General features: G+C 60.4%; 44 protein-coding genes and 1 tRNA gene (2 of these 45 only partly in view). 21 read left to right on the top strand and 24 right to left on the bottom strand.

Features of this window, described 5'->3' with window-relative positions; translation table 11 throughout:
- The 5 genes from Q4577_RS11685 to Q4577_RS11665 form a co-directional block, all read right to left on the bottom strand.
- Positions 1-1079, bottom strand: partial view of an NADP-dependent isocitrate dehydrogenase gene (locus tag Q4577_RS11685; protein ID WP_303468155.1) — the 5' portion only. The gene continues 1144 nt to the left of window position 1, outside the view; the window shows 1079 of its 2223 coding nt (coding positions 1-1079); the start codon lies at positions 1077-1079; the stop codon falls past the left edge of the window.
- A gap of 279 nt (positions 1080-1358) precedes the next feature.
- Entirely contained in the window at positions 1359-2198 is an 840-nt protein-coding gene (gene nadC, locus Q4577_RS11680; protein WP_303468422.1) for a carboxylating nicotinate-nucleotide diphosphorylase, read from the bottom strand.
- 20 nt (positions 2199-2218) lie between these two features.
- Positions 2219-3790, bottom strand: coding sequence for an L-aspartate oxidase (locus tag Q4577_RS11675; protein ID WP_303468154.1), 1572 nt, complete (start codon positions 3788-3790; stop codon positions 2219-2221).
- Positions 3791-3795: 5 nt separating this feature from the next.
- Positions 3796-4845, bottom strand: a complete 1050-nt coding sequence (gene nadA, locus Q4577_RS11670; RefSeq protein WP_244690983.1) for a quinolinate synthase NadA — start codon at positions 4843-4845, stop codon at positions 3796-3798.
- 295 nt (positions 4846-5140) lie between these two features.
- Positions 5141-5226: transfer RNA gene (locus tag Q4577_RS11665), tRNA-Leu, on the bottom strand.
- Positions 5227-5375: 149 nt separating this feature from the next.
- On the opposite strand from Q4577_RS11665, the gene Q4577_RS11660 reads away from it, so the two are divergent.
- Positions 5376-6356 (top strand): complex I NDUFA9 subunit family protein, encoded by a 981-nt coding sequence (locus tag Q4577_RS11660; protein WP_303468153.1) that lies wholly within the window; start codon positions 5376-5378, stop codon positions 6354-6356.
- Between the two features lie 27 nt (positions 6357-6383).
- On the opposite strand, the gene Q4577_RS11655 is transcribed toward Q4577_RS11660, so the two are convergent.
- The 4 genes from Q4577_RS11655 to Q4577_RS11640 are packed head-to-tail and all read right to left on the bottom strand — an operon-like array spanning position 6384 to position 10319.
- The gene (locus Q4577_RS11655; RefSeq protein WP_244690985.1) at positions 6384-7115 is read right to left on the bottom strand and encodes a peptidase; all 732 of its coding nucleotides are present in this window, start codon (positions 7113-7115) and stop codon (positions 6384-6386) included.
- Positions 7116-7127: 12 nt separating this feature from the next.
- Positions 7128-7949 carry a transglutaminase family protein gene (locus Q4577_RS11650; protein ID WP_303468151.1) on the bottom strand — a complete coding sequence of 274 codons (822 nt, stop codon included), beginning with the start codon at positions 7947-7949 and terminating at the stop codon, positions 7128-7130.
- A 4-nt stretch (positions 7950-7953) separates the two neighbouring features.
- Positions 7954-8895 (bottom strand): alpha-E domain-containing protein, encoded by a 942-nt coding sequence (locus Q4577_RS11645; RefSeq protein WP_244690987.1) that lies wholly within the window; start codon positions 8893-8895, stop codon positions 7954-7956.
- Complete coding sequence (locus Q4577_RS11640) at positions 8895-10319, bottom strand: circularly permuted type 2 ATP-grasp protein (RefSeq protein WP_303468149.1); 1425 nt, start codon at positions 10317-10319, stop codon at positions 8895-8897. Before Q4577_RS11640 ends, Q4577_RS11645 begins: the two co-directional genes overlap by 1 nt.
- A 465-nt stretch (positions 10320-10784) precedes the next feature.
- On the opposite strand from Q4577_RS11640, the gene Q4577_RS11635 reads away from it, so the two are divergent.
- The 5 genes from Q4577_RS11635 (at position 10785) to infB (ending at position 17789) form a co-directional block, all read left to right on the top strand.
- Positions 10785-12191 (top strand): hypothetical protein, encoded by a 1407-nt coding sequence (locus Q4577_RS11635; RefSeq protein WP_303468148.1) that lies wholly within the window; start codon positions 10785-10787, stop codon positions 12189-12191.
- Between the two features lie 169 nt (positions 12192-12360).
- On the top strand, positions 12361-12969 hold the full coding sequence (gene rimP / locus Q4577_RS11630) for a ribosome maturation factor RimP (RefSeq protein ID WP_303468421.1): 609 nt from the start codon (positions 12361-12363) through the stop codon (positions 12967-12969).
- 5 nt (positions 12970-12974) lie between these two features.
- Positions 12975-14609, top strand: coding sequence for a transcription termination factor NusA (nusA, locus tag Q4577_RS11625; RefSeq protein ID WP_303468147.1), 1635 nt, complete (start codon positions 12975-12977; stop codon positions 14607-14609).
- Between the two features lie 24 nt (positions 14610-14633).
- Positions 14634-15296, top strand: a complete 663-nt coding sequence (locus tag Q4577_RS11620) for an RNA-binding protein (RefSeq protein ID WP_303468145.1) — start codon at positions 14634-14636, stop codon at positions 15294-15296.
- A 6-nt stretch (positions 15297-15302) separates the two neighbouring features.
- The gene (gene infB, locus Q4577_RS11615) at positions 15303-17789 is read left to right on the top strand and encodes a translation initiation factor IF-2 (RefSeq protein WP_303468143.1); all 2487 of its coding nucleotides are present in this window, start codon (positions 15303-15305) and stop codon (positions 17787-17789) included.
- A gap of 243 nt (positions 17790-18032) precedes the next feature.
- Here the strand turns inward: infB and Q4577_RS11610 are convergent, their stop codons facing one another.
- The 4 genes from Q4577_RS11610 to Q4577_RS11595 form a co-directional block, all read right to left on the bottom strand.
- A complete protein-coding gene (locus tag Q4577_RS11610; RefSeq protein WP_244690990.1) occupies positions 18033-18170 on the bottom strand; it encodes a hypothetical protein in 138 nt (45 codons plus the stop codon).
- Positions 18171-18320: 150 nt separating this feature from the next.
- Entirely contained in the window at positions 18321-18722 is a 402-nt protein-coding gene (gene mutT / locus Q4577_RS11605; protein ID WP_244690991.1) for an 8-oxo-dGTP diphosphatase MutT, read from the bottom strand.
- An 84-nt stretch (positions 18723-18806) separates the two neighbouring features.
- A complete protein-coding gene (argJ, locus tag Q4577_RS11600) occupies positions 18807-20033 on the bottom strand; it encodes a bifunctional glutamate N-acetyltransferase/amino-acid acetyltransferase ArgJ (protein ID WP_303468140.1) in 1227 nt (408 codons plus the stop codon).
- A gap of 3 nt (positions 20034-20036) precedes the next feature.
- Positions 20037-20888, bottom strand: coding sequence for a peptidylprolyl isomerase (locus Q4577_RS11595; RefSeq protein WP_303567612.1), 852 nt, complete (start codon positions 20886-20888; stop codon positions 20037-20039).
- Between the two features lie 169 nt (positions 20889-21057).
- On the opposite strand from Q4577_RS11595, the gene secA reads away from it, so the two are divergent.
- The 6 genes from secA to Q4577_RS11565 all read left to right on the top strand — a co-directional run bounded on the left by secA (position 21058) and on the right by Q4577_RS11565 (position 30904).
- Entirely contained in the window at positions 21058-23811 is a 2754-nt protein-coding gene (gene secA, locus Q4577_RS11590) for a preprotein translocase subunit SecA (protein ID WP_244690994.1), read from the top strand.
- 233 nt (positions 23812-24044) lie between these two features.
- Complete coding sequence (locus Q4577_RS11585) at positions 24045-25409, top strand: hypothetical protein (RefSeq protein ID WP_303468137.1); 1365 nt, start codon at positions 24045-24047, stop codon at positions 25407-25409.
- Positions 25410-25433: 24 nt separating this feature from the next.
- Positions 25434-26999, top strand: coding sequence for a phosphate ABC transporter substrate-binding/OmpA family protein (locus Q4577_RS11580; RefSeq protein ID WP_303468136.1), 1566 nt, complete (start codon positions 25434-25436; stop codon positions 26997-26999).
- 263 nt (positions 27000-27262) lie between these two features.
- Positions 27263-28258 carry a deoxyribose-phosphate aldolase gene (deoC, locus tag Q4577_RS11575; RefSeq protein ID WP_303468134.1) on the top strand — a complete coding sequence of 332 codons (996 nt, stop codon included), beginning with the start codon at positions 27263-27265 and terminating at the stop codon, positions 28256-28258.
- A gap of 4 nt (positions 28259-28262) precedes the next feature.
- Positions 28263-28562, top strand: coding sequence for a hypothetical protein (locus Q4577_RS11570; protein ID WP_303468133.1), 300 nt, complete (start codon positions 28263-28265; stop codon positions 28560-28562).
- On the top strand, positions 28559-30904 hold the full coding sequence (locus tag Q4577_RS11565) for an aldehyde dehydrogenase family protein (protein ID WP_303468132.1): 2346 nt from the start codon (positions 28559-28561) through the stop codon (positions 30902-30904). Before Q4577_RS11570 ends, Q4577_RS11565 begins: the two co-directional genes overlap by 4 nt.
- 68 nt (positions 30905-30972) lie before the next feature.
- Here Q4577_RS11565 and tdh read toward each other — a convergent pair whose 3' ends face one another.
- The 3 genes from tdh to Q4577_RS11550 form a co-directional block, all read right to left on the bottom strand.
- Positions 30973-32007: an L-threonine 3-dehydrogenase gene (tdh, locus tag Q4577_RS11560; protein ID WP_303468130.1), complete on the bottom strand. Its 1035-nt coding sequence runs from the start codon at positions 32005-32007 to the stop codon at positions 30973-30975.
- Positions 32004-33191, bottom strand: coding sequence for a glycine C-acetyltransferase (locus tag Q4577_RS11555; protein WP_244691000.1), 1188 nt, complete (start codon positions 33189-33191; stop codon positions 32004-32006). Before Q4577_RS11555 ends, tdh begins: the two co-directional genes overlap by 4 nt.
- Before the next feature lie 136 nt (positions 33192-33327).
- Positions 33328-33897 carry a helix-turn-helix domain-containing protein gene (locus Q4577_RS11550; RefSeq protein ID WP_303468128.1) on the bottom strand — a complete coding sequence of 190 codons (570 nt, stop codon included), beginning with the start codon at positions 33895-33897 and terminating at the stop codon, positions 33328-33330.
- Positions 33898-34014: 117 nt separating this feature from the next.
- Here Q4577_RS11550 and Q4577_RS11545 point away from each other — a divergent pair, with 117 nt between their 5' ends.
- Positions 34015-35193 (top strand): acetyl-CoA C-acyltransferase family protein, encoded by a 1179-nt coding sequence (locus Q4577_RS11545; RefSeq protein ID WP_303468127.1) that lies wholly within the window; start codon positions 34015-34017, stop codon positions 35191-35193.
- Positions 35194-35209: 16 nt separating this feature from the next.
- On the opposite strand, the gene pbpC is transcribed toward Q4577_RS11545, so the two are convergent.
- Both pbpC and Q4577_RS11535 read right to left on the bottom strand, forming a co-directional pair.
- On the bottom strand, positions 35210-37240 hold the full coding sequence (gene pbpC, locus Q4577_RS11540) for a penicillin-binding protein 1C (protein ID WP_303468126.1): 2031 nt from the start codon (positions 37238-37240) through the stop codon (positions 35210-35212).
- Positions 37237-42693 carry an alpha-2-macroglobulin family protein gene (locus tag Q4577_RS11535; RefSeq protein ID WP_303468125.1) on the bottom strand — a complete coding sequence of 1819 codons (5457 nt, stop codon included), beginning with the start codon at positions 42691-42693 and terminating at the stop codon, positions 37237-37239. Before Q4577_RS11535 ends, pbpC begins: the two co-directional genes overlap by 4 nt.
- 179 nt (positions 42694-42872) lie before the next feature.
- On the opposite strand from Q4577_RS11535, the gene Q4577_RS11530 reads away from it, so the two are divergent.
- On the top strand, positions 42873-45185 hold the full coding sequence (locus Q4577_RS11530; RefSeq protein ID WP_303468124.1) for a response regulator: 2313 nt from the start codon (positions 42873-42875) through the stop codon (positions 45183-45185).
- A gap of 21 nt (positions 45186-45206) precedes the next feature.
- Here Q4577_RS11530 and Q4577_RS11525 read toward each other — a convergent pair whose 3' ends face one another.
- The 4 genes from Q4577_RS11525 to Q4577_RS11510 form a co-directional block, all read right to left on the bottom strand.
- Positions 45207-46025, bottom strand: coding sequence for a bifunctional allantoicase/(S)-ureidoglycine aminohydrolase (locus Q4577_RS11525; RefSeq protein ID WP_303468123.1), 819 nt, complete (start codon positions 46023-46025; stop codon positions 45207-45209).
- Between the two features lie 103 nt (positions 46026-46128).
- Positions 46129-46899 (bottom strand): peroxide stress protein YaaA, encoded by a 771-nt coding sequence (yaaA, locus tag Q4577_RS11520; RefSeq protein ID WP_303468121.1) that lies wholly within the window; start codon positions 46897-46899, stop codon positions 46129-46131.
- 24 nt (positions 46900-46923) lie between these two features.
- Entirely contained in the window at positions 46924-48969 is a 2046-nt protein-coding gene (gene recQ, locus Q4577_RS11515; RefSeq protein WP_303468119.1) for a DNA helicase RecQ, read from the bottom strand.
- Positions 48970-49111: 142 nt separating this feature from the next.
- Positions 49112-49399, bottom strand: a complete 288-nt coding sequence (locus Q4577_RS11510; RefSeq protein ID WP_244691007.1) for a YggT family protein — start codon at positions 49397-49399, stop codon at positions 49112-49114.
- A 122-nt stretch (positions 49400-49521) separates the two neighbouring features.
- On the opposite strand from Q4577_RS11510, the gene Q4577_RS11505 reads away from it, so the two are divergent.
- The 6 genes from Q4577_RS11505 to arfB all read left to right on the top strand — a co-directional run bounded on the left by Q4577_RS11505 (position 49522) and on the right by arfB (position 55012).
- Complete coding sequence (locus tag Q4577_RS11505; RefSeq protein ID WP_303468113.1) at positions 49522-50052, top strand: acyl-CoA thioesterase; 531 nt, start codon at positions 49522-49524, stop codon at positions 50050-50052.
- A 179-nt stretch (positions 50053-50231) separates the two neighbouring features.
- Complete coding sequence (locus tag Q4577_RS11500) at positions 50232-51599, top strand: MFS transporter (protein WP_303468111.1); 1368 nt, start codon at positions 50232-50234, stop codon at positions 51597-51599.
- Positions 51596-52531, top strand: coding sequence for a penicillin-insensitive murein endopeptidase (gene mepA / locus Q4577_RS11495; protein ID WP_303468108.1), 936 nt, complete (start codon positions 51596-51598; stop codon positions 52529-52531). Before Q4577_RS11500 ends, mepA begins: the two co-directional genes overlap by 4 nt.
- Before the next feature lie 6 nt (positions 52532-52537).
- Positions 52538-53422: an esterase-like activity of phytase family protein gene (locus tag Q4577_RS11490; RefSeq protein ID WP_303468106.1), complete on the top strand. Its 885-nt coding sequence runs from the start codon at positions 52538-52540 to the stop codon at positions 53420-53422.
- A 111-nt stretch (positions 53423-53533) separates the two neighbouring features.
- A complete protein-coding gene (locus Q4577_RS11485) occupies positions 53534-54184 on the top strand; it encodes a queuosine precursor transporter (RefSeq protein WP_303468104.1) in 651 nt (216 codons plus the stop codon).
- A gap of 408 nt (positions 54185-54592) precedes the next feature.
- On the top strand, positions 54593-55012 hold the full coding sequence (gene arfB / locus Q4577_RS11480) for an alternative ribosome rescue aminoacyl-tRNA hydrolase ArfB (RefSeq protein ID WP_303468103.1): 420 nt from the start codon (positions 54593-54595) through the stop codon (positions 55010-55012).
- Positions 55013-55022: 10 nt separating this feature from the next.
- On the opposite strand, the gene pncB is transcribed toward arfB, so the two are convergent.
- On the bottom strand, positions 55023-56315 hold the full coding sequence (gene pncB, locus Q4577_RS11475) for a nicotinate phosphoribosyltransferase (protein WP_303468102.1): 1293 nt from the start codon (positions 56313-56315) through the stop codon (positions 55023-55025).
- Positions 56316-56341: 26 nt separating this feature from the next.
- Positions 56342-56935, bottom strand: coding sequence for a bifunctional nicotinamidase/pyrazinamidase (pncA, locus tag Q4577_RS11470; RefSeq protein ID WP_303468101.1), 594 nt, complete (start codon positions 56933-56935; stop codon positions 56342-56344).
- A 112-nt stretch (positions 56936-57047) separates the two neighbouring features.
- Here pncA and Q4577_RS11465 point away from each other — a divergent pair, with 112 nt between their 5' ends.
- Positions 57048-57671 carry the 5' portion of an Hsp70 family protein gene (locus Q4577_RS11465; RefSeq protein WP_303468100.1) on the top strand. The gene runs 594 nt beyond the window's last position, so only the first 624 of its 1218 coding nucleotides appear in the window; the start codon lies at positions 57048-57050; its stop codon lies beyond the right edge, outside the window.

The following is a 57671-nucleotide window of genomic DNA, read 5'->3' as shown; positions in this document are numbered from 1 at the left end:
ATCAATGCAGGCATGGAGGCGTCAATGATCACATCGGACGGCACATGCAGGTTGGTGATGCCCTTGTCGGAATTCACCATGTACATTTGCGGGCGGGTCGCCTCGACCGCGGCAATCTCGGCCTGAATCTCGGCGGCATTCGGCATCTCGGCGATGCGCGCCAGAACGTCACCCAGACCGGAGTTCGGGTTCACACCAGCGGCCTCGAGATCGGCGCCAAATTTTTCGAACACCGGCGCAAGCCAAGCCTTGACCGCATGGCCAAAGATGATCGGGTCCGAGACCTTCATCATTGTGGCTTTCATATGCAGCGAAAACAGCGTGCCGTCGGCTTTGGTCGCTTCGATCTGTTCCGCCAGAAACGCCGAAAGCGCCTTGGCCGACATGAATGTCGCGTCAACAACGGTGCCCTCGTCCAGCGGCCAGCCGTCTTTCAGAACCGTTGTCGTGCCATCCTTGGCGACAAATTCGATCTTGGCAGCACCGGCCTGGGCCGCGGTCAGGGTTGCAGAGACTTCGTTCGAGAAGAAGTCATTGCCGGACATCGACGACACTTTGGTCTTGCTGTCGCTCGACCATTTGCCCATGCGATGCGGGTTGGATTGGGCGTATTTCTTGACCGGCTTTGCGGCGCGGCGATCAGAGTTGCCTTCGCGCAGAACCGGGTTCACAGCCGAACCTTTGATGCCGTCATAGCGTGCGCGGATCGCTTTTTCTTCGTCGGTCTGGGGGTCTTCGGGGTAATCAGGCAGGGCATATCCCTTTTCCTGAAGTTCCTTCACCGCTGCCACCAGTTGCGGCACCGAGGCCGAGATATTCGGCAGTTTGATCACATTGGCATCCGGTGTTTTCACCAACTCGCCCAATTCCGCCAGATCGTCGCTTTGGCGCTGATCCTCGGTCAGGTTTTCCGGGAAGGTCGAAATGATCCGACCGGCCAGCGAAATATCCTTGGTGCCGACGGTGATTCCGGCGGCGGCGGCGAATTTGCGGATGATCGGCAGGAACGATGCGCTGGCAAGCTCGGGCGCTTCGTCTACGATGGTATACAGAATGTCGGGATGCTTTGGATCGGCCATGAAATTGTGCCCTTTTCTGACAGTGGAAAACGCGAGCGAAACGCGGGTTGCTTTGGTCGTGACGTCCCGTTTGTGAACGGTTGCCCCGTCCGGGCGCAACCCGGAATTCGCCAAATGACGTCGATTACCGCCGGATTAGCCCAGAGCGCATTCCGTTTCAACAGGACAAAGCCGCGCGGCAGCCCCCGGGCGGGGTCCCGGACGTGATCCGGGACCTCATCGAACGTTTGAAGAGAGGTCCCGGATCACGTCCGGGACTGCGACCGTCGCAAATCGGCCTTAGAAATCGAGTCCCAGATCAAGCGTCTGCGCCGAATGGGTCAACGCGCCGGACGAAATATAGTCCACCCCGGTGGCCGCCACTTCGGCGATGCGGCCCAGTTTCATATTGCCCGACGCCTCAACCACCAAACGGCCCGCCACCATTTCCACCGCTTTGCGCAGGGTCAGCGTGTCCATATTATCGAGCAGCACGACATCTGCGCCGCCAACCGCCAGCACCTCGGCCAGTTGATCCAATGTATCAACCTCGATCTCGACCCGGATCATATGTGACGCATGCGCCTTGGTTGCATCCAGCACGGCACGCACGCCACCGGCGGCCGCGATGTGGTTGTCCTTGATCAGGATCGCATCCGACAGCGAGAATCGGTGATTGAACCCGCCGCCATGCAGCACCGCCAGTTTTTCGACGATGCGCAGCCCCGGCGTGGTCTTGCGGGTACAGGTGACGCGGGTGTCCGTGCCCTTTGTCTCGGCCACGAAACCGGCGGTCAGGGTGGCAATGCCCGACAACCGCCCGGCAAAATTCAGCGCCACACGTTCGCCCGACAGGATCGAGGCCGCCTCGCCCTCGATCTCCATCAACACGTCACCGGGCGCGCAGGGGCTGCCATCGGGGGAATGCAGCGTAAGTTTCAGCGCAGGATCGACCAATCGAAATGCCAGGGCCGCGACCTGCATGCCCGAAACCACACCGGTTTCGCGGGCATTCAGCCGCGCGGTATACCGCGTGCCCGGGGCAATTGTGGTGCGGGTGGTGATATCGCCATAGCTGCCGAGATCCTCGAGCAGGGCATTGCGCACCATTGGTTCCAGCACCAGATCGGGCACAGTCATATGTCCGGTGTTTTGCTCCGTCATCTGGCGTCCTCTTTTGCTACTTTGTCCCGCACCGCCACAGCCTCGGCCAAACTGATTTTGGTCCGTTTGGCTTTGACATCCAGATCCGGGAAATCCTCGCGGAATTGCGCGCCACGGCTTTCTTCGCGCATCAGCGCGGCGGCGGCGATCAATGTCGCGGTGGCGGTCATGTTAAGAAATGTTTCGCTATGGCCCGGCGCCGCCTCCAACCGGGCGATCCCGGTCAGCGCCGAACGCAACCCGGCCGCGTTGCGCACCACGCCCACATGATCGGTCATCAAATGGCGCAATTCCGACACAGCGCTCTCATCGGTCGCTTGCCCGCCCTCTTCGAAATGCAATGCGATCTCGGGCGTGGCCAGATCCGTGCCTTGCAGTGTTTCCGCAATGCCAAGCGCGCAGGTGCGGGCATAAACCAGCGCCTCAAGCAGGCCATTTGACGCCAGCCGATTGGCACCATGCAGGCCGGTCGAAGAAGCCTCGCCGCAGACCCAGAGATTGCCAAGGCTGGAGCGCCCGGTAGAATCGGTGTCGATACCACCCATGTGGTAATGCGCGGCGGCGGCGACGGGAATCGGTTCTACCGCCGGATCAATACCGTTGCGCAGACAGGCGGCGACCACACCGGGAAACAGCGTATTGATTTTCGCGCCCAGCGCCTTGCGGGTATCAAGCATCGGGCGAAGCCCGGCCTGGGTTTGGGAAAACACGGCACGGGCCACAACATCGCGCGGGGCCAGTTCCGCGTCGGGGTGCACCGCCGTCATGAAGCGAGCGCCATCTTTGTTGATCAGCACCGCACCTTCACCGCGCAGCGCCTCGGTCGCGAGGGGGGCTGGATCTTCGCCGACATCTATGGCCGTGGGATGGAACTGGACAAATTCCGGGTCGGCAATTGCCGCGCCTGCTCGTGCAGCCATACCAATCACCTGGCCCCGGATACGTCTTGGGTTGGTGGTCAGGGCATAAAGCCCGCCGGACCCGCCCCCCGCCAGAAGCACCGCCGCACCGCGCAGCAGGATCGGCTGCGATCCCTTTGCATCCGCCCGTTCCAGCATGACGCCCGTTACATCGCCATCTGTGACCTGAACCCCACTGGCGAGAACACCCTCAAGCACCTGCACCGAAGGCGTTGCACGCACCTCGGCGATCAGCGCCTTCATGATGGCGGCCCCGGCCTGATCCCCCTGCACGCGGACAACACGGGCAAAACTATGCGCCGCTTCCCGCGACAGCACGTATCCGCCGGTTTCGGTCCGGTCAAAAGGCGCACCAAGCTTGGTCAGATCAAGGATGTGATCGCGCGCTTCATGCGCGACCTGATCGGCGACAGCGACACTTACGATGCCCGCACCGGCCCGCACCGTATCGGAGGAATGGGCGGCGGCACTGTCCGCCGGGTCCATCGCAGCGGCCACACCGCCCTGGGCCCAGGCGGAACTCGCCCCCTCGCCCAGCGTTTCGGGCGAAATCATCACCACCGGACGCGGTGCCAGTTTCAGCGCAGCATAAAGCGCGCCCAGCCCGGCACCGATGATGATGACGCGCCCGGTGTCAATTGTGTTCACCTGGTTCAGATCCCCAACTTGCGCGACAAGTCGATCATGCGCTGCACCGCCAGACGGGCGTTTTCCGCAACAGCCGGATCAACCTCGACCGGGGTCTGCATGGTGTGCAGCGACCACAGGATTTTCTCAAGCGTGATCTTTTTCATATAGGGGCAGGCATTGCAGGGCTTGGTCAGATCAACTTCCGGCAATTCCTCGGCCACGTTGGCGGCCATCGAACATTCGGTGACCAGCAGCACCTGCTCGGGCCGGTTTTGCCGAACCCAGTCGATCATACCCGTGGTCGAACCGGTGAAATCGGCCTCGGCCACCACTTCGGGTTTGCATTCCGGGTGTGCCACAATCTTCGTACCAGGATTGGCGGCCCGGTAATCGCGCATCTCTTGCGCCGAATATTTCTCGTGCACCACGCATTCACCGGCCCAATAGACCACATTCTTGGTCGATTGCGCGGCAACGTTCTGGGCCAGAAACTGATCCGGGGTCATGATGACGGTGTCGCTGTCCATCGCCTCGACGATTTGCAACGCATTGGCAGAGGTGCAGCAGATGTCAGAGGCGGCTTTGACCTCGGCGGTGGTGTTCACATAGCTGACCACCGGCGCGCCGGGGTATTTCGCCCGCATCTCGGCAATGCCATCAGCGGTGATCGATTCCGCCAGCGAACATCCCGCGCCCATATCGGGCATCAGAACCGTTTTGGACGGGTTCAGGATCTTCGACGTTTCCGCCATGAAATGCACACCGCATTGCACGATCACATCGGCCTCGACCTCAACCGCCTTGATCGCCAGCGCCAGACTGTCGCCCACAAAGTCGGAAATGCCGTGGAAAATTTCGGGCGTCATATAGTTATGCGCCAGAATGACCGCGTTCTTTTCCTTTTTCAGCTTGTTGATCGCTGCGACATAGGGCGCATGGGTCGCCCAATCGGGAAAAGGCACCGCGCGGGCCATTTTCGCATGCAGATCGGACATGGATGCCGCAAGATCAACATTTGGGGCAAGATCATATTGCTCAGCAAGCGTGCTGCGCATTTCTACATGGTCCAACATCGGCGTGTTCCTTTGCCTGTTTCCGGCGGCATTTATGCCCCCAATGGGGAGGAACGCCATACTTATGCGCTTCATGACGCAAGGTCAAAACCATATCGGGGGGAAAAATACACCGATTTCGCCCCTGTTTGCGGTATCAGCTCTGCAATCCGCGCAATCGGCGCATGACTTGATCCAAGGGTAAGGCGAGCACCACGAAGCACCAGCGTGCACCATGCGGCGGGAAAGGCGATACACCTATCTGGCCCCCGAAGTCGGGTGCTACAGAATGTGGCAAAAGCGGCAAAGCCGACTTTGGTGCCCAGGAGAGGACTCGAACCTCCACGTCCTTGCGAACACTAGCACCTGAAGCTAGCGCGTCTACCATTCCGCCACCTGGGCAGGTGTCGTGAAGCAGGCGTTTAATGTGAGCCTCGGGGCGTGTCAACGCAGAATCTGAAAGAATTGCACAAGAAGGTGCTGCTATTCGCCTTGTCACGTCCCTGCCCCGGCGATATTCCCTGTAAAGACACAGAAAACACGAGGCTCCCATGTCCAAACTGGTCACGATCTACGGCGGTTCCGGCTTTTTGGGCCGATACATTGCGCGACGCATGGCCAAAGAGGGCTGGCGCGTCCGTGTGGCGGTCCGTCGCCCGAATGAGGCGATGTTTGTTCGCCCCTATGGCGCGGTCGGTCAGGTCGAGCCTGTGCTGTGCAATATTCGCGATGACAACTCTGTGCGGGCGGTGATGCAGGGCGCCGATGCGGTGGTGAACTGTGTCGGCACATTCGACGCCAAGGGCCGCAACAATTTTGACGCGGTTCAGGTCGAAGGCGCGGAACGTATCGCCCGCATCGCGGCGGAAACCGGTGTGGACCGCATGGTTCATACCTCGGCCATTGGTGCCGACGCCGCGGCCGATAGCGACTATCAACGTACAAAGGCCGAAGGCGAGGCCGCGGTGCTGGCGCATATGCCGGATGCCATGATCCTGCGCCCTTCGATCATGTTCGGGCAAGAAGACGGATTCTTTAACCGCTTTGCCAGCATGTCACGTCTGGGGCCGGTTCTGCCGGTTGTGGGGGCGGACACGAAATTTCAGCCGGTCTATGTTGATGACGTCGCAAAAGCCGCGGTCATGGGCGTGAAGGGCGAGGCCAGCGGCGTTTACGAGCTTGGCGGGCCAGAGGTCGCGACCTTCCGCGCGTTGATGCAGGAAATGCTGACTGTGATCCGCCGTCGCAAGCTGATCCTGAACGTGCCGTTTGGCGTGGCGCACATGATGGCCTGGGGATTTGACGCCGCATCCAGCCTGACGCTGGGATTGTTCCACAATGGCATCCTGACCCGTGATCAGGTGAAATCGCTGAAAACCGACAATGTGGTGTCCGGCGGGGCCAAGGGCCTGAGCGATCTGGGCATTCGCCCCACCGCCACCGAAGCCGTGTTGTCGGATTACCTCTGGCGGTTCCGGCCCTCGGGCCAATATGACGCCATCAAGGAATCGGCAGGCAAACTGGGGGCGTAAGCGCCCCCAATTGGCATTTGGCTTGGCTCAGAGCTCGAAGCGCGGCAAGCTGTCGAGCGCGTTTTTCAACGCATCGCCCCAGCCCTGACTGATTTGTTGGAATCGCGGGTCTTCCAGCTCGATCCGCCCCACCAGGCCGGTTTTCATGCTGTCGGTGTCATAGAAATGATAATCGAACGGCGCGCCGACCGACAGATTGGCCTTGACCGTCGAATCAAAGCTGACAAGCATCAGCCGCATCGCATCGCCAAAGTCCATCGCCGGATCAAACGCCCGCACCAGGATCGGGCGGCCATATTTGGTTTCACCCATCTGGAAATACGGGGTGTCGGTGCCAGCCTCGATAAAGTTGCCCTCTGGATAGATCAGGAACAACCGGGGTGGCCCGCCCTTGATCTGGCCGCCCAGAAGCATCGTGGCGTTGAACCCCGAGCTTGCGTTCTGGCCCGCCATTTCATGTTCGCTGATCACCTCGCGCAGGGTATCGGACACCAGCCGCGCGACCTGAAACATTGATGGCAATTCCAACAGCTTGGGATTGCGATCATCATGCGCCTTGGTGCGTTCATCCAACAGCGACACAACCGCCTGGGTCGTTGCCAGATTGCCGGCACTCAACAGGGTGATCGACCGTTCGCCGGGGGTTTCCCAGATGTTCATCTTGCGAAAGGTCGAAATATTGTCGAGCCCGGCATTGGTCCGGGTATCGGACATGAAAACGATGCCGCGATCAAGCAACATGGCGAGACAATAGGTCATCAGACGGGGCCTTTACTGCTGAAACTGGCTTTGCGCCCCCGATTGGGCGATGGCGATTTCGACCGCCAGCGCCTCTTGGCCGCCACCGATACGCGTGCCTGTTACAGGCGCGGCATCGGAATAATCAAGCCCTGTCGCAACCCGCACGTAACGTTCATCCGGCGATTGTTTGTTCGAAACATCGAAACCAACCCAGCCAAGCCCTTCAACATGGGCCTCGGCCCAGGCATGCATGGCATCCTGTTCGGTGGTGTGATCCAGCATCAAATAGCCCGAAACATAACGCGCAGGCAGCCCCATTTCACGGGCCCCCGCCAGGAAGATATGGGCGTGATCCTGACAGACGCCGGTTCCGGCCTCGATCGCCTGCTCGGCATTCCAGGCCGAATCGGACGACCCGGTCTTGTATTCAACCCGGTCATAGATCAGCCCCATGAGCCAATGCAGCCGATCAAGGTCACTGTCACCTTCCAGCCCAGTCACCAGCTCGCGGACACCGACGCCCGCACGGGTGCGCGGTGTGACCCGCGCATACATCCAAAGCGGCGACGGACCGGGATGAGGGCCAACAACCCCGTGATTTTCATGGATATCGACCTCGCCGGTGGAATGCATCACCACCTCTTCGATGTCCTTGTCCAGATTGATCAGGGTCACGGTATTGTTGTGATGGTCCTCAAAGCTCAGCTCCTCGTGACCGCCCTCGATCTGGGTGGTCCAGCTCACAACCTCCTGATTGTGGCTGGATTTCGGCATATTGCGCAATTGCTGCAATCCGTAAACCACAGGGGTATCAAACCGATAGCGCGTCGTGTGGGTGATTTTCAGTCGCATATATTCACTCCGAAAACCTGAAATCTATTTCAATTTGCGCGCCCAGCGCGCTGAAATGCCCAAGGATCTTTTGTATGAATTCATGCAACCCAAACCGAAAGATCGCATCAATATCCATATTCAGGAAATCCTGTTCGATACGCGCAACATTTTCGCAAGATGGCGGATGAATGTCATAATTCTTGGCCAGATAGTCGAGGTTGCCGCGGATCTTGGACACACAAAACCCAAGACTGCGGGGCATGCGCCCATCCAGAATCAGGAATTGGGCAATGTCGCGGGGGTGCAGGGTGCTGCCATAGCTCATGCGGAACCCGCCACGGGCCGACACCGACCGCAGGATGGTTTCCCACTGCATGTTGTCGATTGACGACCCCACAGACATGACCGATGGCAACAGGACGTAATATTTTACGTCCAGAATGCGCGCGGTGTTGTCCGCCCGTTCCAGAAATGTGCCGATTCGGGCAAAATCATAGATGTCATTGCGCAGCATCGTGCCGTGGGTCGCGCCCCGTACCAATGCCGTTTTCTGCCGAATCGCCCCCAGAACCTGGGGCAGATCGCGCGCGGGCACCGCCCGGGCAAGGACCGTTTTCGCGTCGATATAGGCGCTGTTGGTTGCCTCCCAGACCTCATGTGTCAGGGCGGTGCGCACCAGACGCGCGTTCTGGCGCGCGGCCTTGATCGCCGACAACACCGAGGACGGATTGTCCGGCGACCGCAGCAACCAATCAATTGCGGCTTCTTTGGTGGTGGTTTCGTGTTTTTCGTCAAAGGCTTCGATGGAACCGGCGGTTTGCAGCACCGATCGCCATTCGGAATCCGTAGCGCCCAGCCGTGTCAGGGCAATGCGTTCGCCGGTTTCCACCAGCCGTGAAGTATTTTCTGCTCGCTCAAGATAGCGGAACATCCAATATAGACCGTTTGCCGTCTTGCCGAGCATCAGTCCTCCAACACCCAGGTGTCCTTGGTTCCGCCGCCTTGCGAGGAATTGACCACCAATGAGCCTTTTTTCAGTGCCACCCGCGTCAATCCACCGGGCGTGATGCGAATGCCCTCGGGGCTGACCAGCACATAGGGCCGCAAATCCACGTGGCGCGGCGCAAGCCCCGCCCGCGAAAAAATCGGCACCGTCGACAACGCCAAAGTGGGCTGCGCAATGTAATTGCCGGGACGCGCAATCAGCTTCTGACGGAATTCCGACAGTTCCCGCTTGCTGGACGTCGGGCCAATCAACATGCCATAGCCGCCAGAGCCATGCACCTCTTTGACCACCAGATCCGCAAGGTTGTCGAGCACATAGGCAAGCGAGTCCTTGTCCGAACAGCGCCAGGTCGGCACATTTTCCAACAAAGGCCGCTCGCCGGTGTAAAACTCAACGATTTCCGGCATATAGCTGTAAATCGCCTTGTCATCGGCAATACCGGTGCCCGGCGCGTTGGCAATGGTGATCCCGCCGCTGCGATAGACATCCATGATGCCGGGCACGCCCAGCTGGCTTTCGGGATTGAAGTTCAGCGGATCAAGGAAATCATCATCAATCCGGCGATAAATCACATCAATCGGCTTGTATCCTTGGGTGGTGCGCATCGCGACGCGACCATCCACAATCTGAAGATCGTGGCCTTCGACCAGCTCGACCCCCATTTGATCCGCAAGGAACGCATGTTCGTAATAGGCCGAGTTATAGATCCCCGGCGTCAACACCGCGACCGTCGGCGACCCACCCGCCTTGGCCGGCGCACAGGCCGCAAGCGAACGACGCAAATCCGTCGGATAGCTCTGGACCGGTTGCACGCGGTTTTGCGAGAACAATTCCGGGAACATCCGCAACATCGTCTCGCGGTTTTCCAGCATATAGCTGACCCCGGACGGCGTGCGGGCGTTATCCTCCAGCACATAGAACTGATCATCGCCGGTGCGCACCAAATCAATCCCGACAATATGGGTATAGATGCCGCCCGGCGGATCGACCCCCATCATCTGGGGCAGAAATGCCTCGTTATTGGCGATCATCTCGATCGGGATACGCCCGGCTTTGATGATTTCCTGACCATGATAGATGTCATGCAAAAAGGCGTTGATCGCGCGCACCCGCTGCTCGATGCCACGGCAGAGTCTCTGCCACTCCTGGCCAGCAATAATGCGCGGGATGATGTCAAAGGGGATCAACCGTTCTTCCGCCTCGGCCCGGCCGTAGACGTTAAAGGTGATCCCGGTCAGCCGGAACAGCTCTTCCGCTTCTCGCTGCTTCGCTCGAAGACGCTTGGGGTCTTCGACATCGAACCAGGCGTTGAAATTCCGGTAGGGGCGCCGCAAAACGTCGTCGCGGCCCCACATTTCGTCAAAGGTCGATGTGTCATTCATGGTTATGACCCTAGCCGCCACAATCCGGCCTGTCTTGTGCTTGTTTCACACCGACAGGCCAATTTGACGGTTTTATCCAAAAATTTCAGGGGACTTATCCGCATCTGCCTTTTTTTTTGGCAGGCTTCGCGGCAAAAAACACCCCCGACGAAAGTCGTCCTCATCGCGGCGCAAGTTCAGTGAAGTGTCAAGGGGTTGGCCGATTATTTCCGCCCTTCAAAGCGCCGCGATTCGCGGTTCTGCGCCGCTGGCCCATTGATACGAGCGCCCGGGAAAATTCAATCGAATTTGAAAAGTTTACGTTTGATTAACCTTGAAACGCAAAAATCCAAAAGCTCTGATGGTGCGCGCCGGAACCAACACGCCAAATCACGGCACATTATGAAGCAGGGTGAAACGGGACGCGGAAAAGAATTGCACCGTATCCGCGGCAACCGGAATGATCGTTAGGTATGGGATTGCTTTATGCCGTCACAGGTTAATCATTACATTCTCGGCAACTCCCTGATCAATCACACAGGTGGGCCGCACACCAATGTTCCGCATTGGGTGGATTACTTTGCCGATGCGGCTGGGCATGGTTATGCGGTCAATGGCAGTTTCGGTTTCCTGCGCCAATTCGCCGAGGCCGACGGCACGCAATCGGGCTGGGGTTTTGCCGGCGTCAATTCCGCCTGGAATGCCGATGACACCGCATTTGAAGATGTCGACTTTGATGTCATTACCATTGCCCCGGCAAATTTCATTCAGGATCAGTCACCTGATGCCAATTACTATGGCGATGACATTTCGCCACTTGTGGCAACCCAGGAAATCGTCGCCGACCTGACCACTGCCCAGCCGGGTGCAGAGGTTTTCATCTATCAGGGCTGGGCCGACATGGCCTATTTCACCGATGATCTGGGCGCGGCAGACAGCATTATCGAAGAGTATTACGCCTATAACCAAGGGGCCTATCTGGATTGGTACGACACGCTGGCAGATGGGATCAATGACGCCGATCCCGATGCCAATGTCACGGTCCTGCCGGTGGGGTCGATCCTGTCGGAATTGCTGCAAGAGGACGGTGTTCTTGGGGATTTGTCGATTGCGGATCTCTATGTCGATTCAGCGCCGCACGGCACGGAAACGCTCTATTATCTGGCCGGAATGGTGCAATACACCGCGCTTTACGGCGAACCTGTGCCCACGGATATTGCGCCGCCCGCGGGAATCGATCCGCGCGTGATTGCCCGCATGGACGACATCAACGACGTGGTGGTGGCCGAATTGCAGGACGCCGGGTTCGACATTGTCTCTACGCCCGAATCAGAGTCGCAGGCAGATGAGACAGAGCCAGACGACACCGCCGAAGCCGAACCGGATCAAGAGACCGACCCCACCGCAACGCCAAATCCGCAGCCCGTACCCGATTCTGCGCCCGACTCCGTGGCCGAGCCGGACACATCCCCAGAAGACGACACAGAAACCACACCGGACCAAAGCTCTGAGCCGGACACGCCAAAGACTGAGACTGAGACTGAGACTGAGACTGAGACTGAGACTGAGACTGAGACTGATCACGAAACCGACGTAACGTCGTCGTCCAAGTCGAAATTCTTTGCCGCATTGTCGGGCCTGATGTCCAAATCCGAAGCCACCGCACCAACACCCGAGGCGCAAGTCCCTGACGAACAAGACAGCCCCCCGGACACCACCCCAGAGCCGGCCCCGGCGAAGTCTGGCCCGACCGAGCAAGGCCAAACCAGCGACGAAAGCGGCGCCTTTTCGGACCTGCTGGATTTTCTTTTGGCCAACGCGGTCCCCCCCAAGGAAGGCGAGACCGATGACACCCCCGAGGCCGAAGAAGAAGATGCGGATTTCCTGTTTTGACGCAAAGCCGCGCCTAGCCCCTTGCGTCAAGCGGTGTCAGAGCGTATATGCCCCATTAATAGCGGCGCGTCGGGCCAGACCTGAAGCACCACCGGGAAATTTCGACGGGCCGCGCGCCCGTTTTTTTGTGCCCGATGGCAGGACCCACAGGACCCGCATGAGTGACATTTTGTCCAATACACTGATCGCCAAAGCCGCGATTGACCGCCGCCTCGCCGAGATCATCAGCCCGGTGATCGAGGATATGGGATTCGAACTGGTTCGGATTCGCCTGATGAGCGGCAAAACCCAAACGCTGCAAATCATGGCCGAACGCCCGACCGGCGGCATCGAGGTCGATGAATGCGCCGATATTTCGACTGCGATCAGCGCGGTTCTGGATGTCGAAGACCCGATTCTCGATTCCTATGCGCTTGAGGTCTCAAGCCCCGGCATCGACCGTCCGCTGACCCGGCTGAAGGACTTTGAAACCTACGAAGGCTGGGAGGCCAAGCTTGAAACCTCCGAGCTGATTGACGGTCGCCGCCGCTTCAAGGGTGAGCTGGCCGGCGTCGAAGGCGACGAGGTTCTGGTGAATGTCGAAGGCTCGTCCGAGGGCGAGGATACCGTGACACTTGGCCTGAAATTCGATTGGCTGAGCGATGCCAAACTTTTGCTGACCGACGATCTGATCCGCGAAATGCTGCGCCAGCGCAAAGCCGCCGGTGGCGACGACGGCGCCGCCGACGAGACCAAACTTGACGATATCGAGACCGACGAGTCTCGCGAAGGGGAGTAATACTCATGGCAATCACCTCAGCCAACCAGCTTGAGCTGCTGCAAACCGCCGAAGCGGTGGCGCGCGAAAAGATGATCGACCCCGGTCTGGTCGTCGAAGCGATGGAGGAATCCCTCGCCCGGGCCGCCAAGTCGCGCTACGGCAGCGAAATGGACATCCGCGTCCATATCGACCGCAAGACCGGTCGCGCCACATTCACCCGTGTGCGCACCGTGGTCGAAGAAGAAGAGCTGGAAAACTATCAGGCTGAGATGACCGTCACTCAGGCCAAACAATATATGGCCGATCCCAAGGTAGGCGAGCAATTCGTCGAAGAAGTGCCGCCGGTCGAAATGGGCCGGATCGCCGCGCAATCCGCCAAGCAGGTGATCCTGCAAAAGGTGCGCGAAGCGGAACGTGACCGTCAGTACGAAGAATTCAAGGACCGCGCCGGCACCATCATCAACGGTCAGGTCAAGCGCGAAGAATACGGCAATGTCATCGTCGACGTGGGCCGGGGCGAAGCAATCCTGCGCCGCAACGAAAAGATCGGCCGCGAGAGCTATCGCCCGAACGACCGCATCCGCTGTTTCATCAAGGACGTGCGCCGCGAGGCCCGCGGCCCGCAGATCTTCCTGTCGCGGACCGCACCGGAATTCATGGCCGAATTGTTCAAGATGGAAGTGCCGGAAATCTATGACGGCATCATCGAGATCAAGGCCGTGGCCCGTGATCCGGGCTCGCGCGCGAAAATCGCCGTGATTTCCTATGACGGCTCGATCGACCCGGTCGGTGCCTGCGTTGGTATGCGCGGCAGCCGGGTTCAGGCGGTGGTGAACGAGCTTCAGGGCGAAAAGATCGACATCATCCCCTGGAACGAAGATCAGCCGACCTTCCTTGTGAACGCGCTGCAACCGGCAGAAGTGACCAAGGTTGTTCTGGACGAAGAAGCCGAGCGCATCGAAGTTGTGGTGCCCGACGAACAGCTGAGCCTCGCCATCGGGCGTCGCGGCCAGAACGTGCGGCTTGCCTCGCAGCTGACCGGTCTTGATATCGACATCATGACCGAGGAAGAAGAATCCAAACGTCGTCAGGCCGAATTCGAAGCCCGCACCAAATTGTTCATGGACAACCTGGATCTGGACGAATTCTTTGCCCAGCTCCTGGTCTCGGAAGGGTTCACCAACCTCGAAGAAGTGGCCTATGTCGAAGTTGACGAACTTCTGGTGATTGATGGCGTCGACGAAGACACCGCATCGGAACTGCAAACCCGTGCCCGTGAGTTCCTGGAAGAACAGGCCCGCAAGGCGCTGGAAACAGCCCGCGAACTGGGTGCCGAAGACAGCCTTATTGACTTTGAGGGTCTGACACCCCAAATGGTTGAAGTTCTGGCCAAGGACGGCATCAAGACGCTGGAAGATTTTGCAACCTGTGCCGATTGGGAATTGGCCGGCGGCTGGACCACCGATAACGGTGAACGGGTCAAGGATGACGGCCTGCTGGAACCATTTGATATGTCGCTGGAAGAAGCCCAGGCGCTGGTGATGACCGCCAGAATCGAATTGGGTTGGGTTGATCCGGCTGAGCTGGAAACCACAGAAGACGACGCAGAAGAGACTGACGAAGCGGATGCTGACGTGGCGGAGGAGGCCCGGGACTAAAGGTCCAGGGCGCGAGAACCGAACATGACCAGTGACGCCGACAAGGTAGATAAGGTACAAGACTCTATAGAGTCGGAGCAGGACACCGGGACCACCGGGCCGAAACGCAAATGCATCGCCACCGGCGAGGTGCGGCCAAAGGCCGAGATGATCCGTTTTGTGGTCGGCCCCGAGGCCCAGGTGGTGCCCGATATTCTGGGGCGTTTGCCCGGGCGTGGTATTTGGGTTCTGGCAACGCGCGCCGCTGTGACAAAAGCGGCGGACAAAAAGCTGTTTTCGCGCAGCGCCAAGCAACCGGTTCAGGTGCCGGACGGTCTGGTACAGGAAGTGGAACGCCAGCTTGCGCGCCGTGTGGTCGATTTGATCTCACTGGCCCGCAAGGGCGGCGGCGCGGTAGCAGGCTATGAAAAGGTCAAGGACTGGCTGATGAAAGACGAGGCCGAGGTTCTGATCCAGGCAAGTGACGGATCGGAACGCGGCAAGACCAAACTGAGCACACCCTATGGTGGCAGCTATATCGGCTGGCTCACGGCGGGTGAGTTAGGATTGGCTTTTGGACGACAAACTGTGATACATGGCGCGCTCGCGTCTGGTGGACTCACGGAACGTGTAGTAGAGGAAGCCGCAAGATTAAAAAATTTGCGCGTGAATGACGACGGTGGCAGCGGCCGCCGGAAAGGAAAATAGAGCTTTATGAGCGATAATGACGGCAAAAAGACCCTTGGTGTGCGTAGCGGCCCCCGTGCGGGAAATGTGAAGCAGAGCTTCAGCCATGGCCGGACCAAGAACGTCGTGGTGGAAACCAAGCGTAAGCGCGTTGTCGTGCCCAAACCCGGCGCAGCCAAACCCGCAGCGGTGGGTGCAGGCGGCGGTGCGGGTCCGGGCAGACGCCCGGCCGGGATCACCGATGCCGAAATGGAACGTCGGCTGAAGGCGGTTCAGGCCGCCAAGGCCCGCGAAGGCGAAGAAGCCGCGCAGCGCGCAGCAGCCGAAAAGGCCCGCGCAGAAGAACGTGAGCGCCGCCGCGCCGAAGCCGAGGCCAAGGAAGCCGAGCAACGCGAGGCCGAAGCCAAAGCCAAGGCGAAAGCCGAGGAAGAAGAGCGCAAGCGCCGCGAATCCGAAGAGGCCGCCAAGGCCGCAGCCAAACAGGCTGCTGACCCCTCCCCTGCCCCTGACGATGCCCGCGCCAAAGTTGCCCCCGCCAAAAAGGTGGAGCAGCGCGCGCCTGACAAAGATCAAGACCGTCAGAACCGCAACAAGAACCGCGGCGACAACAGCCGTCGCTCCGGCAAGCTGACCGTGAACCAGGCGTTGACTGGTGGCGAAGGCGGACGGCAGCGGTCGATGGCGGCCATGAAACGCAAACAGGAACGCGCACGTCAAAAGGCGATGGGCGGTCAGGTCGAGCGTGAAAAGGTTGTGCGCGAAGTCAAACTTCCGGAAACCATTGTGGTATCCGAATTGGCGAACCGCATGGCGGAACGTGTGGCTGACGTGGTCAAATCGCTCATGAACATGGGCATGATGGTCACCCAGAACCAACCTCTGGACGCCGACACAGCCGAGTTGATCATCGAAGAATTCGGCCACAAGATGGTCCGGGTCTCTGATGCTGACGTCGAAGACGTGATCAAGGAAGTGGAAGACAAGGAAGAAGACCTGAAAGGTCGTCCGCCTGTCATCACCATCATGGGCCACGTCGACCACGGCAAAACCTCGCTTCTGGATGCGATCCGCAACACCAAAGTGGTGTCGGGCGAAGCCGGCGGGATCACCCAGCATATCGGCGCCTATCAGGTCGAAACAAAGGACGGCGCAGTTCTGTCGTTCCTCGACACGCCGGGTCACGCGGCCTTTACCTCGATGCGGTCACGCGGGGCCCAGGTCACGGATATTGTTGTGCTGGTGGTTGCGGCGGATGACGCCGTGATGCCGCAGACGATCGAGGCGATCAACCACGCCAAAGCTGCCGAAGTTCCGATGATTGTCGCAATCAACAAATGTGACAGACCTGCTGCGAACCCGGACAAGGTGCGCACCGATCTGCTGCAACACGAAGTGATTGTCGAAAAGCTTTCGGGTGACGTGCAGGACATCGAAGTCTCGGCCATCACTGGCCAGGGCCTGCCTGAATTGCTTGAGGCCATCGCGCTTCAGGCTGAAATTCTGGAACTGAAAGCCAACCCTGATCGCGCCGCCATGGGTGCCGTGATCGAGGCCCAGCTGGATGTGGGCCGCGGCCCTGTCGCAACGGTTCTGGTCCAGAACGGGACGCTGAAACAGGGCGATATCTTCGTCGTGGGCGAACAATGGGGCAAGGTCCGCGCGCTGATCAGCGACACGGGCGACCGCATTACCGAAGCCGGACCATCGGTCCCGGTCGAGGTTTTGGGCCTGAATGGCACACCCGAAGCCGGTGACGTTCTGAACGTTGTCAGCACCGAATCGCAAGCGCGTGAAATCGCGTCCTACCGCGAGCAAGCGGCCAAGGACAAACGCGCGGCTGCCGGTGCGGCCACCACGCTGGATCAGCTTTTGGCCAAGGCCAAGGAAGACGAAAACGTCTCCGAGCTGCCGATTCTGGTCAAAGCCGATGTGCAGGGGTCTGCCGAAGCCATCGTTCAGGCGATGGAAAAGATCGGCAACGAAGAGGTGCGCGTGCGCGTGCTGCACTATGGTGTGGGTGCGATCACCGAAAGCGACATCGGCCTGGCCGAAGCGTCCGGCGCGCCGGTTCTGGGCTTTAACGTCCGGGCCAATGCATCGGCCCGCAACACCGCCAACCAGAAGGGCGTGGAAATCCGCTACTACAGCGTGATCTATGACCTTGTGGACGATGTGAAAGCTGCGGCATCGGGTCTGTTGTCGGCAGAGGTTCGCGAAAACTTCATCGGCTATGCCAAGATCAAAGAGGTCTTCAAAGTCTCCAACGTCGGCAAGGTCGCGGGTTGTCTGGTCACCGAAGGGGTGGCACGCCGCTCCGCCGGGGTACGCCTGCTGCGCGACGATGTGGTGATCCACGAAGGGACGCTGAAAACGCTGAAGCGCTTCAAGGACGAGGTTGCCGAAGTGCAATCCGGCCAGGAATGCGGCATGGCGTTTGAGAACTATGATGATGTCCGCGCCGATGACGTCATCGAAATCTTTGAACGCACCGAGGTCGAGCGCCAGCTCGATTAATCGACCCAATCTGCGTTTACATCCGACCCCCGCGACATGCGGGGGAGGATCGAAACATTTAGCGGCCCGAAATCCTGGATTTCGGGCCGCTTTTCTTTGAGGTCAGGTTCTTGCCCGCGAAAATTGTCCGAGAGGTAGACAAGGAAAAAGGGGCAGATTGCTCTGCCCCTTCCTCGTTTTGCGCGGTGAATTTTGCGTGGTGAGTGTCGCGCAATAGATTCGGTATTCTTGCGTTTCCGCGGTTCAGGCGGTTTTGGACGAAACCGGCCGACCTTCATAAACGCGGGCCCCATCGCGAACCGCGATTCGGCCATCGGACAATTCACTTACGAATATGCCCTGAACGGCAATATACTTGCCCAGAGTGATGGTTCTCAGCATTTTTCTCTCCCCAATGCCATTGTAAACAGATTACGACAAAAAGCATTAAAGTCGAGCTAAAATCCGCGGAAGCACTGCGCAAATATCCGCATGTGCGCGGAAATATTAATCATTTGGCCGAACGACAGCGCCAATCGGGTGAGAGAGACTTTACAACCAGTCCCGCAAGATCGGGATCAGCGGGATATCCGCCGCCGGCATCGGGTAATCCCGCAGGGCGTTGGCATGCACCCATTTCAATGTCTGGCCCTCTTGTGGTTGGGGCACGCCCTGCCATTTCCGGCAGGCAAACAGCGGCATCAAGAGATGGAAATCATCATAAGAATGGCTGGCAAAGGTCAACGGAGCAAGACAGGAGGCCCAGGTGTCTATGCCCAGCTCCTCGTGCAATTCACGGATCAGGGCCGCTTCCGGGGTTTCGCCGGGCTCGACCTTGCCGCCGGGGAATTCCCAAAGCCCGGCCATGGATTTGCCTTCCGGGCGTTGCGCCAAAAGGACACGACCATCGCGATCAATCAGGGCAACGGCAGACACGAGAACAATGTTTTTCATAATACCGCGATTCGTTGACCGGACAGAGCGAGGGGCCAGCCCCTCGCGCTCCCCGGGATATTTGGAAACAGAAGAAGGGCCCGTTCAGGACCGGTAATCGGCGTTGATGTCGATATAGCCGTGGGTCAGATCACAGGTCCAGACCCGACGGGCGCCAGATCCGAGGCCAAGATCCACCGCAATACGGATGTGTTCGCCTTTCATATGTGCCGCAGCCTGCTCTTCGCGATACTCGGGCGAGACCCAGCCCTTGTCCGCCACCAGCACATCGCCAAAACGGATTGTGATCAGGTCGCGATCCGCCGCCGCGCCGCTTTTGCCGATCGCCATGACAACCCGGCCCCAGTTGGGATCTTCGCCCGCGATGGCGGTCTTGACCAAAGGTGAGTTGGCAATGGCCATGGCATGGGTATGGGCCTCGGCGTCGCTGGCCGCGCCGGTCACGTCGATTTGAACGAATTTGGTTGCGCCCTCGCCGTCGCGCACGACCTGATGCGACAGGTCCATCATCACCTCGAACAGCGCCTCTTTGAAGGTCGCATTGTCGGACACATCCACCCCCGACGCCCCGGTTGCCGCCAGAAGCAGCGAGTCGGACGTGGAGGTGTCGCTGTCGACGGTGATGCAGTTGAAGGTCAGGTCGGTCAATTCCGAGACCATGCCCTGTAATTCCGCCTGGCTGATTTTGGCATCCGTAAAGATATACACCAACATCGTCGCCATATCGGGCGCGATCATGCCAGAGCCTTTGGCGATACCTGCGATCTGCACCTTTTGGCCGCCGACCTCAACGTCACGCGCCGCGCCCTTGGGGTAGGTGTCTGTCGTCATGATGGCCCGGGCCGCGTCCGCGATCCCGGCATCGGTCTGGCTGCTGGCCAATTGGTCGAGCACGGTGATGATCCGGTCATGCGGCAGGGGTTCCCCGATCACGCCGGTGGACGAGGTAAAGACCCGCGCCTGGGGCAAGCCGGTTGTTGCGGCAACAGCGTTGCAAATTGCCGCAACCGATTCGTCACCATGCCGCCCGGTAAAGGCGTTGGAATTGCCTGCATTGACCAGGATCGCCGCCCCGGCGGCAGGGTCGCCGCCAAGTTTGGCCTGACAATCCAGCACCGGCGCCGAGCGGGTGGCGGAGCGGGTAAAGACCCCCGCCACCGCCGTACCCGGTGCCAGCAGCGCCAGCATCACATCCTTGCGCCCGGCGTATCGCACCCCGGCCTCCGTCGCGGCGAAAGTGACCCCGCCAATCACCGGCAGATCCGGAAACTTTGCAGGGGCGAGAGGCGATACTTTGAGCGATTTGGCCATGATTTATTGTCCGATAAGATCGAGGTTTTTCAGAATTGCCGTGTCAATTTCTTCCTTTTCGGTGCGCGTGACCTCTGCTGCGTCGGTCAAAGCGTCCAGCTCGGCCTCCAGGGCCTGGTTGCGCACCTTTTCTTCCAATTCGCCGCGCACGGCCTCCAGCTCCGGTGCTTCCTGCACGCGGGTGTCATTCAATTTGATCACGTGCCAGCCGAATTGCGTCTGCACCGGCTCGGAAATATCGCCCTTGCCCATGTCTTTGACTGCATTTTCGAATTCCGGCACCATCATGCCTTCGCCGAACCAACCCAGGTTGCCGCCGTTGGGGCCAGAGGGACCGGTCGAATGGGCCTTGGCCAGTTCCGCGAAATCTTCGCCGTCACGGGCGCGAGTCACCAGATCGGCAGCCTCTTCTTCGGTTTCCACCAGAATGTGCGAGGCATTGAATTCAACACCGCGGTCCGCGCCTTCGTAGCTGTCCGCATAAGCGGCGGCGATGGCCGCTTCGCTGATCGCGCCATCCATCACCGATTGCGCATGTTCCGCCGCGCGCAGCGCGCGCTCTTCGTTGTCCAGCGCCATGGCCACCCGCGCAGAGACCGTATCGGGGCCGGATTGCACCAAAACGGTCTGCTGAATGATCTGGTCCAGGATACCATCCCAAAGCACGTCATCGGGCAATTGCTTCAGCTGTTCCGGCAGGCTGGCGCGGATCATGATCATGTGACCCAGGGTCACTTCGGTGCCATTGATCGTTGCCACCACCGTATCGGCAGTTGGGGCGCTGTGCTGCTCTGCATATGCCGGAACGGCAAGGAGCGCCGCAAAGACCGTGGATTTAAGGCATTTCAACATCATCTGTTCCTTCAATCATTGCCGCAACCATGGGCGACGTTGACACTGCTTGGGGTGGCCCTTACATCGCTTTTGTCCAGCCGGGCACCTGTTTCCCCAAATCCATATGGGTTGCGGCGATGACGGGCAAGGCGGGCACACGCAGATTTGCGCATTATTCGACGGAGAGATTATGCTGGGCTTTGGAAAAATCGCCAGATCGGTGTTTGGAACGCCGAACGACCGCAAGATCAAGGCGACCCGCCCGCTGGTCGACAAGATCAACGCGCTGGAGCCCGAGTTCGAGGCGCTGACAGATGACGGTCTGAAACAAAAGACCAAGGATCTGGCCGATCGCGCCAAGGGCGGCGAGAGCCTGGATGACCTCCTGCCGGAGGCTTTTGCCAATTGCCGCGAGGCCGCCAAACGGGCGCTGGGCCTGCGGGCCTTTGACGTGCAGCTTCTGGGCGGGATTTTCCTGCATCAGGGCAATATCGCCGAAATGAAGACCGGCGAAGGCAAAACGCTGGTGGCGACCTTCCCGGCCTATCTGAATGCGCTGACCGGCAAGGGCGTGCATATCGTGACGGTCAACGATTACCTTGCAAAACGTGACGCCGAATGGATGTCCAAGGTGTATGGCGCGCTGGGGCTGACCACTGGTGTGGTCTATCCGTGGCAATCCGAACAGGAAAAACACGACGCGTATAATTGCGACGTCACCTATGCGACGAACAATGAGCTTGGGTTTGATTACCTGCGGGACAACATGAAATCCGAGCTGAAGGATATGTTCCAGCGCGGACATAACTTTGCCGTGGTGGATGAGGTCGACAGCATCCTGATCGACGAAGCGCGGACCCCGCTGATCATTTCCGGCCCGGCCGAGGATCGCAGCGACCTCTATCAGACCATAGACAAGCTGATCCCGTTGCTGAGCGAAGATCACTACACCATCGACGAAAAGACCCGCAACGTCACCTTTACCGACGAGGGCAACGAATATCTGGAAAACCAGCTTCGGGCCCATACGCTGCTGCCCGAGGGGCAGTCGCTTTATGATCCGGAAAGCACCACCGTGGTGCACCACGTCAATCAGGGGCTGCGCGCCCACAAGCTGTTCCAGAAGGACAAGGATTACATTGTTCGCGACAATGAAATCGTGCTGATTGACGAATTCACCGGGCGGATGATGTCCGGGCGCCGTCTGTCCGATGGCCTGCACCAGGCGATCGAGGCAAAAGAAGGCTGCGAAATCAAACCCGAAAACGTCACATTGGCCAGCGTGACCTTTCAGAACTATTTCCGGCTCTATGGTCGTCTGTCCGGCATGACCGGCACCGCCGTGACCGAAGCCGAGGAATTTGCCGAAATCTATGGTCTTGGCGTCGTCGAAATCCCGACCAACAAGGGCATTGCCCGCGTCGACGAAGACGACAAGGTGTTCCGCTCGGCGGAAGAAAAATACAAGGCAGTCATCGAAGAGGTGAAGGCCGCACATGAACGGGGCCAGCCGGTGCTTGTCGGCACCACCTCGATCGAAAAATCGGAAATGCTGAGCCAGGCGCTGACCCAGGCCGGGTTGAAACACAATGTTTTGAACGCGCGCCAGCACGAACAAGAGGCCCAGATCGTCGGCGATGCCGGTAAACTGGGCGCTGTGACCATCGCCACCAACATGGCCGGGCGAGGCACCGACATCAAATTGGGCGGCAGCGTCGAATTCAAGATCATGGATGCCATTGCCGCCGCCCCGGATGCCGACCCCGAAGAGATCCGGCAACGGATCGAAGAGGGCCACACCGCAGACGAAGAAGCGGTCATCAATGCGGGCGGGCTTTATGTGCTGGCCACCGAACGCCACGAAAGCCGCCGCATCGACAACCAGCTGCGCGGTCGTTCGGGTCGGCAGGGCGATCCGGGGCGGTCGTCCTTCTTCCTGTCGCTTGACGATGACCTGATGCGGATTTTCGGCTCTGAACGTCTGGACAAGGTGCTCAACACCCTTGGCATGAAAGAGGGCGAGGCGATCGAACACCCTTGGGTGAACAAATCGCTGGAACGCGCCCAGGCCAAGGTCGAAGGGCGCAACTTTGACATCCGCAAACAGCTTCTGAAATTCGATGACGTGATGAACGATCAGCGCAAGGTGATCTTCTCCCAACGCCGCGAGATCATGGAAGCCGAAGATCTCTCCGAGATTGTGCGCGACATGCGTCACGATGTGATCGACGAGCTGGTCGATCAATATCTGCCGCCAAAATCCTATGCCGATCAATGGGACATCGAGGGGCTTCAGGGCGCTGCGATCCAGTATCTTGGCATGGATCTGCCGTTGCGTGACTGGGCCGACGAAGAAGGTGTTGACCAAGAGGTCATGCGCGAGCGTCTGGAAGACGAGAGCGACAAATACATGGCGCAAAAGGCCACCGCATTCGGCCCTGAAACCATGCGCAACATCGAAAAGCAGGTGCTTCTACAGACCATCGACGGCAAATGGCGCGAGCACCTTCTGACGCTTGAACATCTGCGCTCGGTTGTGGCGTTCCGCGGATACGCCCAGCGCGACCCGTTGAATGAATACAAGAACGAGGCCTTCCAACTGTTCGAAACCATGCTGGAAAGCCTGCGCGAGGAAGTCAGCCAGAAGCTCGCCCAGATCCGCCCGATGTCGCAAGAGGAGCAGGCCGAATTGATGCGCCAGATCCAGGCACAGCAGGCGGCGCAGAAAGAGCTGGAACAACAGGCCCAGCCCGTTGGTCAGGCCGCCCCCGAACCCGAAGCGCCGGCTCAACCCCAAGGCGAGGCGATCGCCGCCGCCGGAGAAGACGGGGCATTGCCGGGCTTTGACGAAAATGATCCCACCACCTGGGGCACTCCCGGCCGCAACGAACTTTGCCCCTGCGGATCCGGCAAGAAGTTCAAACATTGCCACGGTCGCGTTTGACCGCATAAACGACAATTGATTTTGCAAAAGGCCGGGCGGATTGTCCGGCCTTTTTGCTTTCACGATTTGTGAAGGCGGCGGGAACAATACCCGCATAACCGCCGGATTGTGGTGCAAATGCGAAAATTGTGGCGACAATCGTCCGAATCTCTCCGCGTAACCGCCGCATCTCTGCCCCGTTCTTCCACCATATCAGTCTGCGGAAAATCCCGACGACGGGTGTGGAGTAAAAGATGAAACTTCGGTTCGGTAAAATCATCACTGGCACATTGCCCAAGCTGCCCAAAGGCAAACTGACGCTGGGCGCGATGCCCCTGGGCAAATTTGCTCATGGCAAAGCCACCGGCGGCGCATCTGGTGCAAAAAAGGGCGGTGCCAAATCCACGCTGCGCGGTATCCCGGTCAACCGGGCCACTCTGGCGCTTGGCAGTGGGGCGGCGATCTTTGCCATCGGGTTTGTCATGCAGAACTTCGGCGGTCACCCCGCTGCGGATCAGCTGCGGCACGCCGAAGCCATCGCACGGGTCAACGCGCCCGCCAAAGCACAGGCCAACACACCGGCCAACGCCACATCACCCAATTCCAATCACACCGCCGACCTGAGCACGGCACAGATCTTGCCGCAAACCGCATCGGTCTCCGAACTTACCAGCGCCCTTGGGCTGGCCAATGTCACGCCGACATCTTCTGCGATCCTGCCCGACGACGCGCCCCCGGCCGCATTGCCACAGGATCGAATCGCCGCACTTCAAATCGAGCCGGAGGCCGAGCCAGCCCCGCTGGAAGTCGCGCTGTTGCAGGATGCTGACGCGCCCAATCCGTTTCAAACCTCCCCCGAGGACACCGCCGGAATTCTGGTCGCCGCCGCACCCATGCAAGTGACGCCAGACACCGCCCCCGCCAGCGTGCCATCGACGGCCTGTGACATCACCATGACCGCGGACCCGGCGCCAACCGCCATGGCTGATCTGATGGTCACTGCCAGCTGCCTGCCCGATGCCCGATTTACCCTGCATCACAATGGCATGATGTTTCACGCGCTGACCGACGCCAACGGCCAAAGCAAACTGCGGGTGCCCGCATTGTCGGAAAACGCAGTGTTCATCGCATCTTTTGCCAATGGCGAAGGCGCCGTGGCCCAGATCGACGTGCCTACGTTGGCGTTTTATGACCGGGTTGTCGTCCAATGGCACGGCAATGCCGGTCTTGGATTGCATGCGCTGGAATTTGGCGCGACATATTTTGACAAGGGCCATATCTTCAGCGGGGCCCCCGGCAACATGAAGGATGCCGCCAATGGCACCTCTGGTTTCCTGTCCCGTTTCGGCCATGACACCGGGCCTGCGGCATTGATGGCGGAAATCTATACCTTCCCCACCCGCACCAGCGAAACTGACGGCCAAATTGGCCTCTCGATCGAAGCAGAAGTGACCTCGGCCAATTGCGACCGCGAAATTGATGCCCAAACATTGCAGCTGACACCGGGTCAAGCCCTGCGCACCAATGATCTGACGCTATATATGCCCGCCTGTGATGCCTCTGGTGACTTTCTGGTGTTGAATAATTTGCTCCAAGACCTGAAAGTCGCCCGCAACTGAACAGCGACCTGAGGGCCGAGCCAAATGACCAAGCAATGTGCGGCGTTCTGCGCCGCACTTTTCCTATTTCTGACAGGCCTGGCTCCGGCGGTCTCGGCACAGGATGTCACCCTGACATCGCTCGACGGCGCCGTCGAAATCGAAGGCACGCTGCGTGGCTTTGACGGCGAATTCTATCGTTTGGATACGGTTTATGGCGAAATCACCATTGATGCCTCTGGGGTAAGCTGCGACGGGCCGGGATGTCCCAACCTCGAAGCTTACGTCGCCGAAATGCGAGTTTCAGGCTCTGCCACCATGGGAGAGGTGCTGATGCCGGCCTTGATCGAGGCCTTCGCCCTGCGCAATGACCTGCAAGCCCTGCGCCAGGTCACGGGACCAGAGCGATTCACCTATGCGCTGCGCGACCGCGAAAGCGGCGACACCAAGGCGCTGTTCCATTTTCACAACACCAACACAAACGAAGGCTTTGCCGATCTCCTGGCCGATGACAGCGACATCGTCATGTCCCTGCGCGAGGTGCGCCCCTCCGAAGTGCGCAATGCACGCGAGGTCGGTTTGGGGGATCTGACCGGGGCGAATCGCAGCCGGGTGCTGGCGCTGGACGCGATGGTGCCAATCGTGTCGCCACGCAATCCAATGGCGGCCATCAGCCCGGCCCAACTGGCGCGGATCTTTGGCGGTGGCATTACCAATTGGCTGCAATTGGGCGGGCCGGACGCGCCGATTGTCCTGCATCTGCGGGATGCGCAATCCGGCATCGCCCAATCGGTCCAGGATCGGCTGATGGCGCCCGCGCGTCTGTCGCTGGCGAATGACATCACCCGCCATGCCACCAACAGCGATCTGGCTGACGCGGTGGCCAATGACGTGTTGGGCATTGGCATCGCCAGCTTTTCCGAAATCGGCAATGCCAAACCGGTGCTGCTGTCGGGACGCTGCGGGTTTCAGCTGCGCGCCACCCGGCTGGCGATCAAAACCGAAGATTATCCGTTGACCGCGCCAATGTTCCTCTATCTTCCCGCCCGCCGCTTGCCAAAACTGGCACGGGATTTCCTGACCTTCACCCGGTCCGACACAGCCCAGATCGTCATCCGCCGCGCCGGCTTTGTGGATCAGGCCCCGGAAGAGGTCGCGATCAACGCCCAGGGCGATCGGTTCGCCAATGCGATCTCTGCCGCCGGATCGGAAACCAGCCTGGATGAACTGAAACGCATGGTCACCACCCTTGGCACACGGGCGCGCCTGTCGACCTCTTTCCGGTTTCGCGCCGGATCGGCACTCCTGGATGCGCAATCCCGCTCCAATGTCCAACAATTGGCCCGTGCGCTGGAGGCCGGCAAATACGACACAAGATCCGTGATGTTTGTCGGTTTTTCCGACGGTGACGGCCCCGCCAGCGGCAATCGCGACATCGCGATGAAACGCGCCGCTGCCGTGCGCGACGCCGTGATTGCCGCCGCCGAAACCGCCAATTTCGACCGGGTTGTGGTGGAAACCGATGCCTTTGGTGAAGCGCTGCCCATGGCCTGTGATGACACCGCATGGGGCAAACAGGCCAATCGCCGCGTCGAGGTCTGGGTGCGCTGAACACGCCCACCCACCTTTCATCTGACCAGAAATATCCCGGGGGGTTTGGGGGGCTGGCCCCCATCTGTCATGCGGTTGGGGGACTGCCCCATCTTTCCTGCGGCTTGGCGCACCTGGCCCGCCAACCTCCCACAATCCCGCCGCCTCCCCGACTTACACGCGCCTTCGCACGCTCTGCCCGCGACCTTCCGCAAAGCGACCCCTTGCCGCCCCTGCGCCATCATGGCACCGTTGCAGCAATTGATCCAAGGGGGAGGGAGCCCATGGCAACCACGACCAAAACCGCAGAAGACACCACACATCTTCCCCAGACATTTGAGCCACGCAATCCCGGGATGGAGCTGGACCTGGACTGGGTGCTGGGGGTAGAGGCCAACCGATCCGCCATCGAACGCCGCGCGGCGACCTTGCCGGGGCGGCGCAGTGTGAAAAAGGACTATCAGGCGGCCTGGCTCTGCCGGGCCATTTCCTGCATCGACCTGACGACATTGGCCGGCGACGATACCGAGGGCCGGGTGCGGCGGCTCTGTGCCAAGGCTCGCCAACCGGTGCGGGCCGACATCCTTCAGGAACTGGGGATGGAGGGGCTGACCACCGGCGCGATCTGTGTCTATCACGACATGGTGGCCACCGCCGTCGCCGCGTTGGAGGGCACGAATATCCCCGTCGCGGCGGTCTCTACCGGGTTTCCCGCCGGATTGTCGCCGTTTCACCTTCGCGTGGCCGAGATCCATGAAAGCGTCCAGGCCGGTGCCCGCGAGATCGACATCGTGATTTCCCGCCGCCATGTCCTGACCGGCAATTGGCAGGCGCTTTATGACGAGATGCGCGCCTTTCGCGCCGCCTGTGGCGAGGCGCATGTCAAGGCGATCCTGGCCACTGGCGAATTGGGCACGTTGAAGAATGTCGCCCGCGCCAGCCTGGTTTGCATGATGGCCGGCGCCGATTTCATCAAGACCTCGACCGGCAAGGAAAGCGTCAATGCCACCCTGCCAGTGTCGCTGGTGATGATCCGCGCAATCCGCGAATACCATCAACGCACCGGCGTGCGCGTCGGATACAAACCCGCCGGCGGGATTTCCAAGGCCAAGGATTCGCTGACTTATCTGGCGCTGATGAAAGACGAGCTCGGCGACCGCTGGTTGCAGCCTGACATGTTCCGCTTTGGCGCATCGTCCCTGCTGGGCGATATCGAACGCCAACTGGAACACCACGTGACCGGGCGATATTCTGCCAGCTATCGCCACGCAATAGGCTAAGGCCATGCAGCTCTCTCCGGAAACCGCTGCAATTGCCCTGTTTGCGATGCTTGTCATTGGCAGTTCGCATTGGCGCCGGCGGCGCATTCGCCGCGCCATGCGGGGCTTGCCGACGCGGATGCAACGCCTTCTTGGGCCTGATCCGCTGTTCTTGCCACCCCCTGACGACCGGTTGCCGGATGAGCTTCGCGCCTATGCGGCGCTGCACCGGCGATCCGCCTGGGTGCAATATGTGCTTTGGGGTCTGGCGTTTGTCTGGATTGGCTACATCATTTACTCTGTTCTGAAAGGAACGCCGCAATGAGTGTGAAAGAGATTTTCGAAACCATGGAATACGGCCCCGCCCCCGAAAGCGCCGGTGATGCACTGGCCTGGATCGTTGATCAGGGCAGCCGGTTTGGCATGTACATCAATGGCGACTGGACCGCGGCACGGGGCGAATTCACCTCGAAAAACCCCGCCAATGGCGAAACGCTGGCCGATCTGACCCAGGCCATCCCGAGCGAGATTGACGATGCCGTCGCCGCCGCGCGCAAGGCCCAAGTCAAATGGCAAGGGCTGGGCGGGCATGGCCGGGCGAAATACCTCTATGCCATTGCCCGTCTGTTGCAGAAGCATGCGCGGCTGTTTGCGGTGCTGGAAACGCTGGACAACGGCAAACCGATCCGCGAAAGCCGCGATATCGACGTGCCCTTGGCGCAGCGGCATTTCTACTATCACGCCGGCATGGCACAACTGATGGATTCTGAACTGCCCGGCCGCACCGCGCATGGCGTCTGTGGCCAGATCATCCCATGGAATTTCCCGCTGTTGATGCTGGCATGGAAAATCGCCCCGGCGCTGGCGGCGGGCAATACGGTGGTGCTGAAACCGGCGGAATATACCTCGCTGACGGCACTGCTGTTCGCCGATATCTGCTCCCAGGCCGGTCTGCCCAAGGGTGTCGTCAATATCGTCACCGGCGATGGCGCGGTTGGTGAGGCCATCGTCAACCACCCCGGTATCGACAAGATTGCCTTTACCGGGTCCACCCCCGTGGGCCGTGCCATTCGCGCCGCGACGGCGGGCAGCGGCAAGGCACTGACGTTGGAGCTGGGCGGCAAATCGCCCTATATCGTGTTCGAAGACGCCGATATCGACAGCGCGGTCGAGGGGCTGGTCGATGCGATCTGGTTCAATCAGGGCCAGGTCTGTTGCGCCGGTTCGCGGCTGATCGTGCAGGAAGGCATTGCCGACACGTTCCACAGCCGTCTGCGCGCCCGGATGGACAAGCTGCGGATGGGCAATCCGCTGGACAAATGCATCGACGTCGGTGCGATTGTCGATCCGGTGCAGCTCCAGACGATTTCCGCGATGGTGGACGGCAATACCGCCGGCGAGACCTATCGCGCCAATGTCGACATGCCGGCGCAGGGCTGTTTCTATCCGCCAACGCTGATCACCGGGCTGCACCCCAGTGACACGCTGATGCAGGACGAAATTTTCGGGCCTGTTCTGGTCGGAACCACCTTTCGCACCCCGGCAGAGGCGGTGCAGATCGCCAACAACACCCGCTATGGCCTTGCCGCGACGCTGTGGAGCGAGAACATCAATGTCGCGCTGGATATTGCGCCGAAACTGGTGGCCGGTGTGGTTTGGATCAACGGCACCAATATGTTCGATGCCGCCGCCGGTTTCGGGGGTGTGCGTGAAAGCGGTTTTGGCCGCGAGGGCGGTTGGGAAGGCATGTCGGCCTATACCCGTGATGCGGACGAGGCCAAGGCGCAAGATCCCGTTGTGGCCTTCGCCGGGACCAAAGGGCCGGTCGACCCGCTGGACCGCACCGCAAAGCTCTATGTCGGGGGCAAGCAGGCGCGACCAGATGGCGGTTATTCGCGTGGGGTTTACGGCCCCAAGGGCGCGTTGCTGGGCCATGCCAGCCTCGCCAATCGCAAGGATGTGCGCAACGCGGTCGAAGCGGCCAAGGGTGCGGCATCCTGGGGCGCGACCACCGGACATTTGCGGGCGCAGATCCTGTATTACATCGCTGAAAACCTGTCGGCGCGGGCGGATGAATTTGCCGCGCGCATCGACGCGCTGACCGGCGGAAAGAAAGGCGCAAAAGAGGTCGAAACCTCGATTAAGCGCCTGTTCACCTATGCCGCATGGGCCGACAAATTCGACGGTCAGGCGCATAATGTGCCGGTCCGCGCGGTGGCATTGGCCATGCGCGAACCCGTGGGCGTGATCGGCGCGCTCTGTGATGATGCGCTGCCGCTTCTGGGGCTGGTGTCGGCCATGGGTCCGGCGATGGCGATGGGCAACCGCTGTGTGCTGGTCGCCTCCGAAGCCTTTCCGCTGGCGGCAAGTGATTTTTATCAGATCCTCGAAACCTCTGATGTGCCGGGCGGTGTGGTCAACATCCTGACCGGATCACATGGCGAGCTGGCCAAAACCCTAAGCGAACATATGGACGTCGATGCAGTCTGGAGCTTTTCTTCGACCGATCTCGCCGCGGACATCGAACGCGGGGCGGCGGCAAACCTCAAACGGACCTGGGTCAACAACGCCAAGGCGCGCGACTGGTTTGGCCCCTCGGGCGAGGGTCGTGCGTTCCTTGATGCCGCGACCGAGGTCAAGAACATCTGGGTGCCTTACGGCGCATAAACCGGCGTGAAAATCTTCGGCTGCGCCTTCATTGCGCAGCCGAAAGGCCGGCGTCGGTGGCTAGATCTCTACCACTCCAGCACCACCTTGCCGCTGTTGCCGGACCGCATCGCAGCGAACCCCTGTTCAAACTCTGCCGCGCGGAAACGGTGGGTGATTACGCCGCGCACATCCAACCCGTTTTCCAACATGGCAATCATCTTGTACCAAGTTTCGAAAATCTCGCGGCCATAGACCCCTTTCAGGGTGATCGCCTTGAACACAATGCGGCTCCAATCCACCGGGGATTTGCCCGGCGGGATGCCAAGCAGGGCAATACGCCCGCCCATGACCAGCGCCTCGACCATTTGGTCCAATGCGCGCTGATTGCCGGACATTTCCAACCCGACATCAAAACCTTCACGCATTTTCAGCGATTTGATCACGTCGTTCAGATCCTGTTCAGCGACATTCACCGGCACCACATCCGTCACCCGCGCCGCCAGCGCCAGCCGGTCGGGGTTTACATCGGTGATCACCACATGGCGCGCACCGACATGGCGGGCCACTGCCGCCGCCATGATGCCAATCGGCCCGGCACCGGTGATCAACACATCTTCGCCAACCAGATCAAAGCTGAGCGCGGTATGCACCGCATTGCCCAATGGATCGAGGATCGCGCCGATTTCATCGTCGATCTCATCCGGAAGCGGCACAACGTTGAACGCAGGCAGGCGCAAATATTGCGCAAAGGCCCCCTGTTCATTCACACCAATGCCCCGGGTTTCCGGGTCAAGATGGAACTTGCCTGCACGGCTCTGGCGTGAATGCTTGCCAATCAAATGCCCCTCGCCGGAACAGCGTTGACCGATTTTCAGATCTTCGACCCGCGCGCCGATTTCAACAATCTCACCGGCAAATTCATGCCCCGTCACCAGCGGCACCGGCACGGTTTTCTGCGCCCAGTCATCCCAGTTCCAGATATGCACATCAGTGCCGCAAATGCCGGTCTTGTTGATTTTTATCAACACATCATCCGGCCCGATTTCCGGCACCGGCACGTCATGCATCCAAAGCCCTTCACGTGCTTCGGATTTGACCAGCGCCTTCATGTCATTTCTCATTTCAACACTCCCACGGCACGGCCTGCGCGTTCAAACGCGGCCAGCGCCTGATCCAGATCATCCTGTGTCAGGGCGGCGTTCATCTGGGTTCTGATCCGCGCCTGCCCCTTGGGCACAACCGGAAAGAAGAAGCCCGAAACATAGACGCCTTCGTCGAACAGCTTTGCTGCCATCTCCTGGGCCAGTTTGGCCTCGCCTAGCATCACAGGGATGATCGGATGCTCACCGGGCAACAGGTCAAACCCCAAATCCGTCAATCCCTTGCGCCAATAGGCGGCATTGGCGAACAATTTCGCGCGAAGATCATCCCCCTGTTCAACCAGATCGAGGGCAGTGATCCCCGCCGCAACCACGGCCGGCGGCAATGAGTTGGAAAACAGATAGGGCCGCCCGCGTTGCCGCAACAGGTCCACAACCGGTTGCGCCGCCGCGATATAGCCGCCAATCGCCCCGCCCAGCGCCTTGCCCAATGTGCCGGTCAGAATATCCGCTGAGACCCCGGCATGCGCCGGGGTGCCGGCGCCCTTGGGGCCCATGAAGCCCGTCGCATGGCAATCATCGACCATCAGGATCGCGTCATATGTATCGGCCAGCGCCCGGATCTCGTCCAGTTTGGCCAGATAGCCATCCATCGAAAACACACCATCGGTGGCAATCATCACGTGCCGCGCACCGCCTTCACGCGCTTCTTTCAGCTTGGCCTCCAGATCCGTCATATCGGAATTGGCGTAGCGATAGCGTTTGGCTTTGCACAGGCGGATGCCGTCGATGATGCTGGCATGGTTCAGCGCATCAGAGATCACCGCATCCTCTGGCCCCAACAGCGGTTCGAACACCGCGCCATTGGCATCAAAACAGGCGGCAAACAGAATCGCATCATCCGTTCCCAGAAACGCCGCCAGCTTCTGCTCCAGCGTACGGTGAATGTCCTGTGTGCCACAGATGAACCGGACAGAGGCCATGCCATAGCCGTGGCTGTCCATCGCATCCTTGGCAGATTGGACCAGCGCCGGGTGATTGGCCAGACCGAGGTAATTGTTGGCGCAAAGGTTGATCATCTGGCGGTCGCCAACCTGCATTCGCGCGCCCTGGGCCGAGGTGATCGGCCGTTCAATCTTCATCAATCCATCCGCTTCGATCCCGGACAGGGTGGATTTCAGGTGGTCAAGAAACATCTGTGCCATAGAGCGACTCCTTTGCTGGCCGCACTTCTAACACAACAGACGGAATTCCGAAATAACGGATTTTTCGACAGGCGAAAATTTTCCACCCCGGTCGATCCCGGCCTTTCCGCAGGTCAGACCCACAATTGCCGGTGATCTAGCCAGAGTCCTGGACAATCAGAAACGCCTTGGCATCGCCATCCAGCGCCCGGATACGATGCGGTAAATCCGCCGCGTAACGTGCACTGTCGCCCGGTTCCAACCGGGCAATGGCCTCGCCAGAGGTGACCTCCAGACGGCCTGAGATCACGCTGAGGGTTTCCACCGTGCCGCGTTTATGGGCCTGGCTGTCCAACCGCCCGCCCGCGTCAAACAGCAATTCATATAGCTCGTTGCGCCCGGCCTCTTCCGGCGGTGAAAAGATGCGAATGCGACAACCCGCGCCCATATTGTCGATGGTCGGGATCTGGTCGGCGCGCAGAACCTCGATCCGGTTGGTCTGAACTTCTTCTTCCAACAGCCCGGCGAAATCGACCTGTAACGCCCGCGTCAAATTCCACAGGGTAGCAATTGTCGGGCTGCTTTCGCCGCGTTCGATCTGGCTGACCATGGACCGCGACACCCCCGACAGCTTTGCCACCGCATCCAGCGACAGCCCCTGGGTGCGGCGCGCCTCTTTCAGGCGGGCGGGCAAAAGTGCCAGAATATCGTCCGATGTTTCCGTCATGACGGAATGATGCCGAGAAGCCGGGCAAATATCAAGCAGGTTCCGTGACGGAACGTCGTTGTGACAGGCCGCGATCCTCGGCGCATATTGGCGCTGAAACGGGGAAAGAGGACCATCATGTCACAGGATATCGTAATTCTGGCGGGCGCGCGCACCGCCATCGGCACCTTTGGCGGCACGCTCAGCGGCACGGCGCCCATTGATCTGGCGACCGCCGCGTCAAAGGCGGCCCTGCAACGGGCCGATGTCGCACCAGAGCAGATTGGCAATGTGGTCTTTGGCCATGTGATCAACACCGAGCCGCGCGACATGTACCTGAGCCGCGCCGCCGCGATTGCCGCGGGCGTGCCGGACACCACCCCGGCGATGAACGTAAACCGATTGTGTGGCTCCGGGGCGCAGGCCGTGGTGTCGGCGGTTCAATCCCTTTTGCTGGGGGATGCGGATTTCGCACTGGCCGGCGGGGCGGAAACCATGTCCCGGTCCCCTTTCATCAACCCTGCGCAACGGTTTGGCGCCAAGATGGGCGATATTACGACGGTCGACATGATGCTGGGGGCGCTGACCTGCCCGTTTGGCACCGGCCACATGGGCGTCACAGCGGAAAACGTCGCCGCCGAACATGGGATCAGCCGCGCGGATCAGGATGCTTTTGCGTTAGAGAGTCAAACCCGGGCCGCACGTGCGATTGCCGAGGGCCGCTTTGCCGATCAGATTACGCCGGTCGAGGTGCGGGTGAAACGCGACATGGTGCCGTTTGCGGTGGACGAGCACCCCAAACCCAGCACAGCCGAGGCTCTGGCCGGGTTGCGCAGCGTGTTCCAAAAGGACGGCACCGTGACCGCCGGCAATGCCAGCGGCATCAATGACGGCGCGGCGGCACTTGTTCTGGCGCGGGGCGAAGCCGCAGAGAAATCCGGATTGAAGCCGCGTGCGCGAGTTCTGGGCTATGCCCATGCCGGTGTCCGGCCCGAGGTCATGGGCATCGGCCCGGTGCCAGCGGTCCGCAATCTGATTGCGCGCACGGGTCTGGCGATCAGCGATTTCGATGTGATCGAATCAAACGAAGCCTTTGCCGCCCAGGCCCTGGCGGTGAACAAGGAACTGGGCCTTGATCCGGCCAAGGTGAACCCGAACGGCGGGGCGATTGCGCTGGGCCATCCGGTGGGCGCGACCGGCGCGATCCTTGTGGTCAAGGCGCTCTATGAACTGGAACGCATCGGCGGGTCCAGGGCGCTGATCACCATGTGCATTGGCGGCGGTCAGGGGATTGCACTGGCGATTGAACGGGTGTGATCCTGGGGTCAGGATCCTAGGGACGTTGGATCATGGCGCCAACCGACGCTCCGACTGCGTCAATCACCGCCAGTCGCGAAAACCCGCGGGACGGCAGCACCACGGGCAACACGCGGTCACGGGCGCCGGTAATCACCGGTGCCCCATCAACCAAAAGGGTAAAGGGCGGCACGCCGTGGCGCAGCTTCACCGTCACATGATTTCCCGCCATCACCGCACCATCGGGCGGAAAGGCCATTTGCAGCGATGTCCCTGATCTGCTGAACAGCCCGTCACGCGCCCGAAACCGGCGCAGCGGCTGTGGCAGATCCGCATTGCGCAACATCAGCGTGGCGGCGGGCGGTGGCGGCAAATCATCGGGCGCGGTTTTCAACAGCTGAAACGCCTCGAACAGCACAGGCGCGGCCATATCGCCGCCAAAGGCACCGGGCACCGGCGTGCCATCGGGCCGCCCCATCCAGACGCCGGCCACATGGCGACCATCAAACCCAAGCGACCAGGCATCGCGGTGGCCATAAGATGTACCGGTCTTGTAGGCCAGCCAATCGCGCGGCGCGCCCGGCGGCGGCACCATATCCGCCAGGATATGCCCCACCTGCCAGGCGGCAATATCGCCGGTGACATCCGCGCCGGCCTGGGGCGTTGCGCCCTGCCGCCAGTATAGCGGGCGCGCCCGGCCCATCTGGGCCAGTGATGCATAAAGCTGCACCATATCCTCTAACGTCAGCCCCAAACCGCCCAAGGCAATCGCCAATCCCGGCTGCGTGCCCTGCAAGGCCGGTTCAGCCCCGGAACGGCGCAGTGCTGCCATAAGATGCGCCGGGCCCAACGCCTCGGTCAGTTTGACGACGGGAATGTTCAGCGACATCTGCAACGCCCGTTCGACCGTTACCTCGCCCCGAAACTGGCCATCGAAATTCTGTGGCGCATAGGCCCCGAAGCGGACAGGCGTGTCGTCGATCAACGTCTGTGGATGGGCCAGCCCACGGTCAAAGGCCAGCGCATAAATGAGCGGTTTCAACGTCGATCCCGGCGATCGCAAGGCCTGGGTCATATCTATAAACCCATCGCGCGCCTCGCCCGCTGTCAAACCCGCTGATCCGACCGAGGCCAGAACCTCGCCCGTGACATGATCGGCCACCACCATCGCGATGGAAAGATGATCGCCCTCGCCGCGCACCGCACGGGCGGCCAGATCTTCCAGACGCGCTTGCAGGTCACGATCAATTGTCAGGTCATGCACAGCGGCAAACGGCGCGTCATCGCGCGCGCGATCCGCCAGATGCGCCGCAAGAACCGGAAAATCATGCCGCGTTTTCGGCACCACTTCGCGCCGGGCCGCCAAGGCCGTGTCGGCATCAATCACGCCATAACGCTGCATCCGCGCCAATACCCGGTCGCGGGCGGCAACGGCGCGGGTATGGCGTTTGTCGGGGCGGCGGCCTTCGGGGCTTTGTGGCAGGGCGACCAGCATCGCAGCTTCCGCCGGGGTCAGGCGGCGGGGTTCCTTGCCGAAATAGCCCAGCGTCGCGGCACGCACCCCTTCGAGATTGCCACCATATGGCGCATGGGTGAAATAAAGCGTCAGGATCTCGCGTTTGGTCAGCTTGCGCTCCAGCGCCAATGCCAGCCGCGCCTGTCGGATCTTGCCGGCCAAGGCCCCTGTGCCGCTATCCTCCAGCAGCCGGGCAACCTGCATCGTCAAGGTCGATCCCCCCGAAACCATCCGGCCATTGCGCAGCGCCTGTGCCACCGCGCGGCTGATCGCGATCCCATCCACGCCGGGGTGATCCCAAAACCGCTTGTCCTCATAGGCGACCAGCATATCGACCAGTTTCGGGTCGATCTCATCCAAGGTGACGGAAAACCGCCAGCGCCCGTCTTCGACCGTATAGCCGCGCAAAAGCCGCCCGTTGCGGTCCAGAACCTCGACCGAGGTTTCCGCCAGAACCGGCGGCAGCACCGTGTCCTCGACCCAAGCGTCAAATCCATCGCGCAGCACGGCCCCGCCCCAGAGGAGCAGGACCAGAAGGCATAGCCGTCTCACGGTGCGACCGTCAACTGCCCAGATGCCGTGCGCGCGCGATATTGCGGCCGATACATGTCTTCGACCACGGCCGCCGGGTGGTGGAATGCACCCGGTGAAATGGCGCGCACGATATAGGCCAGCTCAAACGCCTTGTCGCCGCGATGATCCACCGCCGCTAGGAAGCGATCTGCGCGGAACTCGGTATGTTCGGCCTGTTTCGGTTTCAGCCAATCGAGCGCGCGAATATCGCCAGAGCGCAACAGATTGGGATTGTCGATCTCGAACCCTGCGGGCAGCGGATCATTGATCATCAGCCGCGCGCCGGTTTCCTCAGCCGGGATCACCCGCAGCACAGTCACAAGACGGTCGCCCAGCGCCACCGCCCCGGTCACTTCTGCGCCGTCCATGTCGTAGTAGCGCCGTTCGATCCGATAGCCATAACCGCCCTGATCCACCGGTTCCGACGGTTTGCCGAATGTGGTCAGCGTTACGCTGGTGGCGGTGCTGCCATTGTTGGTGATCGTGCGCGGCGCGTCGCCGTTCAGGAACCGGCGCACCATTGGCCCCTCAACCGGCGCATCGTCCAGCAGGACATTCGACGCCGTCGGATCGGCCACCATGGCGTGGGCGGCCAACAGCGACCAGGCCTGTTCCTGGGTCGACAGCTCTGGTCGGCTGTCCGAAATCCGCTGGATCAGCACCTCGCGGTCGATGGCGTTTGATCCGGCTTCGACCGCCAGCGACAACAGCCCCGCCGCATCGCGCAGATCGGTGCCATAATCGACACGGAACAGTGGGCTTTCCGGCCCGGTCCGCTGGCCCAGTTTCTGTACCGCGATGGTGAACATCCGGTCAGCGCGGGTCTGATCACCATACATCGCCAGCGCCGCGCCCAGTTGCGCCGCCGCCAGCGGGGTGGCGAAATCACCGCCCTTCACATCCGCATAATAGCGCAGATCGCCAACCGCCGCCGCGCCTTCACGCGCGAGCACCATAAGCGCATAGGCAATATCTTCGCCGCCATCGTCGAAGTCCGGGGCATAGTTTACCCGGTTTTTCAGGTTGTCCATCGCCTGACGGAAGGCCAGATCAGGCACGGCAAAATCACTGGCCCGCGCGCGGCTGAGGAAATCGCTGACATAGGCATCCAGCCAGAAATCCCCCGATTGCGCCCGCCACAGACCAAAGGCACCATTCGGCGCCTGCCGTGTCAGGATACGCGCGACGGTCTGGTCGATCCGCTCCTGAATGCGTGCGGTTTCGGTCAGGCCCATCGCGTCGGTCACCGAGCTGAGATAGAGCAGCGGCATCGCCTGGGATGTGATCTGTTCTGTACACCCGTATGGATACCGGTCAAGCGAGGCCAGCAGCCGCGGCGCATCGAAACGTGCCAATGGGCCGGCGGCCACAAGCGCCGAGGCAGTGTCCAGCCGCAAACCGGCAAAGACGTTGTCATCAAAGGTAAATGTCTCGCCCGCAGCGAGCGAGAAGCGCCGGGTTTGCGACACTTCGGGATCGTTGTTGCGCACCGGGACGGTCAGCGATTTGCGCAGCACCAAACCATCCGGCGTGGTCAGCGCCACGGTGATCGCGTGATCGCCTTCGCTGATCGCGGTGATCGGCACGGCAAAACTGGCCTTGCCCAAATCGCCCAGGTCAATGTCCGACGGGATTGCGGTGGCGTCCAGCGTCACACCCTGCGCCGTGATATCCAGTCCCATGCGGCCTGCCGGACCTTCGGCATGCACAACCTCCAGCAACATGCGGCTGCTGTCACCGGGGGCGAGGAACCGGGGCAAAGAGGCCGTCACCACCACCGGATCGCGCACCAGCACGTCCTTTTCCGCCTGTCCAACGCCGGTGGATGACCACGCAACCGCGGCCAAACGCACCGTGCCGTTGAATTCCGGGATGTCGAACGACACCTCGGCGCGGCCATCCGGGCCAATCGTGACCGGGCCAGAGAACCGTGCGACCAGATCCTCGGTTGGCGGCGGGCTGTTGAACCGGGCGCCATCCGCGCCATCGCCGCCCGACCGAATACGCCCCATAGAGCCATCCAGCCCGTCAATCAGCCGCCCATAGAGGTCACGCATCTCGACCCCCAGTTTGCGCTGGCCAAAGTAATGGCCCTGGGGATCGGGGCTCTGGAAACCGGTGATGTTCAAAATGCCCAGATCGGTGGCGGCGACGGTGACATAAGCGGTCTCGCCCTCTGTGATGCCATCAACCTGTACCGTCGCGGTCAAAGGCCCGCGTGGCTTCGAAGTTTCACCTGTGATCAACGTCACATCCAGCGCCTTGGCACCGGGATCAATACTGGCATGGGCCAGCCCCAGCGAACGGGCCGGATTTTGCCCTGCCGGCGCGTCCATCGGCCGGATCACCGTGGCACTGACATAGGCCCCGGCGCCCCATTCATCGGTCACGGTCAGGGGAATGGTATTTTCGCCCTCGGTGACCGCGACGGTCTGCATGTCGATCAGCCGATGCGACATCACGGTGATCAGCGCGGTGCCGGCATAGCGCGGCACAAGCCGCAGGGTCGCGACCTCACCAGACCGATAGGCGGGTTTGTCGAGCGACAGTTCCAGCGTGTCCGGCGTGCTGGTGGCATCCGCAGGCACATACCAGCCGGCCCAGAATTCAGTAGAGGCAGCCACATATGTGCCGCCGTCGCGTTCGACCACCAGCTCATAATTGCCCCAGTCGACATCTGCACCAATCTCGACCGGTGCATTGCCCAGGGTCACCGTGCCGCTGGCCATTTCGGTGCGGACCACCGTCGGCTCCCAGTTCCACTGACCATAAAGGCGATACCATTCATACGTGGTGCGCACGCGGTTCAGCGTCCATTTTACCGGCATATCGCTGGCGGCGCCCTCGGCATCCAACCCAATCAGTTGGAACCGCGCCTCGGACCCTTCCTTGACCACGCCATCAAACAGCGGCTTGATGCCGATCACCGGGCCGGATGCGGCCAAATCCCGGCTCAGACGGCGTTCCACCGGGCGACCCGATCCTTCGGACATCGACACCACAACCTCGGCTGTCATCGGCAGCGATGCGGCGTCACCTTCTATCGCGGGAAATTCCAACGGCACGGACAATGTGCCATCTGCCCCGCTGCGCAGCCCACCATCCATATAGCGGGTGCGCGGATCAAAGGTGATGTCGTGGCGACCAAAGGTAAATCCATCCCAGCCCTCGATCCCGCTGGCGCGCGACAGGCGCACCCGAATTTCCGCCGGCAGGTCGGCCCCCGGCGCACCAAACAGATATTTGGCCTCAATGCTCAGATCCGGCGTGTCACTGGCGGTGATCCGCCCCTCTGGCAGCGACAGGTCAAAATCAATCCGTTCCGGCAGAAAATCCTCGACCAGCACGGTCTTGGTCACCAATGCCGGGGTATCCGGGTCGGAATGAACCTCAATCCGCCAGGTGCCGCGCGGCACGGTTGCGCCGATTGGCATGGAAAACACATGCCCGCCTGCCAAACCATCGTTCGACAGATGACGGGAATATTCCACCCCGTCCGGTCGGGTCAGCACCGCCACCAACGGCAGGCCGTCAATACCACGCGCCTGAGAATCGCGGGCCAATGCGGTTGCCTCGATCACCTCGCCGGCGCGATAGGCGCCACGGTCCGTCGCCAGAAACACATCGACCGAGCCCGCAGGTTCGCGCCCTTCGACACCCCGGTCGGACAGATCAAACGCCGGATCTTTCAGCGACAAAAAGGCAATGTCATCCTCGGTCCTGGCCACCAGAAGCGCCGGCGCGGCCCCCTGGGTGCCACGGGTCAGGCCGGGATCAAACTGCACATGGCCAGAGGCATCGCTTTTGGCCTCGGCCAGCACGCGATTGGCCTGGGAAATCAATTGCACAGACACATCGGATTTGCCTTTGGCATCGCCCAGCCCGCGAATGAACACATGCAGACCGTCGCTGCCCGACATGCTGGCCAGCCCCAGATCAGACAACACAAACCATTGCGTGGCGATATTGTCGGAATATTCATCTTCGGACGGCACCCGCGCCGTCAGGGCATAAATGCCCGGCGGTTGATCGGCCAGCGCATCCCCCATGGGCAGACGGGTGGTCACATCAAGGTTCAACTGTTGCTCAACCTCCCCCACACCCTGCCAAATGGTTTCTCCGACCTCTCGATCGAATTCGCGCACCAGATAATTGTTCATCTGCTCGCCAAAGAAGCTGTCCTGGATGGCGCGCAACAGGTTGCGATCACTGACCCGGCGCAGCGTCAAATCCACCTCTGTCAGGTTCACCGTTTCAATCGGCAACCCCGCATCCGAAGACCGCGGCAACACATAGGACCGACCGGTAAAGGCAACCGAAGGCGACCGGTCGCGGACATATTGCGTGATGGTCACATCCTTGACCATTTCTTCGCCAGACGCGGCCGGCAGCCCCTCGCGGAAGGTGATGGTGTAGCGATGCCCATGTTCGACACCACCAACACAGACGTCGCGCCCGGACGCGCTGACCACCAGCCCCGGATCAGGCAGCCGCACATAAGGCGCGTAATCCACCCCGGTGCGCACCAGATCCTCGCTGAAGGTGACACAGATCCGCGGCTCGGCCTTGTCGCTTTCGGTGCGATGTTCGGTGATGCGGAACCCATATTTGTTGATCGCCGCGTCCAACGCCGCCACCACATCCCCGCGCGGCTGGATCGATTCAGCCAGACGCAGGGTCGGCACCATGTCGCGACCGCGCCCTGATTCTTCCAGCCCCTCGGCCAGAATCAACAGCGCCGCAATCCGCCCCGGATCATTTGGTGCACGCAAATAGCCGTTGACCCCCGCGGCCACCGCCGTGGCGGCAAACCGGCGACGATTTGAGGATGATGTCGCCACCGCCTCATTCGCAAGGGCAAGCCGGGCATAATCAACCCAAAGATCCGCCGCATCATTTTGCGCCAGCGCCGCGCCAACCCAATGCAAAGCATTGCCGAGATCGTTTTCCGCCTCTTTGTCGCGCGCCGCCTTGAGCAGGACATCGACCGACCACTTGCCACCCATGTGCCGCACGCCAAGATCACGCGCCTGGGACATTGCCGCATCGACATCGCGTTTTCGCAGGAAATTCAGATCGTTCACCCGACCCTCGGCCCGGTCCTGTACGGCGGGATCAACATCCACCACCACAGCGGAAATCGCGCCCTCATAGGCCTGGCGTTCGCTGACGGCGCTTTTCGGGAAACACGCGTTGGATCGGCTGTTGAAGGTGAACGCCTTGCAGGACGGATCGTTAAGGCACACCTGCTGGCACGCGGCCATGTTGGTGTCGAACAGCGCCTGAAGGTCAGAGCCGAAGAAATCCATATCGCGCGACACCACCACCCGTCGGTCCGGTATCAATTCCTGTTCCTGGGATTGGGCCGCGACCGGGACAAACACGGGCACAGTACACAGAAGCGACATCAGGGCTGCAAAAACGCGACGCATGAAAAATCCTCCGATCCAAATGCCGATAGTGTTCCATTAGTCGGCCAAGCTGGCAAGGCAACCTTCCCGGAAATGACGAATCTGTCATCACCCCGGCAGGGGTCGAGTTTAAACAGTTCTTCACCCCTTGCCGCCACAGTACCGGAATTATGAGTCAATGAATCGCTTTACGGGGTGGCATGAGTCTTGCCAGCAAACTAGCCGAGGAACGCCGCGCACGGCTTGGCGCGGAACGCCTGCTTGAACTCAAGCAGGCCGAATTGTTCGCCGCCAACCGCAAGCTTGGCCATCACGCCCGCGCGCTGAGCGAAGAGATCGTTGAAAAACGCGCCGAGGTTGCCAATGTGCGGGACGAAAACCAGCGGGTGAAATCCGACCTGTCGCGCACGACCAAGAATCTGGAAGTGGCGGAACGCCGTTTGTGGCAGGCCATTGAAACCATCGAAGACGGATTCGCGTTTTTCGACAGCGACCATTGTCTTATCAGCGCCAACAGCGCCTATTTATCGGTGTTTGAAGGCCTGGAAGAAATTCAACCCGGCGTGCCCTTTGCCCGTATCTTACAGCTTTTGACCGAAGAGGGCATTGTCGATACCGGCGAATTGGCCCCGGCCGAATGGCGGGCGATGATGCTTAATCGCTGGCAATCCTCCACCCCCGAGGCGATCACCCTGCGGCTGTGGAATGGCATGTATTTCAAGGTGGTGGACAAACGTGGCGAGGCCGGGGATGTGGTGTCACTGGTGCTGAATATCACCGACACCATCCGGTACGAGAAAAACCTGCGCGAAGCGCGCAATCGCTCCGAAGCCGCGAATCGCGCCAAATCCGCCTTCCTTGCCAATATGAGCCATGAAATCCGCACGCCGATGAATGGCGTGATCGGCATGGCCGAATTGCTGACCGATACCGAACTGTCCGAGGAACAGCGCCTCTACGTCAATACGATGAAGAATTCCGGCGAGGCGCTGTTGGTAATCATCAATGACGTGCTGGATTATTCCAAGATCGAGGCCGGCAAACTAGAGCTTCACCCCGAACGGTTTGACCTGGAACGCGCCATCCATGAAATCATCATGCTGTTGCAGCCAACGGCCCGCGACAAGGGGCTGGATCTTCTGGTCGATTACGACATGTTCCTGCCCACGGAATTCATCGGCGATCCGGGGCGCATTCGCCAGGTTCTGACCAATATTCTGGGAAATGCGGTGAAATTCACCCTTCAGGGGCATGTATTGACACGGGTGGTGGGGGTGCCACGCGAAGACGGTCAAACCGCAGTGCACGTCACGATCGAAGATACCGGTATCGGCATTCCCGACGAAAAGCTGGGCGATGTGTTTGGCGAATTCAATCAGGTCGAAGATGAGCGCAACCGCAAGTTCGAAGGCACCGGTTTGGGATTGGCAATCACCAAACGGTTGATTGACATGATGGGCGGCGAGGTCTGGGTCGACAGCGAATTTGGCACCGGGTCAAGCTTTGGCTTTCAGGTCACATTGCCCAGCCCCGACGGCGAAACCGTTCAACCGCCGAAGCTTCCGAAACACATCCGCCGGGTGATGATTGTTGATGACCGCCCGGTGAACCGGATGATTCTGGAAAAACAATTGCAGGTCATGCAGGTCGAAACCTCTGCCTGCGAAAATGGCCAGGAGGCGCTGGATCAATTTGCCGCCGATTGTGCCTTTGATCTGGTGTTGACCGATCACAACATGCCAAAGCTCGATGGGCTTGAACTGGCCCAGGCGCTGCGCGACGCAGGCCATGAGACACCGATCATCATGCTCAGTTCCAACACCGGATTTGCCGAAACGGACCCGGCGGCAAAGTTGCTGCATGCGGTCCTGCAAAAACCGGTGCCACGTGGGGTGTTATTCGACAAGCTGAATGCCATGTCACCCGCCGAGGATACCGCAGAACCAGCGCACTCCGGTCCCAAACCCTCTGGCGATGCCCAGGTGGCAAATCCGCCCCAGCCGACGCCATCCCCGGCAAAACCGCAGCCGGTATCAGCCACATCCGCACCGCCCAAAACCCCAGATGCCAAAGAACACGCGGCGCAGACGCAAACCGGCGCAACCGGGAAAATCCAGATCCTGACCGCCGAGGACAACAAGACCAATCAGTTTGTATTCCGCAAAATGGTGAAAACCCTGGAGGTCGATCTGCATTTTGCCAACAACGGCCTGGAAGCGGTGGAAGCCTACAAGAAATTGCAGCCCGACATTATTTTCATGGATATTTCAATGCCGGAAATGGACGGCAAAGAGGCGACAACCGAAATTCGCAAACTGGAATCCGCCAGCGGCACCCGCGTGCCGATCATCGCCTGCACAGCACATGCAATGTCCGGGGACCGCGAGGTTCTGATCGCCGCCGGGCTGGACGATTATATCACCAAACCGCTGAAACGCGCCGCGATCGAGGCGATGATCAAACGCTATGCCCCCCACGAACCAGAGGCAAAGCAGCTGCGCGAAATGCCGTGACATTCATCGCGACTGCGGGCCTTACAGCCGGGCGTGACGGTTCACGTCCTTGTACAGCAAATACCGGAACCGCCCCGGTCCGCCTGCGTAACAGGCCTGTGGGCAAAATGCCCGCAGCCACATGAAATCGCCGGCCTCGACCTCGACCCAATCCTGGTTCAGCCGGTAAACGGCCTTGCCTTCCAGCACATAAAGCCCGTGTTCCATCACATGGGTTTCGGCAAAGGGGATCACACCACCGGGTTCGAATGTCACCACAGTCACATGCATATCGTGCCGCAAATCGGCCGGATCGACAAACCGCGTGGTCGCCCAAGCCCCGTTGGTGTCCGGCATCGGCGTTGGCGCGACATCGCGATCCGACGTCACAAACGCCTCTGGCACATCCAACCCCGGAGCGGGTTCATAACGTTTGCGAATCCAGTGAAACCGCAGCGCTTGCGCGCCATCGTTCCGCAAGGACCAGTCACAGCTCGGGGGCAAAAAGGCAAATCCACCCGCGGTCAGATGATGCGTCGCGCCCTCGATGGTCAGGGTCATTTCGCCTTCGACGACAAAAAGCACGCCCTCGGCCTCTGGGTTGGGTTCAGGCGCGGTGCTGCCACCGCCGGGCAGGACCTCCATGATATATTGCGAAAACGTTTCGGCAAACCCGGACAAGGGCCGCGCAATGACCCAGGCCCGCGTCGCCGCCCAATGCGGCAGAAACGAGGTCACGATGTCGGTCATCGTGGCGCGCGGGATCACCGCATAGGCCTCGGTAAATACTGCCCGCCCGGTCAAAAGCTCTTTTTGTCCCGGCAATCCGCCATGGGGCGCGTAATAGCTGCGGTCGCTCACGGCTGTCTCCTCCTGAATTCGCCCCCACTAAACGCCCATTGGCCGCCACAGGGAAGAACCTGGCGCACAAAAGGTTTATTCGTGTTTTTTTGATAAAGCGCTGTCAGTCTCTGGCATCATGTAGAAATGCCGGGCGGTCAGGTTCCGACAAATCCGCCACATGACGATAACCGCCCAGATCAAACCCCAGGATGTCCGCCGGATCCTGCAGGCGATTTTGCACCATATATCGCGCCATTGCCCCGCGGGCCTTTTTCGCGAAAAAGCTGATGATTTTTGGCTGACCGCCCTTCATGTCAAAGAATTGCGGTGTGATGACACGCAATTTCAAAGCCTTGCGATCCACCGCGCCGAAATATTCCTGGCTGGCGCAATTTATCAAAACGTCGCTGCCCGTGGTCGCGGCCTGCGCGTTCAGCACCTTGGAAATCTGATCGCGCCAGTAATGGTACAGGTTCGTGCCGCGCCGGGTCTTCAGCCGCGACCCCATTTCCAGCCGATAGGCCTGAATCGCATCCAGCGGGCGCAACACCCCGTAAAGACCGGACAAAATCCGCAAGTGATCCTGTGCATAACGGACCTCATCCGCGTCCAGCGTCCGCGCCTCAAGCCCGAGATATGTGTCGCCGGCAAAGCCGAACATGGCAGGTCGGGTGACATCCGGCGCGGGGTCATCGGAAAAGGCGCGAAACCGGTCACGGTTCAATCGCGCCAGATCATCCGAAAGATCCATCAACCCCTTGAGATCACCCAAGGTTAGGTTGCGGGCGGTTTTCGCCAAACGCGCCGCATCCGCCTGCATCGCCGGTTCGGTCATTTCGACCGTTGTTTCCGACCAATCCAGCCGTTTGGCCGGTGAAATCACCACGAGCATTGCATGTCTCCCTTTGGCGGCGGCTTACGACGCTTCGCGCAAAACGTCCAGAAACGCCGCGCCAAAACGTTCGGCACGACGCTCGCCCAACATCTGTTCCAGATCACGCACCGCACTGGGGCGGCGTTCCGCCAGCTTGGCAAGCTGCGCCGCAGAACAAGACAGCGGTTTTTCTGTACCACAGGCCCCACGCGTCAGATCGGCCTGCACCTGCATCAACCGGTCATAGATCGACCCGGCATCCCGCCCCGCCAGCTTGCGCCGGGTCGGGTGCATCGCTTCGGTGGCGCCGGTGATCACGGCCAGAAATTCCGCGCCGTAATGTTCCAGCTTTTTGGCACCAACCCCACCAATCCGCGCCATGTCATCCAGCGACGCGGGGCGGGTTTCGGCCATTTCGATCAGGGTCCGATCGTTGAAAATGATATAGGCCGGGACGCTGGCGGCCTCAGCCAGAGCGCGGCGTTTGGCCTTTAGTGCGGACAACAACGGCGCATCATCCTCGCTGACCATCGCCTTCACCGCCGGGCGGCGGCGGGCCTGGGCCTTGGCGATGGTGTCACGCCGCAGCATGATGCTGGCCTCACCGCGCAGGATGGGCCGCGCCGCTTCGGTCATGCGCAGCGCGCCATAACGTTCCGGGTCCGGCCGCATCAGATCATGGCCCATCATCTGGCGGAACACGGCCTGCCAGCCGCGTTTGTCAAATTCGCCGCCAACGCCAAAGGTCGGCAATTGATCGTGGCCTTTTTCGCGCACCTTGTCGGTGGCATTGCCCATGACAATGTCGATCAGATGCCCGGAACCGAACCATTCGCCGGTGCGCAGCGCCGCCGAAAGCGCCTTGCGCACGGCTTCTGTGCCATCAAAGGTTTCGACCGGCGATTGGCACAGGTCACAATGACCGCAAGGCTCGGTCGTTTCGCCAAAATACCCAAGCAGCGTGGTGCGGCGACATTCCAGCGCCTCTGCCAGCCCCAAAAGCGCATTCAACCGGCCATGGTCAGCAGCACGGCGTTCGGGGGGGGCCAGCCCCTCGTCGATCTGGGACCGCCGCAAACGGATGTCATCCGCCCCAAACAGGGTCAGCGTTTCCGCCGGGCCGCCATCGCGCCCGGCACGCCCGATTTCCTGATAATAGGCTTCGATCGACTTGGGCAAATCGGCATGCGCCACCCAGCGAATATCGGGTTTATCGACCCCCATGCCAAAGGCGACAGTCGCGACAACGATCAGACCATCCTCACGGGCGAACCGCGCCTCTACACTGCGCCGATCCTCGGCATCCATGCCGCCATGATAAAAACAGGCGTTGTGGCGATCTTCGGTCAGGGCGCGCGCCAGCCCCTCGGTCTTAGCGCGGGTGCCACAATAGACAATCCCGGCTTGATCCCGGCGTGCGGCCGCGAAATCAAGGATCTGGCGGCGCGGCCCATCCTTGGGCTGAAAGGCAAGGTGAATATTGGGCCGATCAAACCCACGCAGGAACCGCGCAGGTTCTTCGCCGTCAAACAATCGCGCGACGATTTCGTCCTGGGTTTCGGCGTCTGCCGTGGCGGTAAAGGCCGACAGCGGCACATTCAACTCGCGGCGCAGTTCCCCGATCCGAAGGTAATCCGGGCGAAAATCATGGCCCCATTGGCTCACGCAATGGGCTTCGTCGACGGCAATGGAATTGACACCGATGCGGCGCAACATCGACATTGTACCACCGGCGGCCAGACGTTCAGGCGCGAGGTACAGCAGCTTCAATGTGCCCGCCTCCAGCGCCTCCCAGACGGCTTCGGTTTCCTCGGGGGTGTTGCCGGATGTCAGCGCGCCGGCATTCACCCCGGCCTCTCGCAGACCGCGCACCTGATCGCGCATCAGGGCGATCAGCGGCGAGATTACCACCGTCACCCCGTCGCGCATCAGCGCAGGCAATTGGAAACACAGCGACTTGCCGCCACCGGTGGGCATGATCGCCAAAACGTTTTCACCACGGGTCACGGCATTGGCGATTTCACCCTGACCGGGGCGAAAACCGTCGAATCCGAACACGTCCCGCAAAAGCGTGGCGGTATGATCCATGGGGCAAAACCTGCAAGATTTGAGTTTGACTGCTCTTACAGGGACAATCTCATATTGAGATTCGGTGAACAAGAGGCAGGACACCGTCCCGGACCTGATCCGGGACCTCATGTCAAAGCGGCTGGGTCAGTTCAGAACTGGCTCAGATCAGGCCGAAAATCTCGGGCAGGATGAAATCCCGCAGGGAAATCAGGATGATAAACGCCACAAGCGGCGCAAGATCCAGCGGATGTGTGTTCGGCAGGATGTTGCGGATCGGGCGATAAATCGGCTCCAGCAGGCGGTTCAGCCCATACCACAATTGCGACACCAGCGGCTGGCGCAGGTTCAGGACCTGAAAATTGATCAGCCAACTCATGATGATATGGGCGATCATGATGAAAAACGCCACATCAAGGATGAGTTTCAGGGGCCCGTAAATTGCATACATCCGTGTGTGTCTCCGCCAATTGCGAGGCTTAGGTAAGCGCGCAGAGACAAAAGCACAAGTGCCGCTGCGTCACGGCTTGTCTATGCCGCGACGCAGCGCAAGGATACCGGCGGAGGTCGCCCATGTATCCCTTTATTCGAATGTTCAAGGAATTGCTGGTTTTTCGCAATGCGCCGTCGCTGCCGCTGACCGGCACGCATGTCTCGACGCATATGTGTTGGCCTTGGGACATTGATTTCTGGATGGAGCTGAACAACGGGCGGACCCTGACGCTTTATGATCTGGGGCGTATTCCGCTGGCCCAGCGCACCGGCCTTATGGCCGTGCTGAAGCGGCGCAAATGGGGATTGACCGTCGCCGGAAGCTGTACACGGTACCGCCGCCGCATTCGCCCGTTTGAACGGTTCGAAATGCGCAGCCGCGCAGTGGGGATCGACCACCGTTTTCTCTATCTTGAGCAATCCATGTGGAAGGCAAACGGTGAATGCGCCAATCACGCGATGTATCGCACCGCAGTGACCGATCGAAACGGCATTGTGTCCCCGGCAGAGGTTCTGGCGGAACTGGGCCACACGGAGCCGCTGCCCGGCTTGCCCGACCATATCCTTGCCTGGATCGCGGCCGAGGACGCCCGGCCCTGGCCGCCGCTCTAGGGGCCTGACACCACCCCGCGCAATCAACCGCCGCCCTCCCCGTGGCCCAAAGTGCCGACTGGGGCGCTGCAATGCAGCAACGCCAATTGCGCCTCCCGGCTGAAATTCCCCCGTTCCCCGGCTTATCCCTTGCCACCGGCCCCATTGCCGGGGTCTAACCGCCGCAACAGGGGGACGGTATGACAATTTCCAAACGCAAGCGCATCTGGGGCTGGATGTTCTTTGACTGGGCGCAACAGCCCTATGCAACATTGGGGCTGACATTTGTGTTCAGCCCGTATTTCGCCGCTGTGGCCGCCGGGTATTTTCTGGCTCAGGGGATGTCGCAAGACGCCTCCAATGCACAGGCGCAGGGGCTTTGGTCCTCCGCACAGACGATTTCGGGGCTTGTCATTGCCTTTTCCGCGCCCATTCTGGGCGGGTGGGCCGATGCATCCGGGCGATTGACCCCCTGGGTCCGGTTTTTCACCATTGTGGCGGTAATCTGTGCGGCCTCTTTGTGGCTGTTGCAGCCCGATGCCACCGGTTTGATCCTGGCGCTGGTCCTGTTCTGGCTGGGGTTCACGGCGGCCGAGGCGGCGTTCAACCTGAACAATGCCATCCTGCCCGGATTGGGCACCAAAGAAGAGATTGGTCGCATATCCGGTGGGGCAACGGCCTTTGGCTATTGGGGCGGCGTGCTGTCGCTGATCCTTGTGTTGTTGTTCTTTGCAGAGAACGAGAGCGGCAAAACCCTGATCGGGTTGCCACCGGCCTTTGGTCTTGACCCAGAGGCACGTGAAGGCACGCGGTTCGTCGGCCCCTTTATCGCCATTTGGTTCACCCTCTTCATGCTGCCCTATGTCCTGTGGTGCCGCGACGCACCCCGGGTCGACGCCCCACGCCCGAAACTGCGCAAGGTTCTGGCCGATCTGATGGTGACGATCCGGCGGGTGGCCCGCAACCGTTCATGCGGCAGCTTTTTGTTGTCTTCGATGTTTTACCGCGATGCGCTGACCGCGCTTTATTCATATGGCGGGATCTATGCCAAGCTGGTCTTGGGCTGGGAGATTGTGCAAATCGGTGTGTTTGGCATCATCGCCGCAATCGCTGCGGCGGTCCTGTCCTGGGTTGGCGGCTTGATGGATCAACGGGTTGGGCCAAAGCCGGTGATCACCTTTTGTGTGACGATGTTGATTGCCGTCAGCATCATCATTGTCGGCATGTCACGCGACAGCCTGTTTGGCCTGCAATTGGCGCCTGGTTCCTCCTTGCCTGACACCATCTTCTATATCTGTGGCGCGGTCATCGGCGGCGCGGGGGGCGCGCTTTATTCTGCGTCACGCTCGATGATGGTGCGCCACGTCGAAGGCGGACGAGAGGCCGAGGCCTTTGGCCTGTTTGCCCTGACGGGCAAGGCCACGGCATTTCTGGCCCCGGCGCTGATCACCGTGTTCACCCTGTGGACGCAATCCAATCAATTGGGCTTTTTGCCGGTAATCCTGCTCTTTCTTATTGGTCTGTATCTGCTACGCTGGGTTGATCCAGAGGGGGCAAATCACCGATGATCCGAACGCTGTTTTGTATGAGTATCCTCGCGCTTGTGGTCGGCTGCGGCGACGGCAATACAGCCAAGACCAAGGCCAGCCTGGCCGCGGCACCACAGGCCACTATTGGCGATTCCATGGGCACGCTGTCGACCCAGCAGGCCAAACAATTGTTTGGCGCGAAAAACGGCCCCTCTGATCAAAGCCCTGCCGCCTATGGCAGCTATGCCAAGGGCTGTATGGCGGGCGGTGCGCAATTGCCGGAAACCGGCGCAACCTGGCAGGCGATGCGCCTGTCGCGCAACCGCAACTGGGGCCACCCGGAAACCGTCGATTACCTGCGGCGTCTGTCGGCGCGGGCGGCGCAATTGCCGGGTTGGAACGGACTTTATATCGGGGATATGTCGCAACCACGCGGTGGCCCGATGCTGACCGGTCACGCCAGCCACCAGATCGGGCTGGATGCCGACATCTGGCTGCGCCCGGCTACGAATATTGCGCTGTCGCGCGATGCACGTGAATCGCTGTCGTCGATTTCGCTGCGGCGGTCAAATGGCGCCTTTACCAATGACAAATGGACACCGGAACATCACGCATTGCTCAAGGCCGCAGCCAGCGACCCACGTGTGGCGCGGATCTTCATTTTTCCCGGTGCCAAGGTGCAGATGTGCAATGACGAAAAAGGCGATCGCGCCTGGTTGCGCAAGATCCGGCCCTGGTGGGGACATCACTATCATTTCCACGTGCGGCTGTCCTGCCCACGCGGCGCCAGCGGTTGCGTCAATCAGGCCGCCCCGCCGCCCGGCGATGGCTGTGCCGAGGCACAGGGCTGGGTCGACCGTATCCTGAACCCACCGCCGCCGGACCCCAATGCCCCGCCGCCGCGCAAGAAACGTGAATTGATCCTTGCCGATCTGCCGGCGCAATGCGCCGCTGTGCTAAAGGCCCAATAAACCACGATGACACGATTTTTGACCAGCGCCGCGCTGGCGCTGATTGCGCTGGTCAGCTGTGGCTCTGCTGCGGAGGACGCCAATCACGCCCGCCATGTCCAAAGCTATATCTGGACAGACAGTGACCCGGCATTTGGCGGCTTTTCCGCGATTGACCTCAGCAACGATGACGGCGGGTTTGTCGCCCTGTCCGACCGGGGCCATTACGTCGAAGGGCGGATCATCCGGGAAAACGGTCGCATTGTCCGGGTGGACAGCACGCCGCCACATGCGCTGCTGAATACCAATGGCGCGCGGATGCAAAAGGATTTTCGCGCCGACAGCGAGGGGCTTGCGATCCGCGCGGATGGTCGCCGCTTCGTTTCATTCGAAGGGTTCCACCGGGTCTGGGCCTATGTGTCGATGGATCGTGCCGCATGGCTGCCACGGCATCGGGATTTCAAATCCCTGCAAAACAATTCCTCGCTTGAGGCGCTGGCGATTGACCGCCGCGGCTGGCTTTACACATTGCCGGAACGTTCGGGCAAAATGACACGGCCCTTCCCGGTCTATCGCTATCGCAATGGCACCTGGGATCAGCCTTTTTCCATTCCCCGCTTTGGCGGTTTTCAACCGGTTGGGGCCGATTTCGGCCCTGACGGCATGCTGTACCTGCTGGAGCGGGAATTTACCGGGTTTGCGTTTCGGTCGCGGGTGCGCCGGTTTGCGGTGACAGAGCGCGACATCGGCCGCGGCGAAATCCTGTTCACCAGCTCGCTTGGCCGCCACGACAACCTGGAGGGCCTGGCAGTCAGCCGTGATGACGCGGGCAAGATCCGCCTGACAATGATTTCCGACGACAATTTCCGCGCCTTCCAACGCACAGAGATCGTGGAATATCTGCTGCCCTGAGCCCCGAATTGACAAATCGCTTGCGTGGCGGGGACAGAAACTGTAGGTCCCGCCCGTTCCCGACAAATCGGGGGCCAAGTCGCCGCAACCTTGCAAAAACGGGCATCAAATATGAACCGCACCCATCTTCCTGGCATTATTGCCATGGCCGCGATTGTCGTGGCCTCGAACGTCCTCGTTCAATTTCTGATTCTTGACGGCCTCCTGACCTGGGGGGCGTTTACCTATCCGCTGGCGTTTCTTGTCACTGACGTGATGAACCGCGTCTATGGCGCCGGACCGGCCCGGCGGGTGGTCTTTGCCGGATTTGTCACCGGTGTGATCTGTTCGCTGATCGGCAGCCAGATCATGTTGCAAGGTGACGGATACAGCTATGCCGCCGTGCCGTTGCGCATTGCCGTGGCATCCGGTGTGGCCTTCCTGGTGGCGCAGCTGACGGACATTGCGGTGTTCAACCGCTTTCGCAGCGGCCGCTGGTGGCGCGCGCCCCTGATTTCCACGCTGGTGGGATCGGCCCTGGATACCGTTTTGTTTTTCGCCATCGGCTTTTCCGCCGCGATCACCCTGTTTGGCGCAGAGGCCGATTCCGCAATCGCCTGGGCGTGGGAGCCGATGCCGTTCATGAATGTTGGCGCGGCGGTTCCGCTGTGGGTCACGCTGGCCTTTGCGGATTGGCTGGTAAAACTGACGGTGTCGTTGCTGGCATTGGTGCCATTTCGGGCAATCGTTGCGCGACTTTCGCAAAATCGCGCGATTGTCTGAAAATTTCCTTTTGCGATTTTGATCTTCCGTGCCATGATTCGAGTGTGGAAACAAAATTGAAAGGAGGTGCTTCAGTGTCGAGAGAGGTATTGGAGAAAGGCGTCGGAACAGTTCGAGGGGGCGTCCTCTGAGGCAGCCCTTGGGGGAGAGAATACCCTCGAATTGGTAGGACCTAACCGGCCCCACCTCCTGACAATCTCGAAGAGCCATGCCAAGCGGCATGGCTCTTTTCGTTTGCTGGCGCGAATACGGGATTTGAAGCGGGATTTGCAAAAGGGGGCCAGCCCCCTCGGCCTTTGGCCTCACCCCCGGGATATTTTTGGTCAGATGAAAGGTCGATTTCGGCCTTCTTGTCCCAGAGTGCGCTTCTGCGGTAAAGCAGTTGCAGACGTGCTACAGGTGGCCCCAATGACCCTTCGCATCAATGATCACATCGAATTGGCCGATTGGGAGATGAGCGAACAGTTCACCCGATCGTCGGGCCCTGGCGGCCAGAACGTGAACAAAGTGTCCACGGCGGTGGAATTGCGGTTTGAAGCTGCGCGGTCGCCGAATCTGGCCGATCCGGTCAAGCGGCGGCTGGAGCGGATTGCCGGGCGCAAATGGACGCGGGATGGCGCGCTGGTGATCCAAGTGGAAGACACCCGATCCCAGGCCCGCAACCGCGAGATTGCCCGCGAGCGGCTGGTGCAGATGATCCTGAAGGCGCTGGAACGCCCGAAACGGCGGATCGCAACGCGGGTGTCGCAGAACCAGAAACGCAAGCGGGTGGATGCGAAGAAGAAGCGCGGCGAGGTCAAGGCGATGCGGGGGAAGGTGGAGGAGTGAGCCCGCCCAACTACACCACCACCTCGATCCGCTCCTGCTCTCCGACGCCGAACACGCGTTTGTAGCGCGCGATTTCCTCGGCCGGGCCCATCGCCTTTTCCGGGTTATCGGACAGTTTCACCGTGGGTTGGCCGTTGGCGGTGACCGCCTTGCACACCAGCGAGAATGCATCCAGCCCGCCGTCCGGCACCAGCCCGCGAAAGTCATTGGTCAGATTGGTGCCCCAGCCGAAAGACACCCGAACCCGGCCCGCGAATTGCGTCTGAAGCGCTGCAATTGAATCGACATCCAACCCGTCAGAGAAAATCACCAGCTTTTCGCGCGGGTCTTCGCCGCGGGATTGCCACCATTCGATTGCAGCTTCTGCCGCCTTGGCCGGATCGCCGCTGTCGATGCGGATACCGGTCCAACCCGCCAGCCAATCCGGCGCCTTGTCGAGAAATCCTTTGGTGCCATAGGTGTCGGGAAGGATCATCCGCAGATTGCCCTCATGCTCTTCGTGCCAATCGGCCAACACGTCATAAGGGGCGCGGGCCAGCGCGGCGTCGTCGGGCGCCAGCGCCGCATAGACCATCGGCAATTCATGGGCATTGGTGCCGATCGCCTCGAGATCGCGGTTCTTGGCGATCAGACAATTGGAGGTGCCGACAAATTTCTGGCCCAGCCCCTCGGTCATGGCCTGAACGCACCAATCCTGCCACAAAAACGAATGCCGTCGGCGGGTGCCGAAATCGGCGATGCGCAGATTGTCGACGGACCGCAGCTGTTTGACCTTTTCCCAAAGCTTTGTCATCGCCTGGGCATAGAGCACTTGCAGCTCGAACCGGCCCATGTCGTTGAGAACCGCGCGGCCGCGCAACTCCATCAGCACCGCCAGGGCCGGGATTTCCCACAGCATCACCTCTGGCCAGGAGCCTTCGAAGGTCAGTTCATATTGGCCATCGCGTTTTTCCAGATGATAGGGCGGCAGCCGCAGGTTTTCGAACCATTCCATGAAATCCGGGCGGAACATCGACCGTTTGCCATAGAACATATTACCACGCAGCCAGGTGCTTTCGCCACGGGTCAGCGACAGCGATCGGATATGATCAAGCTGCTCGCGCAATTCGCCTTCGTCGATCAGATCGGCCAGACGGATATGTTTGCTGCGGTTGATCAGGGAAAACGTCACCTGTGTATCGGGTTTGTTGCGAAACACCGATTGGCACATCAGAAGTTTATAGAAATCCGTGTCGATCAGCGACCGCACAATCGGGTCGATCTTCCATTTGTGGTTCCAGACGCGGGTGGCGATATCAACCATGGTTGAGCCTTTCGAAAGAGGGGGGGTCAGCGCAGGGAAACGCCCGCATCCCGCATGTTTGTTTCGGCCCCGGCCAGCGAACCGTCGAGGTCGATGGCCCGGCAATAATCGCGCAGAACCGTGACGTGAAAGCCAAGTTTGGCTGCATCCACCGCGGAAAACGCGACACAGAAATCCAAGGCCAGCCCAACCATCGTCAGCTCGGAAATATCGCGGTTGCGCAAATATCCCTCAAGCCCGGTGGGGGTGTCATGGTCGTTTTCAAAAAACGCGGAATAGCTGTCGATCGCGGGGCGAAACCCCTTGCGAATGATCAGATCGGCACGGTCGCTGTGCAATCCGGCGTCAAGCTCGGCGCCGATGGTGCCCTGAATGCAATGTTCCGGCCACAGAACCTGGGGCCCATATGGCATGTCGATCACCGAAAACGGGGATTGGCCCGGATGAGAGGTGGCAAAGGACGAATGCCCCGCCGGGTGCCAATCCTGGGTCAGGATCACCGCATCGAAATCCGGCATCAGCGCGTTGATCGGGGCGACGATTTTGTCGCCTTCTGCCACCGCAAGCGCCCCGCCGGGACAGAAATCGTTTTGCACGTCAATCACGATAAGAGCACGCATCGTTGGCCTCCTGAAAACCAATGTCATCCACAGCTTAGATTCCGCGGATCGGAATTGCCATGGGGCAGACTTGGCGCTATGACCGCCGCTCGCTGATAAATCGGGGGCGGGAATGGCGCGGCTTGGAATAGATTTCGGAACCTCGAACACCGGGGCGGGCATCATGGCCGATGGGCGGCCCGTTACACTTCCGCTGGAAGATGGCGCCCAGACCCTGCCGACCGCGGTATTTGTCGATTTTGCCGACCAGAAATTCATCTATGGCGAGGCCGCCGCGCGCGCGATGATGGAAGGCCAGGATGGCCGGTTCATGCGCGGATTGAAAAGCATCCTTGGCACGCCGCTGGCACAGGAAAAGCGCCGTTTCCTGAACGAGCGCCTGACATTGATCGAAATCATCGGCCGGTTTCTGGCGGAAATCCGCACGCGGTCGGAACATCTGACCGGGCAGAGCTTTGATGTTGCGATGTCCGGCCGACCGGTGATGTTTCATTCCGAATCGCGCGAAAAGGATGCACAAGCCGAGGTTGATCTGCGCCAAGCCTATCAGCTGGCGGGATTTCGCGATGTCGAATTCCTGCCAGAGCCTGAAGCGGCGGCGCTGGCCGTTGCGGGCGATGGCCGGATGCTGATTGTCGATATTGGCGGCGGGACATCGGATTTCACCCTGTGTGAGCGCAAAGGCGGCGAAACCCAGGTGATTGCCAGCCGGGGTTTGCGGCTTGGCGGCACCGAT

It is taken from the genome of Marinovum sp. 2_MG-2023, assembly GCF_030548265.1.
Classification (GTDB): Bacteria; Pseudomonadota; Alphaproteobacteria; order Rhodobacterales; family Rhodobacteraceae; genus Marinovum.
The sequence above is the reverse complement of the archived record's forward strand: the minus strand, read 5'-3'. Positions and strand labels throughout refer to the sequence as shown.

What these genes read in the sequence shown, in the direction of transcription:
- nadC (WP_303468422.1), bottom strand. Translation starts at nt 2,198, where the DNA reads ATGACTGTGCCCGATCTGGTGCTGGAACCAATGGTGCGCAATGCCCTG.
- nadA (WP_244690983.1), bottom strand. Translation starts at nt 4,845, where the DNA reads ATGTTGGACCATGTAGAAATGCGCAGCACGCTTGCTGAGCAATATGAT.
- Q4577_RS11660 (WP_303468153.1), top strand. Translation starts at nt 5,376, where the DNA reads ATGTCCAAACTGGTCACGATCTACGGCGGTTCCGGCTTTTTGGGCCGA.
- Q4577_RS11655 (WP_244690985.1), bottom strand. Translation starts at nt 7,115, where the DNA reads ATGACCTATTGTCTCGCCATGTTGCTTGATCGCGGCATCGTTTTCATG.
- Q4577_RS11650 (WP_303468151.1), bottom strand. Translation starts at nt 7,949, where the DNA reads ATGCGACTGAAAATCACCCACACGACGCGCTATCGGTTTGATACCCCT.
- Q4577_RS11645 (WP_244690987.1), bottom strand. Translation starts at nt 8,895, where the DNA reads ATGCTCGGCAAGACGGCAAACGGTCTATATTGGATGTTCCGCTATCTT.
- Q4577_RS11640 (WP_303468149.1), bottom strand. Translation starts at nt 10,319, where the DNA reads ATGAATGACACATCGACCTTTGACGAAATGTGGGGCCGCGACGACGTT.
- Q4577_RS11635 (WP_303468148.1), top strand. Translation starts at nt 10,785, where the DNA reads ATGCCGTCACAGGTTAATCATTACATTCTCGGCAACTCCCTGATCAAT.
- nusA (WP_303468147.1), top strand. Translation starts at nt 12,975, where the DNA reads ATGGCAATCACCTCAGCCAACCAGCTTGAGCTGCTGCAAACCGCCGAA.
- Q4577_RS11620 (WP_303468145.1), top strand. Translation starts at nt 14,634, where the DNA reads ATGACCAGTGACGCCGACAAGGTAGATAAGGTACAAGACTCTATAGAG.
- infB (WP_303468143.1), top strand. Translation starts at nt 15,303, where the DNA reads ATGAGCGATAATGACGGCAAAAAGACCCTTGGTGTGCGTAGCGGCCCC.
- Q4577_RS11610 (WP_244690990.1), bottom strand. Translation starts at nt 18,170, where the DNA reads ATGCTGAGAACCATCACTCTGGGCAAGTATATTGCCGTTCAGGGCATA.
- mutT (WP_244690991.1), bottom strand. Translation starts at nt 18,722, where the DNA reads ATGAAAAACATTGTTCTCGTGTCTGCCGTTGCCCTGATTGATCGCGAT.
- argJ (WP_303468140.1), bottom strand. Translation starts at nt 20,033, where the DNA reads ATGGCCAAATCGCTCAAAGTATCGCCTCTCGCCCCTGCAAAGTTTCCG.
- Q4577_RS11595 (WP_303567612.1), bottom strand. Translation starts at nt 20,888, where the DNA reads ATGATGTTGAAATGCCTTAAATCCACGGTCTTTGCGGCGCTCCTTGCC.
- secA (WP_244690994.1), top strand. Translation starts at nt 21,058, where the DNA reads ATGCTGGGCTTTGGAAAAATCGCCAGATCGGTGTTTGGAACGCCGAAC.
- Q4577_RS11585 (WP_303468137.1), top strand. Translation starts at nt 24,045, where the DNA reads ATGAAACTTCGGTTCGGTAAAATCATCACTGGCACATTGCCCAAGCTG.
- Q4577_RS11580 (WP_303468136.1), top strand. Translation starts at nt 25,434, where the DNA reads ATGACCAAGCAATGTGCGGCGTTCTGCGCCGCACTTTTCCTATTTCTG.
- deoC (WP_303468134.1), top strand. Translation starts at nt 27,263, where the DNA reads ATGGCAACCACGACCAAAACCGCAGAAGACACCACACATCTTCCCCAG.
- Q4577_RS11570 (WP_303468133.1), top strand. Translation starts at nt 28,263, where the DNA reads ATGCAGCTCTCTCCGGAAACCGCTGCAATTGCCCTGTTTGCGATGCTT.
- Q4577_RS11565 (WP_303468132.1), top strand. Translation starts at nt 28,559, where the DNA reads ATGAGTGTGAAAGAGATTTTCGAAACCATGGAATACGGCCCCGCCCCC.
- tdh (WP_303468130.1), bottom strand. Translation starts at nt 32,007, where the DNA reads ATGAGAAATGACATGAAGGCGCTGGTCAAATCCGAAGCACGTGAAGGG.
- Q4577_RS11555 (WP_244691000.1), bottom strand. Translation starts at nt 33,191, where the DNA reads ATGGCACAGATGTTTCTTGACCACCTGAAATCCACCCTGTCCGGGATC.
- Q4577_RS11550 (WP_303468128.1), bottom strand. Translation starts at nt 33,897, where the DNA reads ATGACGGAAACATCGGACGATATTCTGGCACTTTTGCCCGCCCGCCTG.
- Q4577_RS11545 (WP_303468127.1), top strand. Translation starts at nt 34,015, where the DNA reads ATGTCACAGGATATCGTAATTCTGGCGGGCGCGCGCACCGCCATCGGC.
- Q4577_RS11535 (WP_303468125.1), bottom strand. Translation starts at nt 42,693, where the DNA reads ATGCGTCGCGTTTTTGCAGCCCTGATGTCGCTTCTGTGTACTGTGCCC.
- Q4577_RS11530 (WP_303468124.1), top strand. Translation starts at nt 42,873, where the DNA reads ATGAGTCTTGCCAGCAAACTAGCCGAGGAACGCCGCGCACGGCTTGGC.
- yaaA (WP_303468121.1), bottom strand. Translation starts at nt 46,899, where the DNA reads ATGCTCGTGGTGATTTCACCGGCCAAACGGCTGGATTGGTCGGAAACA.
- recQ (WP_303468119.1), bottom strand. Translation starts at nt 48,969, where the DNA reads ATGGATCATACCGCCACGCTTTTGCGGGACGTGTTCGGATTCGACGGT.
- Q4577_RS11510 (WP_244691007.1), bottom strand. Translation starts at nt 49,399, where the DNA reads ATGTATGCAATTTACGGGCCCCTGAAACTCATCCTTGATGTGGCGTTT.
- Q4577_RS11505 (WP_303468113.1), top strand. Translation starts at nt 49,522, where the DNA reads ATGTATCCCTTTATTCGAATGTTCAAGGAATTGCTGGTTTTTCGCAAT.
- Q4577_RS11500 (WP_303468111.1), top strand. Translation starts at nt 50,232, where the DNA reads ATGACAATTTCCAAACGCAAGCGCATCTGGGGCTGGATGTTCTTTGAC.
- mepA (WP_303468108.1), top strand. Translation starts at nt 51,596, where the DNA reads ATGATCCGAACGCTGTTTTGTATGAGTATCCTCGCGCTTGTGGTCGGC.
- Q4577_RS11490 (WP_303468106.1), top strand. Translation starts at nt 52,538, where the DNA reads ATGACACGATTTTTGACCAGCGCCGCGCTGGCGCTGATTGCGCTGGTC.
- Q4577_RS11485 (WP_303468104.1), top strand. Translation starts at nt 53,534, where the DNA reads ATGAACCGCACCCATCTTCCTGGCATTATTGCCATGGCCGCGATTGTC.
- arfB (WP_303468103.1), top strand. Translation starts at nt 54,593, where the DNA reads ATGACCCTTCGCATCAATGATCACATCGAATTGGCCGATTGGGAGATG.
- pncB (WP_303468102.1), bottom strand. Translation starts at nt 56,315, where the DNA reads ATGGTTGATATCGCCACCCGCGTCTGGAACCACAAATGGAAGATCGAC.
- pncA (WP_303468101.1), bottom strand. Translation starts at nt 56,935, where the DNA reads ATGCGTGCTCTTATCGTGATTGACGTGCAAAACGATTTCTGTCCCGGC.